Source organism: Thermoanaerobaculia bacterium, assembly GCA_035717485.1.
Taxonomy (GTDB): Bacteria; Acidobacteriota; Thermoanaerobaculia; order UBA5066; family DATFVB01; genus DATFVB01.
On the sequence record DASTIQ010000217.1, the window covers coordinates 1 to 42,421 of the forward strand.

At 68.4% G+C, this 42,421-nt stretch carries 40 protein-coding genes; 25 read left to right on the top strand and 15 right to left on the bottom strand.

What is annotated here, in order from left to right; all coding sequences use genetic code 11:
- Positions 1–122: 122 nt before the first annotated feature.
- From lpdA to VFS34_11580, 5 genes are all read left to right on the top strand, one after another.
- Positions 123–1,568: a dihydrolipoyl dehydrogenase gene (gene lpdA / locus VFS34_11560; GenBank protein HET9795089.1), complete on the top strand. Its 1,446-nt coding sequence runs from the start codon at positions 123–125 to the stop codon at positions 1,566–1,568.
- A 165-nt stretch (positions 1,569–1,733) separates the two neighbouring features.
- Positions 1,734–2,888: an efflux RND transporter periplasmic adaptor subunit gene (locus tag VFS34_11565; protein HET9795090.1), complete on the top strand. Its 1,155-nt coding sequence runs from the start codon at positions 1,734–1,736 to the stop codon at positions 2,886–2,888.
- A 1-nt stretch (position 2,889) separates the two neighbouring features.
- The gene (locus tag VFS34_11570) at positions 2,890–3,606 is read left to right on the top strand and encodes an ABC transporter ATP-binding protein (protein HET9795091.1); all 717 of its coding nucleotides are present in this window, start codon (positions 2,890–2,892) and stop codon (positions 3,604–3,606) included.
- On the top strand, positions 3,603–4,754 hold the full coding sequence (locus VFS34_11575) for an ABC transporter permease (GenBank protein ID HET9795092.1): 1,152 nt from the start codon (positions 3,603–3,605) through the stop codon (positions 4,752–4,754). The genes VFS34_11570 and VFS34_11575 overlap by 4 nt, the downstream gene beginning before the upstream one ends.
- A gap of 2 nt (positions 4,755–4,756) precedes the next feature.
- Entirely contained in the window at positions 4,757–5,932 is a 1,176-nt protein-coding gene (locus VFS34_11580; protein ID HET9795093.1) for an ABC transporter permease, read from the top strand.
- 44 nt (positions 5,933–5,976) lie between these two features.
- Here the strand turns inward: VFS34_11580 and VFS34_11585 are convergent, their stop codons facing one another.
- The 9 genes from VFS34_11585 to VFS34_11625 form a co-directional block, all read right to left on the bottom strand.
- Positions 5,977–8,688, bottom strand: a complete 2,712-nt coding sequence (locus tag VFS34_11585; protein ID HET9795094.1) for a protein kinase — start codon at positions 8,686–8,688, stop codon at positions 5,977–5,979.
- 121 nt (positions 8,689–8,809) lie between these two features.
- Positions 8,810–11,128, bottom strand: coding sequence for a cytochrome c biogenesis protein CcsA (gene ccsA / locus VFS34_11590; GenBank protein HET9795095.1), 2,319 nt, complete (start codon positions 11,126–11,128; stop codon positions 8,810–8,812).
- Between the two features lie 43 nt (positions 11,129–11,171).
- Positions 11,172–11,564 carry a cytochrome c maturation protein CcmE gene (locus tag VFS34_11595; protein ID HET9795096.1) on the bottom strand — a complete coding sequence of 131 codons (393 nt, stop codon included), beginning with the start codon at positions 11,562–11,564 and terminating at the stop codon, positions 11,172–11,174.
- Positions 11,565–11,630: 66 nt separating this feature from the next.
- Positions 11,631–11,753, bottom strand: coding sequence for a CcmD family protein (locus VFS34_11600; protein HET9795097.1), 123 nt, complete (start codon positions 11,751–11,753; stop codon positions 11,631–11,633).
- A 7-nt stretch (positions 11,754–11,760) separates the two neighbouring features.
- A complete protein-coding gene (gene ccsA, locus VFS34_11605; protein HET9795098.1) occupies positions 11,761–12,417 on the bottom strand; it encodes a cytochrome c biogenesis protein CcsA in 657 nt (218 codons plus the stop codon).
- 114 nt (positions 12,418–12,531) lie between these two features.
- Complete coding sequence (locus VFS34_11610; GenBank protein HET9795099.1) at positions 12,532–13,722, bottom strand: hypothetical protein; 1,191 nt, start codon at positions 13,720–13,722, stop codon at positions 12,532–12,534.
- A 304-nt stretch (positions 13,723–14,026) separates the two neighbouring features.
- Positions 14,027–14,527, bottom strand: a complete 501-nt coding sequence (locus VFS34_11615) for a DinB family protein (GenBank protein ID HET9795100.1) — start codon at positions 14,525–14,527, stop codon at positions 14,027–14,029.
- 253 nt (positions 14,528–14,780) lie between these two features.
- Positions 14,781–15,467 (bottom strand): heme exporter protein CcmB, encoded by a 687-nt coding sequence (locus VFS34_11620; protein HET9795101.1) that lies wholly within the window; start codon positions 15,465–15,467, stop codon positions 14,781–14,783.
- Positions 15,448–16,062 carry an ATP-binding cassette domain-containing protein gene (locus VFS34_11625; GenBank protein HET9795102.1) on the bottom strand — a complete coding sequence of 205 codons (615 nt, stop codon included), beginning with the start codon at positions 16,060–16,062 and terminating at the stop codon, positions 15,448–15,450. Before VFS34_11625 ends, VFS34_11620 begins: the two co-directional genes overlap by 20 nt.
- A gap of 321 nt (positions 16,063–16,383) precedes the next feature.
- On the opposite strand from VFS34_11625, the gene VFS34_11630 reads away from it, so the two are divergent.
- The 9 genes from VFS34_11630 (at position 16,384) to VFS34_11670 (ending at position 23,351) form a co-directional block, all read left to right on the top strand.
- Positions 16,384–17,223, top strand: coding sequence for a carboxypeptidase regulatory-like domain-containing protein (locus VFS34_11630; GenBank protein HET9795103.1), 840 nt, complete (start codon positions 16,384–16,386; stop codon positions 17,221–17,223).
- 7 nt (positions 17,224–17,230) lie between these two features.
- Positions 17,231–17,998, top strand: coding sequence for a cytochrome c oxidase subunit II (gene coxB / locus VFS34_11635; GenBank protein HET9795104.1), 768 nt, complete (start codon positions 17,231–17,233; stop codon positions 17,996–17,998).
- Entirely contained in the window at positions 17,999–19,765 is a 1,767-nt protein-coding gene (locus tag VFS34_11640) for a cbb3-type cytochrome c oxidase subunit I (GenBank protein ID HET9795105.1), read from the top strand.
- A 4-nt stretch (positions 19,766–19,769) separates the two neighbouring features.
- Positions 19,770–20,738, top strand: a complete 969-nt coding sequence (locus VFS34_11645) for a COX15/CtaA family protein (protein ID HET9795106.1) — start codon at positions 19,770–19,772, stop codon at positions 20,736–20,738.
- Entirely contained in the window at positions 20,735–21,631 is an 897-nt protein-coding gene (cyoE, locus tag VFS34_11650; GenBank protein ID HET9795107.1) for a heme o synthase, read from the top strand. The genes VFS34_11645 and cyoE overlap by 4 nt, the downstream gene beginning before the upstream one ends.
- A complete protein-coding gene (locus VFS34_11655; GenBank protein ID HET9795108.1) occupies positions 21,628–21,828 on the top strand; it encodes a hypothetical protein in 201 nt (66 codons plus the stop codon). Before cyoE ends, VFS34_11655 begins: the two co-directional genes overlap by 4 nt.
- Positions 21,829–21,842: 14 nt before the next feature.
- Positions 21,843–22,169 carry a cytochrome C oxidase subunit IV family protein gene (locus VFS34_11660; GenBank protein ID HET9795109.1) on the top strand — a complete coding sequence of 109 codons (327 nt, stop codon included), beginning with the start codon at positions 21,843–21,845 and terminating at the stop codon, positions 22,167–22,169.
- A 25-nt stretch (positions 22,170–22,194) separates the two neighbouring features.
- On the top strand, positions 22,195–22,791 hold the full coding sequence (locus VFS34_11665) for a cytochrome c oxidase subunit 3 (protein ID HET9795110.1): 597 nt from the start codon (positions 22,195–22,197) through the stop codon (positions 22,789–22,791).
- A 269-nt stretch (positions 22,792–23,060) separates the two neighbouring features.
- Complete coding sequence (locus VFS34_11670) at positions 23,061–23,351, top strand: hypothetical protein (protein ID HET9795111.1); 291 nt, start codon at positions 23,061–23,063, stop codon at positions 23,349–23,351.
- A gap of 64 nt (positions 23,352–23,415) precedes the next feature.
- On the opposite strand, the gene lepB is transcribed toward VFS34_11670, so the two are convergent.
- On the bottom strand, positions 23,416–24,141 hold the full coding sequence (gene lepB / locus VFS34_11675; GenBank protein ID HET9795112.1) for a signal peptidase I: 726 nt from the start codon (positions 24,139–24,141) through the stop codon (positions 23,416–23,418).
- A 78-nt stretch (positions 24,142–24,219) separates the two neighbouring features.
- On the opposite strand from lepB, the gene VFS34_11680 reads away from it, so the two are divergent.
- Genes VFS34_11680 through VFS34_11690 form a run of 3 tightly spaced genes read left to right on the top strand, consistent with a single transcriptional unit; the run spans position 24,220 to position 25,620 of the window.
- Positions 24,220–24,528, top strand: a complete 309-nt coding sequence (locus VFS34_11680; GenBank protein ID HET9795113.1) for a hypothetical protein — start codon at positions 24,220–24,222, stop codon at positions 24,526–24,528.
- A gap of 22 nt (positions 24,529–24,550) precedes the next feature.
- A complete protein-coding gene (locus VFS34_11685) occupies positions 24,551–24,973 on the top strand; it encodes a DUF420 domain-containing protein (GenBank protein ID HET9795114.1) in 423 nt (140 codons plus the stop codon).
- Positions 24,970–25,620, top strand: coding sequence for a lysophospholipid acyltransferase family protein (locus VFS34_11690; GenBank protein HET9795115.1), 651 nt, complete (start codon positions 24,970–24,972; stop codon positions 25,618–25,620). Before VFS34_11685 ends, VFS34_11690 begins: the two co-directional genes overlap by 4 nt.
- Positions 25,621–25,635: 15 nt before the next feature.
- Here VFS34_11690 and VFS34_11695 read toward each other — a convergent pair whose 3' ends face one another.
- The 3 genes from VFS34_11695 to VFS34_11705 form a co-directional block, all read right to left on the bottom strand.
- On the bottom strand, positions 25,636–26,079 hold the full coding sequence (locus tag VFS34_11695) for a hypothetical protein (GenBank protein HET9795116.1): 444 nt from the start codon (positions 26,077–26,079) through the stop codon (positions 25,636–25,638).
- Between the two features lie 232 nt (positions 26,080–26,311).
- The gene (mqnE, locus tag VFS34_11700; GenBank protein ID HET9795117.1) at positions 26,312–27,424 is read right to left on the bottom strand and encodes an aminofutalosine synthase MqnE; all 1,113 of its coding nucleotides are present in this window, start codon (positions 27,422–27,424) and stop codon (positions 26,312–26,314) included.
- Between the two features lie 9 nt (positions 27,425–27,433).
- Complete coding sequence (locus VFS34_11705) at positions 27,434–28,174, bottom strand: dienelactone hydrolase family protein (GenBank protein HET9795118.1); 741 nt, start codon at positions 28,172–28,174, stop codon at positions 27,434–27,436.
- Between the two features lie 92 nt (positions 28,175–28,266).
- Between VFS34_11705 and VFS34_11710 the strand changes: the two genes are divergently transcribed.
- Positions 28,267–28,491 (top strand): hypothetical protein, encoded by a 225-nt coding sequence (locus VFS34_11710; GenBank protein HET9795119.1) that lies wholly within the window; start codon positions 28,267–28,269, stop codon positions 28,489–28,491.
- On the opposite strand, the gene VFS34_11715 is transcribed toward VFS34_11710, so the two are convergent.
- Positions 28,469–29,374: an EamA family transporter gene (locus tag VFS34_11715; GenBank protein HET9795120.1), complete on the bottom strand. Its 906-nt coding sequence runs from the start codon at positions 29,372–29,374 to the stop codon at positions 28,469–28,471. The genes VFS34_11710 and VFS34_11715 overlap by 23 nt on opposite strands.
- 245 nt (positions 29,375–29,619) lie before the next feature.
- Positions 29,620–32,175, bottom strand: coding sequence for a PKD domain-containing protein (locus tag VFS34_11720; GenBank protein ID HET9795121.1), 2,556 nt, complete (start codon positions 32,173–32,175; stop codon positions 29,620–29,622).
- Between the two features lie 262 nt (positions 32,176–32,437).
- On the opposite strand from VFS34_11720, the gene VFS34_11725 reads away from it, so the two are divergent.
- From VFS34_11725 to VFS34_11755, 7 genes are all read left to right on the top strand, one after another.
- The gene (locus tag VFS34_11725; GenBank protein ID HET9795122.1) at positions 32,438–33,112 is read left to right on the top strand and encodes a response regulator transcription factor; all 675 of its coding nucleotides are present in this window, start codon (positions 32,438–32,440) and stop codon (positions 33,110–33,112) included.
- A 125-nt stretch (positions 33,113–33,237) separates the two neighbouring features.
- The gene (locus VFS34_11730) at positions 33,238–33,822 is read left to right on the top strand and encodes a transcription termination/antitermination NusG family protein (GenBank protein HET9795123.1); all 585 of its coding nucleotides are present in this window, start codon (positions 33,238–33,240) and stop codon (positions 33,820–33,822) included.
- Positions 33,823–33,914: 92 nt separating this feature from the next.
- Positions 33,915–35,288, top strand: coding sequence for a nucleotide sugar dehydrogenase (locus VFS34_11735; protein HET9795124.1), 1,374 nt, complete (start codon positions 33,915–33,917; stop codon positions 35,286–35,288).
- 5 nt (positions 35,289–35,293) lie between these two features.
- Entirely contained in the window at positions 35,294–36,295 is a 1,002-nt protein-coding gene (locus VFS34_11740; GenBank protein ID HET9795125.1) for an SDR family oxidoreductase, read from the top strand.
- Between the two features lie 17 nt (positions 36,296–36,312).
- Positions 36,313–38,172: a non-ribosomal peptide synthetase gene (locus VFS34_11745; protein HET9795126.1), complete on the top strand. Its 1,860-nt coding sequence runs from the start codon at positions 36,313–36,315 to the stop codon at positions 38,170–38,172.
- Complete coding sequence (locus tag VFS34_11750) at positions 38,169–39,419, top strand: cytochrome P450 (protein ID HET9795127.1); 1,251 nt, start codon at positions 38,169–38,171, stop codon at positions 39,417–39,419. Before VFS34_11745 ends, VFS34_11750 begins: the two co-directional genes overlap by 4 nt.
- On the top strand, positions 39,419–42,421 hold a 3,003-nt coding region (locus VFS34_11755; protein HET9795128.1), incomplete at its 3' end, for an amino acid adenylation domain-containing protein. The genes VFS34_11750 and VFS34_11755, both read left to right, overlap by 1 nt.

Consider the following 42,421-nt stretch of genomic DNA (forward strand, 5'->3'; position numbering starts at 1 on the left):
GACCCGCCGCGCCCTCGACGTACGCCCCGGTACGCCTCGGGACGCGGCGGGCTCGGCTCCCATCCCGTCGGGCTCGCACCTCGCCGCGCCTCGTCGTCGGTGTCCCCGAGCTCGCTCCCGCCATGAGCCATGTAGAATCGCGCCCGCGGAGGAAGATCAATTTGAGCGCCAACGCATCGTACGATTTCGTCGTCATCGGCTCGGGACCGGGCGGTTACGTCGCCGCGATCCGGGCTTCGCAGCTCGGATTGAGGACCGCCATCGTCGAAAAGGACCCGGTGCTCGGGGGAGTCTGCACGCTCCGCGGCTGCATTCCGACGAAAGCGCTCCTCCACGCCGCCGACGTTCTCGAGGAAGCCCGCCACGGCGGCGACATCGGCGTCGTGGCGAAGGAGATCCGATTCGAGCTCTCGGCGGCGATGAAGCACAAGGCGAAAGTCGTGCGGCAGAGCAGCAACGGAATCGGCTTCCTCATGAAGAAGAACAAGATCGACGTCCTCACGGGGTTCGGATCCCTTCTCGACGCGCACACGGTTTCGGTGAAGGGGGAGTCGGGGGAAACGCGGCTCGGGGCGAAATTCGTGGTCATCGCGACGGGGTCGAAGCCGCGGGCGCTCCCGATCATCCCGACGGACCACCAGACCGTGCTCGATTCGGACTCGATTCTCGAGCTGACCGAAGTTCCGAAGTCGCTCGTCGTGATCGGCTCGGGCGCGGTGGGCGTCGAATTCGCGTCGATGTTCTCGCGATTCGGGGCGAAGACGACGATCATCGAGATGCTCCCCCGCCTGGTCCCGATCGAGGACGAGGAGATCTCCCGGGAGCTCGCCTCGGCGTTTCGGAAGCAGGGGATCGCCTCCTTCGTGGACACGAAGGTCGAAAAGGTGGAAAAGGCCGCCGCGGGCGTGGAGGTGATCGCCCGGACGTCGGCGGGAAAGACCGAGACGATCAAGGCCGAAAAACTCCTCGTCGCCGTCGGGCGCCAGCCGCTCTCGCAGAACCTCGGTCTCGAAGCGCTCGGCATCGCGACCGAGCGCGGGTACGTCAGGATCGACGATCGTTGCCGCACGTCGGTGCCGAACGTGTTCGCGATCGGCGACGTCGTCCCGACGCCGTGGCTCGCGCACGTCGCATCGGCCGAGGGCGTGGTCGCCGCGGAGACAGCCGCCGGCGCGCCGACGTTTCCCCTCAACTACGACCAGATTCCGGGATGCACCTACTGCCATCCCGAGATCGGGTCGATCGGACTCACGGAGGCGAAGGCGCGGGAACGGGGGCACGACGTCGTCGTCGGGAAGTTCCCCTTCACGGCGAGCGGAAAGGCCCGCTGCCTCGACGACACGCAGGGCTTCGTGAAGATCGTGAGCGACCGGAAATACGGGGAGGTGCTGGGCGTCCACATCATCGGTCCGACGGCGACCGAGCTCGTCGCGGAGGCGGGAGCCGCGATGAAGCTCGAAGCGACCGCGGAAGACCTCGTCCGGACGATCCATGCGCATCCCACGCTGTCGGAGGCGGTGCACGAGGCCGCGGAAGCGATCGCCGACGGCCACTCGATCCACATTTAGGGGCGGGCTCGACGTCCGTTTTTCGGTACGCCTCACCGCCGGCCGGCAACCCGCATCCCGCCGGGCTCGTGCCTCGCCGCGCCTCGACGTCGATTCGACGGAGTGACGGGTGAGGAAGTCGCGTCGCTTTCACGTAAAATGCTCTGTTCGGGGGTGATTGATCCGATGTCCCTAGACCGACCCGCTCCCGCCGACCTGTCGGCTCTGCGCATCCATCGCGACCGCGAGCCGAGGAAGCCCGTCGGGATGCTGATCTTCTTCGCGATCCTGGCCGTCGCGATCGGCGCGGGGATCTACGTGGTCGCGAGCGGCGTCTTCACGGTGCGAACCGTGGAAACCGTCTCCGCCGCGGTCGTCACCGAGGGGCAGGCGGAAACGATTCTTTCGGCGACCGGGTACGTCGAGGCGGACACGAAAGCCGATCTCTCTCCGAAGATCACGTCGAAGGTCACCGCCCTCTACGTCACCGAGGGCGACACGGTGAAGAAGGGCCAGGTCCTCGCCCGCCTCGATCGGACCGACCTCGACGCGCAGCTCGCCGACGCGAAGGCGTCGTGGGTCAACGCCCAGGCGGAATTGAAGCGCCAGAAGGCGCTGCTCTCGGAGGGCCTGACGCCCCAGTCCGCCGTGGACTCCGCGATCGCCGCCGAGGCTTCCGCGCGGGCGAAGGTGCACTACGTCGAAGCGCAGCAGGACTACGCCGAGATCCGCGCTCCCTTCGCCGGCCGGGTGATCGCCAAACGCGCGCACGTCGGCGAGGCCGTCTCCCCGTACGGAGCGCCGGGACAGGGCTCGTCGAACGGCGGCGCGATCGTCACGCTCGTCGATTTCTCGACGCTGTACGTCGGCGCCGACGTCAACGAGTCGAACCTGGGCCGGTTGCAGCCGAACCAGCCGGCGGAGATCGTCCTCGACGCCTATCCGGACCACACCTACCACGGCCACCTGCTCCAGGTGATTCCGACGGCCGACCGTTCGAAGGGGACCGTCAAGGTGAAAGTCGCCTTCGAAGATCCGGATGCGAAGATCCTCCCGGAGATGTCGGCGCGCGTGAACTTCACGGCGAAGAAGACGACCGGAACGGCCGCGGCGAAGACGCGCGTCACGATCCCGAAGAGCGCGCTCGCAAACGTCGACGGGCGCAGCGGCGTGTATCTCGTCGCGGGAGGCCGAGCGCTCTTCCGGGAGATCGAGCCCGGCGCGGAGAATTCGGGGCAGCTCGAGGTCCGCTCGGGACTCCAGGGAGGAGAACGGCTCGTCGCGGAGCCGGCGAAGTCGGGCGTCCGGAACGGGGAGAAGGTCAAGGTCAAAGGAGACTGAGATGGCGTCGCTGATTTCGATCGAGCACCTGACCAAGATCTACCGCCGCGGCGCGGAGGAGATCACCGTCCTCCAGGACCTCGTCCTCGAGGTGCCGGAAGGGGAATACGTCGCACTGATGGGACCGTCGGGCTCGGGCAAGACGACGCTCCTGAACCTCATCGCGGGAATCGATTCCCCCACGCGCGGCCGCGTGATCGTCGCCGGGACCGACATCGGACGGCTGTCGCAGACCGAGCTCGCGCGCTGGCGCGCCGAGACCGTCGGGTTCATCTTCCAGCTCTACAACCTGATCCCCGTCCTGACGGCGTTCGAGAACGTCGAGCTGCCGCTGCTGCTGACGCACCTCTCGAAGAAGCAGCGTCGCGAGCACGTCGAGACGGCGCTCTCGATCGTCGGACTCGCCGACCGGATGAAACACTACCCGCGGCAGCTCTCCGGCGGACAGGAGCAGCGCGTGGCGATCGCGAGGGCGATCGTCACCGATCCGAAGCTCCTCGTGGCGGACGAGCCGACCGGCGATCTCGACGCGAAATCGGGCGAGGACGTGCTGACGCTCATGAACCGGCTCAACAAGGAGTTCGGAAAGACGATCGTGATGGTCACGCACGACCCGAAGGCGGCGGCGCACGCGCACCGCCTCGTGCATCTGGAGAAGGGCGTGCTCGTCGAGCAGCAGTCCGGCGAGAGCGCCGGACGCGCCCGGACGGCCCCGTGAAGTTCTTCCGCCTCGTCTGGAAGAACGTCTTCCGGAAGAAGACCCGCACGTTCCTGACGATGGGATCGATCGTCCTCGTTCTCGTGCTCATCGTCATCCTCGCGTCGCTGCTCAAGGCTCTGGAATACGACCAGAACGCCGGCGGAAACCGCATCGTCGTGCAGCACGCCACGGGGCTCGCGAACTTCATGCCGCTCGGCTACCGTCAGCGCATCGAACAGATTCCGGGCGTCGTCGCGGTCGCTCCCGAAGTCTGGTTCGGCGGGATCTGGAAAGACGACAAGCCCGAGAACTTCTTCGGGCAGCTCTCGACCGACCCCATGGTCTGGCCGAAGATTTTCGACGACTACGCGATCCCCGCCGACCAGGTGAAGACGTGGCAGAACGAGCGCGACGCCTTCATCGCGGGACAGGAGCTCGTGAACCGGTATCACTGGAAACTCGGCGACCGGATCCAGATCCGCGGCACGTACATCTCGCTGACGCTCGACCTCGTGCTCCGGGGCGTCTATCGCTCCAAGGACGAGGCGAACATCTTCTTCCACAACGAGTACCTCGAGAACTCGTGGATCGGCACGCGCGGACAAACCGGGATCTTCTACCTGAAGGCGTCCTCCCCCTCGGAAGTGCAGCCGGTGACCGAGGCGATCAACCGGATGTTCGAGAACTCGTCGGCGCCCACGAAGGCGATGTCGGAGCAGCAGTTCCAGCTGCAGTTCGTCGAGATGCTCGGGAACGTCAAGCTGATCATCCGCCTGATTTCGCTCGCCGTGCTCTTCGTGATCGTTCTCATCGTCGCCAACACGATGGCGATGTCCGCGCGCGAGCGGGTCACGGAGATCGCGGTCCTGCGGGCGCTCGGCTTCCTGCGCCGCCAGGTTCTCTCCATCGTGCTCCTCGAGGCTGTCGTGCTCGCGCTCCTGGGCGGGGTCGTCGGCGTGCTCCTGTCGCTTCCGATGGTGCACGGAATCGTCGAAGGGCTGAAGCACTCCCCGGCCGCGACGTTCACGTACAACTTCAAGGTGACCGGCGCGACCCTGCTGATGGCGTTCCTCGCGTCGGTGACGATCGGGGTCCTCTCCGGGATCGTTCCCGCGATCCGTTCCTCCCGGGTGAAGATCGTCGACGGCCTCCGGCAGGTGGTCTGAACGTGGCGATCCCGCTCAAGTACAACGTCCGGAACCTCTCGGTCCGGAAGGTTTCGACCGGGATGACCGTGTTCGTCATCGCGCTCGTCGTGATGGTGTTCCTGCTGGTCATGTCGCTCGCGGAGGGGATCAAGAAGACGCTGACGAAGAACGTCTCGGATCGGAACGTGATCGTCATGCGGACCGGCGCGCAGTCGGAGCTGCAGTCGTTCGTCCAGCCGGATCAGTTCGAGACGCTCCGCACGCTTCCCGGAATCGAGCGGAACGCGCGCGGCGAGTCGATGGCCTCTCCGGAGCTCGTGGTCCTGATCAACGTCCCGAAGCGCGATGGAAAGAAGACGAACGTCCAGGTGCGCGGGGTCCTCCCCGCCGCGCTCGAGGTCCGCCCCGCGATCCGGGTCGTCGAGGGGAGGATGTTCGGGGCGGGAACCGCCGAGGCGATCGTTCCGAAGAGCGTCCGCGACCGTTTCGAGAACGCACAGATCGGCGGGACCCTCGTCGCGGGCTCCGAGCGCTGGACGGTGGTGGGGATCTTCGACGCCGCGAGCACTCCATACGATTCCGAGATCTGGGTCGATTTGCATAACCTCCAGGGGCAGTCGAAACGCGGTCCCGGCTACTCCTCCGTCACCCTCCGGGCCGCCGATTCCGCGGCCCGCGATCGCATCATCGCGAGCGTCAAGGGGGACCAGCGCGTGAAGCTCGAGGGGAAGACCGAGAAGAAATATTACGAGGAGCAGATGTCGACGGCCGCGCCGATCAAGATCCTCGCCTATCTCGTCGGGGTCATCATGGCGGTCGGCGCTTCGTTCGGCGCGATGAATACGATGTACGCGCAGGTGTCGGCGCGCACCCGGGAGATCGGGACGCTGCGAGCGCTCGGGTTCTCGCGGCGGTCCGTGCTCGGATCCTTCGTCGTCGAGTCGCTCGCGCTCGCGGCGATCGGCGGGGTCGTCGGCACGTTCTTCGCGTGGGCGTTCGTGAAGATCTTCCTGACCGGACCGGTGGGAACGCAGAACTTCCGGACGTTCTCCGACATCCTCTTCAATTTCACGCTGACGCCGGCGCTTCTCGTCGGCGGGGTCGTGTTCTCGCTCGCGATGGGACTGTTCGGAGGCTTTTTCCCGGCGTTTCGCGCGGCCCGCCTGAAGATCGTTTCGGCGCTGAGAGAAATCTAGCCCGACGGACTCGCCGCGGCGAGCCGAAACGATTCGCGCGCCCGCTATCCCTTCCGCCCGGTCAGCAGCTCCCACAGCGTCGGGCCGCGCAAAGGTCTTAGCGCGACGATGTCGCTGTTGTCCTTCACGCGCACGACGAGCAGCCTCTTGCCGGACGGATCGATCGCCGAACCGTACAGCCGCCACGTCTCCGGGAAATCCGTCAGCCGAACGGGGGACGAGCCGTCGACCGGAACCCGGAAGACGTTCTGTCGAACCGGCGGTCCCTTCTCCCTCATCACGGCGACGATCGAGCCCGAATCGGCCGTCCACGTGACGAGGTGCCCGGCCGACGAGATCCGGGTCTCGAACAGACGGCGTCCGTCCGCGGCGCGCAGGACGTAGACCGGAACTTCTCCGTCGTGCTCCGGTTCCGAGGTCACCGCGACGAGCTTGCCGTCCGGCGAAACGCTGGGGAACTCGTCGTCCGCGTTGGCGAACACCTCCGCGCGCCCGGACGCGAGGTCCGCCCGCTTCAGGATCGGGTTCCCCCGGGCGTCCGCGCTCTCGAAGAAGAAGGCGCGGCCGTCCGGCGCGAAGGAAGCCTGCCCGTTGAAGACGTGCGTATCCGTCAGCCGCCGCGGCTGTCCGCCGTCGAGGCTCTGAAGATAGATCTCGTGGTTCCCGGTCCGGTTGGACGCGTAGACGACGCTTCGCCCGTCGGGCGTCCATCCCGGCCACCCGTAATCCGCTTTGAGCGGCGTGAGCTCCCGGGCGTCGCTCCCGTCGGCGTTCATCACCCAGATCGAGCGGAACCCCGTTCGTGTGGACGTGAAGGCGATCCGCGTGCCGTCCGGAGACCACATCGGGCGATAGTCCCCTTCGTTGTCTTCGGTGAGGGACCGGACCGCGCGCGTGTCGGCCGCCGGGTCGCCCGTCAACGGGACGAGGTCGATGTTCGAATTCTCGCGATAGTTCGCCGCCACGCCGATCGTTCCGGACGCATCGACGGAGAGACCGCGATAGTCGGAGACGCCCGAGGTGAGCGCGCGGACCGCTCCGTGCTCGAGCTTCGAGAGCTCGCCGCCCCGGCCGTAGATCGGGCTTCCGGTGAGGAGGAGCCCTCCCGAAGCGGGATCGACGGCGAATCCGCTGATCATCATGGGGACCTCGTCGCGCGGATCGTCGGAGAACTCGAGCTTGCCCGAGGCGGGGTCGAACGTGCCCAGGCGGCTCCGGCTCGTCTGCGCCGAACCGAGAGCGAGGCGAAGCGTCCGCGAATCGGGCATCCACGAGAACGCGAGGAGCGAGTCGGGTTCGGGCGCGACCGGCACGCAGCGCGCCTGCTCCCCGTTGTCCCCGGACACGCAGAGGTCGTAGGAAGGGTGCGCGCCGGGACGATCGCGCACGAATGCGAGCCGCCGCCCGTCGCGCGACGGGTTCGGGCGAAATCCCGCGAGCAGCTTCCGCGGAGAGCCCCCGAGCACGTCCACCCGGAAGATCGCGTTCTCCCCGGTGCGGTCGACGGCGTCGAAGAAGAGAGAAAGCCCGTCGCCCGAGAACGCCGGGTTCGCCGCGGAGAGACCCGCCGTGTCGATCGCGAGCGCCGACGAGCCGCGCAGGTCTCGCAGGAGGAGTTTCCGGGGAACGCCTTCCTCGACGTACGCGACGCGCGTTCCGTCGGGGGAAATCGCCGGCGAGGACCCGTTCCCCGTCGTCGTCAGGCGCAGCACGCGGACGGGGGGCGGGGCGATCGCGTTGCGCACGACCAGCACGGCCGCGATCGCCGCCGCCGCCGACACGGCGGCGATGGCCGGCCCGCGCCTCCGGCGAGAGCCCGGGGGGGGATCGATCGCCCGGCGGGCGGAGGAGGAGATCAGGCCGCTGTCGAAGTCCCGGCGGATCGCCTTCAGCTCGAGGGAAAGATCGCGCATCGACTGGAACCTCTCCTCCGGATCCTTCGAGAGGCAACGCTCGATCGTGCGCGCGAGATCCCGCGGAACGTGCGGGGCGACGTCGGCGAGCGGGCGCGGCTCGTCGTGGAGCATCGCCGAAAGGACGTCGACCGCCGATTCCCCCTCGAACGGCGTCCGCCCCGCGAGCGCCTCGTAGAGGACGATCGCGAACGAGAAGATGTCGGAACGGCCGTCCACCGGGCGCCCCCGCGCCTGCTCGGGCGACATGTACGAAGCGGTTCCGACGACGAAATACTCGCCGTCGAGCGTGCGGGCCATCGACGACCGGCCCGGCTGCGTCACCCGGGCGAGGCCGAAGTCGAGGACCTTCACGTAGCCGTCCGCCCGAACCATGAGGTTGTCGGGCTTGAGATCCCGGTGGACGATCCCGGCTTCGTGCGCCCGCATCAGCGCTTCGGCCGTCTGCACCGCGATGTCGAGCGTCTTCTTGATCGAGAGAGGGCCGCCCGAGAGGATCTCGCGGAGCGACTTTCCCTCCACGAACTCCATCGCGATGAAGGGCACTCTCCGCTCGCGGGCGCCGCCGGGACCGACCGAGGCCGAGACGATCTGCTCGCCGACTTCATAGACCGTGATGATGTTCGGATGGTTCAGCGCCGACGCGGCCTTCGCTTCCCGCTCGAAGCGCGCGAGATGGTCGGAATCCTCGACGAGCTCTTCGGGAAGGACCTTCAGCGCGACGGAGCGGTCGAGGCGGGCGTCCGTCGCGCGGTAAACGCGCCCCATCGCTCCTTCGCCGGCGAGCGCCTCGATTCGGTACGGGCCGACCATGACTCCGGGACGGAGCCGGACGGACGTCATTTGGAGCGGATATTAGCCGTGTTCGGCCCGGCGGGACGCGGGAAGGGGGCGGCGGGGCGCGAAGAAAAAGGCCCGATCCGACGACGGACTCGGGCCTCGATTCCGGTTTCGGCGGTCTGGCCTAGGTCTCGGCTCTGGCGTGAGCGGTCGCCGGCAGCCGGCGGGAACCCGAGCGGGGCTCGCGGACGTCGGCCGGGGAAGCCGCCCCCGACGTCGCGACCGCGAGCCGGGCCTGTCCCGCCCGCTTGACGAAGGCGACGAGCGCGCCGGCCATCATCACGTAGAAGCCGCCCCACACGAGTGCGATGAGCGGCTTCCGGGTGACGTCGACGGAAAGGGTCTCCGGAGTCGGCGGGACGAAGTCGGGCGTCAGGCCCGCCACCGAGAGGAGCAGCTGTCCCTGCACCGGGACGACGTTTTCGATCATCATCGACGAGCGCGGAAAACCGGCGACCGCCTGCGGCTCGCCTTCGTTCGGGGCCGAGCCGTCCATGTGGGCGACGTAGCGGAGCGACTGGACCTGCGCCGGCTGCCCGTCGGGGGTCACGGTCAGGTTCGCGGCGATCAGCACGGTCTTCCCGTCCGCGCCGCCGGACTGGTCCATCCGGAGGTCGTCGAAACGGATCGTCGCCGGGCCGACCCGCACGGTCTGCCCGCGCTTCATCGCGACCTGCTTGCCGAGCTTCATCGGTGTGCCGGGATCGTATTCCTGCGGCGAGATGTAGAGATCGGCGAGCGGGCTGTTGCGGATCGAGGGATTCGCCATCAGCTGGTTCGTCCGCGTGTTGATGTACATCTTCGGATAGGCCCAGAACTCCTTCCCCTTCGGGGTCACGACGCGAACTTCCATCGCCTGCTTCGAGTTCTCGGTGGGCGGGATGACCTGCGTGAACATCAGCGTGTAGCCGTGCACGCGCACCGGCTGGTTCTTGGGAAGCGAGATGCGCTGGGAAACGGCGTAGAAGCCCGAGATCACGATCCCGACGAGCATGATCGAGACCCCGACGTGGGCGAGATAGCCCCCCGCGCCGCCGAATTTCCCGCCGCGCGTCTTCCGGATGACGGCGCGGAGGTTCATGTCGAAGCCGAACGCGGTCACCGCGACGAAGAGGAGCGGCTCGGCGTTGCGGACCCCCGCGAGGAACGCGAGGACGGCCGCGGCCGCCGCGACGAGGAGCGATCGGCGGGAGCTCAGGAAAAGGCTCTTCGCCGTTTCGCCCTTCCAGGAGACGAAGGGCACCAGAGCGAAGAGGAGGGCGAGGAGGAACCCGCCGGGACTCGTCGTCACCCGGTAGAAGTTCGTCGAAACCTGCGAGGGCTTCGCGGCGAAACGGGTCAGGAGGGGAGAGGAGGTGCCGAGCAGGATCACGAGCGCGAGGCCGACGATCGCGGCGATCGCGACGATGAAGAAGACGCTCCGCGACAGCGCGGGCGTCTGCTCCTCCTCCGCCGGGATCGACTTCCAGCGCCAGACCATGAGCGCCGCGCCGAGGAGCAGGAAGATCATCAGATCGGCCACGAGCCAGCCGGTGATGCCGAGATCGACGAACGAGTGGACCGAGAAATCGGCGAGGACGCCGGAGCGGGTGAGGAACGTGCCGTACAGGATGCAGACGTAGGCGATGATCGCGAGGAAGAGATTCACGCGGCGATGGCGCTTGCGCGATCGTTGCAGGAACATCCCGTGGACCAGCGCGACGGTGAGGAGCCAGGGCACGAGCGACGTGTTCTCGACGGGGTCCCAGCCCCAGTACCCGCCCCAGCCGAGCGTCTTGTAGGCCCAGTAGCCGCCCATCAGGATCGCGGTTCCGAGCGTCAGGAACGTGAGCAGCGCCCAGGGGAGCGCGCGGACGATCCATCCGTCCCACCGCTTCTTCCAGAGCGCGGCGATCGCGAAGGAGAACGGGACCGACAGAGAGGCGAACCCGAGGAACATCACCGGCGGGTGGATCACCATCCAGTAGTCCTGGAGGAGGGGATTCAGTCCGGAGCCGTCCGGCGGCACGGTCGCGAGCAGGCGGAACGGAGACTGCCGGCAGAGGATCGCCACGAGAGCGAGGAACGTCGAGATGTAGACGATCATCACGGGCGCTTCCTGCTCCTTGGCCGACCGCCAGACGAAGAGGCCGATGAGGGATCCCCAGAACGTCCAGAGGAGGAACGATCCCTCCTGCCCGGCCCAGAAGGTCGAGATCAGGAAGTGGAGCGGGAGATCGCGCGACGAGTACGACGCGACGTAGGAGACGTCGAACCGGTGATTGAGGAGGAGCGCCATCAGGATCGCCGATGTCGCGACGACGCAGGCGACGAACATCGCGTAAGCGCGGCGCGCGAACGGGAGGTAGTCGGCGGCGCCCCGGTCGGCGCGGTAGTAGCCGTAGATCGAGGCGAGCCCGCAGAAGAGCGCGGCCCAGAGGGTGGCGACGCCTGGCCAGAACATCAGAATCCCCTTCCGGAAACGGGGCGGCGGCCGCCGTTCGGCATCAGGATTTCACCCCGTACTGCCGTTCGACTTCCTGCCCCTGGTACTTCGACGGGCACTTCACGAGGAGCTTGTCGGCGTGAAGCGCGCCGGACTGATAACGGCCGATCGCGACGATCGACAGGGCATCCCGGAAATTCGCGGGCTTGATGCCGCGGTAGACGACCGGGAGCGTGCGCCCGTGGTCGTCGATGATCGAGAACGCGAGCTCCTGCGAGGTCGAGTCGTACTTTTCGCTTCCCTTCTCGAGAGAGCCCATGACCTGGACCGACCCGGCGGTCTTCATCGCGACATCGAAGGTGACGTAGGGGGTGAGGGTCGAGCGGAAGGCGGTGACCCCGAGAACCAGGAAACCGACGGCGAGAACGGCGGCGACGATGTAACCCTTCTTCATGACGACATCATCCTGTCTGCGAGGGGCGCCCCTCCTGATTCATATGAATCAAACTGCTCAAATGGATCACCCGGCGGATCTCTCGTGCCGCTCGGAAGCCTTCAGGCGGGCGTCCAGACGGAGGAGGTAGACCCAGAGTCCTATCCAGATGACAGCGTTGCACGCGGCGACGAATCCCAGTGCGTTCATTCGAGCCTCATTCCAACGCGCGCTGCGCGCGTTTCATTCTCTCGAGCCGGCGGTCGAGATCCCACATCCAGAAGAAGAGCCCGGTGAACCCCGCGAGCGCGGCGAAGAAAACCGTCCGGGTCGGCATGTCCATCAGGTTCTTTCCCTCACGGTTGATCACGGTCTGGGGATGGAGCGAAGCGGTGACCCGCGGCACGACGAACATCAGGAAGGGCATCACGAACCCGGAGAAGAGGGCGTAGACCGCGCAGAAGACCCCGCGTCGCTCCGGGTCCGCGATCGCTCCGCGCAGGAAGAGATAGGCGGCGTAGAGGAAGAGGAGCAGCACGATCGAAGTCTCGCGCGGATCCCAGTTCCAGTACGATCCCCACATCACGTCCGCGAAGATCGAGCCCGTCACCGTGGCGAGGATCGAATAGAGGAAGCCCTGCCGCACGGCCGCCGCGGCGGATTCGTCGGAGGACACGTCCCGCTTGACGAGATGGACGATCGACGCGATCGCCGCGACGATGAAGGCGAGCGTGGCCGTCCACGCGCACGGCACGTGGAAGAACACGATCCGCGACGACTCGCCGATGAACCCCTTCGCGGGCCGGGGCCAGAAGAACGCGGCGACGATGACCGCCAGCATGTAGGGGCCGAGCAGCCATTTGAGGACGCGCATCGGCGGGATCATAACCCGCGATCGGGCGATGGATCGAGCCGGGCGGGGCTCCCCGCATCCCGCCCGGCCCGCGCCTCGCCCGCTCCGAGAGAGTCCCCATCGGGCTCCCGACCCTCACAGAGACTTCAGGTATTCCACCAGATCCGCCTTCTGGGCGTCGGTCAGCCCGAGCGCGAACGTTCCGTCGTAGTGATCGACGACGTCGCGAAGCGTCGGGAAGCGGCCGTCGTGGTAATAACCCCCCTTCGCGTGAGACCAGACTCCCGCCAGCGGCGAGGTTCGATACCGGTGGTCGGGAGCGCGGTTGGCCTGGAAGTCGTCGATTCCGATCTCGGCGGGCGTGTGAAGGTTCCAGCCGGGCTCCGTGAACAGGGGCGGCACGTGACAGGTCGCACAGCGCCCCGCGCCGTCGAACACGAGCTTTCCACGTCCCGCGGCGGCGGAGTCGAAGCTGCCGGCGGGCGGCTTCGGAGCGGGAATCGCGAGCTGGTAGAACTCGAGCGCACCCAGCTTCGGCGTGACGAGATCGGGCGTCGACCGCACGTGGCCGAGGCCGTTCGCCGCGGCGAGCGGGAACTGCGCGGCGTCGTCGAGGCGAGGATCGAGATACGTCCCCTCGCCGTGCATTTCGAGGGTCGCGACGAACGCGTTCCAGTTCGTGACCGATCCCCAGCCCGTCCAGGTGTGCAGATTCACCCCCGCGAGGCCGAAGGCGGGCGGGATCAGCGTCGCGGCGGAACCGTTGGGCCCGGCCGCTTTTCCGTCGAGGAACAGTTCGGCGTCGAACTTCCCGGGGCCCCAGCCCGCGAGCACCTGCTTCACCGTCGCCACGTCGACTCCGAGGGCGGAAGCCACGGGCGAAAGGTCGGGGGAGAGCGAAACGATCGCGCCCACGTTCAGGTCGCGGTTCGCCCATCCGTCGAGCCGGCGGCCGATCCCCGGCGCGAGCGAGTCGTCGACCGTCGAGTGGCACAGCGCGCATTGGATCCCGACCGCGGTGAGCTTTCCGCCGCCGTCGAACGTTCCGTGGACGCCGACGACGGAGTCGAGCTGCAGGAGGGCGACCGTCGTCGCCGGATCGTCGAGATTCACGTTTCCGTGGCGGAGCGCATCCTTCAGAGACGAAGGGAGGGCGTCGGCGTCGACCTTGAGGCCGACCCCGAGTGCCGTTTTCGGACTGACCCCCGGCCCGACCCCGCCGAGAGCGGCGCCTTCGATCGCCTCGTGGAGGCGGAGCGCGCCCCCCCAGAAGGCTTCGTCCCCGAACGTCTCCTCGCGGAAAGTGCGGCGGCCTTCCGCGAACATCGACGCGGCGTGCGCCGCCGCCGGATCGTGCGCGGAGGCGAGGACGAGCGGGGGGCGGCCCGGCGCCGCCGCGACGAGGAGGGCGGCCGCGCCGATGCCGAGCGCGGCGGCGAGCGCGCCGGCGATGCGGGAGCGAAGCGAGCGAGAGTTCCGGATCATGACGGTCTCCTTTCCTGAGCCACTCTCATGGAGTCGGAAGGAGCTCCGTGGTGACACGGAATCGAACGCGGGGAGAATCCTGAAGAACGGATGAAACCCGCGCTCCCGGGGGATTTCGCACAGGGCGGCGAACCGCCGCCCCGGATCAGGAGGCCGGGGAGCCGGCCTCTCGCCACGCGGCGAGGTTGCGCTCGATCTGGCCGGCATGCTTGTGGACGTGCTCCGAGTAGATCGTGAGCCAGCGGTCCACGTCCCAGACGCCCATCCCGCTGTGGCGTCCGGTCCGGCCCCAGGCGTCGGCGGGAAGGCGTCGGAGCAGATCGGCCGTGTGCGCCCGGACGGCGCGCACGGACTCGAGCGAGGGTTCGAGGGGAAAGTCGTGGTAACGAAGATCCCTCGCCCATTTCGCTTCGTCGTACGCCTGGATCACGGGGTCGGGCTCGCAGAGGAGATAGCGCAGCCGCATCGCGGCGTTGACCTCGGCGTCCCCGCAGTGGCAGACGACTTCGTGCGCGGACCACTTTCCCTCGCCCGGCCGCCACTTCCGCGCCTCTTCCGGAACGGAACCGATCGCGGCGCGCAGCCGCTGCGGCCCCTCGGCATAGCGGTCGATCAGGCGGCGGCGTTCGGCGTCGGAAAGAGGCATGGGGGAATCATATCGAGTACACGCAAACCTGCCAGCCTCTGCGGGACGAGGGTTCGCCTTCGGCGACGACGGGGCCTTGAGACGCGCGGATGAAAAGGGAAAGTGGCGCCCTCGATCAGGCGCCGCCAGACGTGCCGGAAGACGCGCGAGGAAACCCGGGCCGGCGGGCGCGGCGTACCGGGGCGTACGTTAAGCCTGCCGGCCGGGTTTCCGCGTCCCGTATAACGGCGCGTATGGTCCGCGGCTGTCTCCCTTATCCTTCCCAGACGAAGCGCATGAGCACCATCCCTCCCACGGTCGCCAGCCCGTCGTAGGAGATCAGGACCTTCCATACGGGGTCGATCGCGGCGAACGAGGGATCCGCCGCGGCGCGCGCCGTCGCCTCGACGGCGGGAAGCAGGAGCGGCATCAGCAGGGGAAGCGCCGTCAGGACGAAGAGGATGTCCTTCTGTCCCGCGCGCGACACGATCGCCGACAGGAACGTCGAGACGAACGAGACGCCCCATCCCGAGAGCACGAGGACGATCGCGAGCGACGCGGCGTTGGCGGGCGTCCACGTCTGAAGGAGGCAGAAGAGCGGCACCGCGACGGCGGCGATCGCCGAGAAGAGCAGGAAGTTGAAGAGGAACTTCCCCGCCAGGACCGCCTCTCCGCCGGAGATCTTGCGAAGAGCCAGGGCCGTTCCGCTCTCCTCCTCCCGGACGAACGAACGGGGGAGCCCCGAGGACGCCGAGAAGAAGAGGAGGATCCAGAGCACGCCGGCGTTCAGCTTCGCCCGGTCGCCGGCGGGGAGGGCGACCGAGGCGAGCGAGAACGAGATCAGGATGAGCGCCGCGGCGGCGAAGAAGAGGACCGCGGCGATCGTCGTGCGCCGGCGGAGCTCGCGCCGCGCGTCGCGCAGGAAGACCGCGGCCGCCTGGCTAAGAAAGGGAGACTTCATCGTCCGCGTCCTCGATGTCGCGCCGGTCGTTCGTCGCGAGGATCACGAGACCGGTCTCGCGCCGCACGTTCATGAGCGTGCGGGCGGCGTCGATGCCGTGCGTGTCGAGATTCGAGTAGGGCTCGTCCCACAGCAGGACGGGCGGATCCAGAAGCAGCGAGAAGCCGAGCCGCACTCGCTGCTTCATGCCCGAGGAGAACTCGCCGACGCGGCGATCGTGCGCCGAGCGGGCGAGGCCGAGCGCGTCGAGGATCCCGGCGATTCCGCCCGCCGCCGCCGGCCGCCCGGCGGCGCGGGAGAGGAGCGACAGGTTCTCGACGGCGGTCAGCTCGTCGATGAATTCGAGCTCCGGAGAGGCGAAGCCGATCGCGTGCGACCGGTCGCCGTCGTCGAGCTCCACGCCGTCGCTCCAGATCGCGACCGTCCCGCGGCTCGGCCGCATGAGGCCGGCGAAGATCTTGAGCAGCGTGGACTTTCCGCTGCCGTTGCGCCCCGTGACGGCGACGAGACCGCGCTCGGCGGAGAGCGACACGTCGCGGAAGATGGGCGGCCCGGCGAACGCCTTCGCGAGCTTCGTCGCTTCGAATCGCGGCATGCGCGGGGACGATAGCACGCGCGTCCGAGCGCTTCGTTTGATGCATTCGACCCGTTTTCTTCGGCCTCGTTCGCGTCGTCCTCGTCCCGCCGAAGAAATATCGCGGAGACGACGATTCAGCTTCCCATGGCGCCGCCACGTGCCTTATCCTCGCGCGCGAATTTTCGGGAAGCGCGATATCAGAGGGGGACCTCGCCATGCGGGTCGAGACGGGACGCCGAATTTCGGGCGATTTTCTTGAACGGACAAATTCGCTGTGCTAGCATCCGCCCTTTGTGACAAATTTCACAAGCAAAACTGGGTCTTTTTAGGAGAATCTCGATGAAATTCAACTCGAAGCTCGCCTGGATCGCGTCTCTCGCGCTTCCGCTCGCCGTGGGTTGCGGCGGCGGATCGAAGGAAGAAGCCCCGTCGTTCGACGCCGGAAACGCCGCCACGACGACGACCACCACCACCACGGCCGCCGCGGCTCCCGCCGGCGCGCCGGCCGGCGCTCCCGCCGCGGCGACGCCCGCCGGCGGCGCGACGATTTCCGGCAAGGTCACCCTCGCGGGCGCCGCGCCGGCGATGGAAACCCTGAAGATGGACGCGGACAACTACTGCAAGTCGAACCACCCGGCGCCCGTCAAGTCGCAGGAAGTCGTCGACAACAACGGAAATCTGCAGTGGGCGCTCGTCTACGTCAAGAGCGGCCTTCCGGCGAGCGCGAACTATCCCGTGCCGACGGAGCCCGTGATGCTCGATCAGCAGGGGTGCATGTACACGCCGCACGTCTTCGGCGTCCGCGCCGGCCAGAAGGTCAAGATCGTCAACTCCGACGCGACCCTCCACAACATCCATCCGCTTCCGGCCGTCAACGCGCAGTTCAACATCGGAATGCCGATCAAGGGCATGACGCAGGAGAAGGTGTTCGACAAGCCGGAGCTCCCGCCCTTCCACATCAAGTGCGACGTCCACAAGTGGATGTCCTCGTACTGCGGCGTCTTCGCCCATCCGTTCTTCGCGGTCACCGACCAGGACGGCAACTACAAGCTGACCGGGCTCCCCGCCGGCACCTACGTGATCGAGAGCTGGCAGGAGAAGTACGGCCCGCAGGACCAGACGGTCACCGTGTCGGGAACCGACGCGAAGACCGCGGACTTCAGCTACAAGGCATCGTAACCGCGCCATGAACCGTCGACGCCCGTCCTGGCTGAGCCTGATCGTCGGCGCCGCGATCGTCGCGGCGCCCGCCCTTCTTCTCGCCGCGAGCGAGCCGAACGCGCCGTGGAGGCTCCCCGAAGAGGCCTCCACGTACGCGGGGCGAATCGACGGCATCTTCAACCTCATCCTCTGGATCACCGGAATCGTGTTCTTCCTCGTGGAGATCACGCTCCTCGTCTTCCTCTTCAAGTACCGCGCGAAGGCCGGCGGGCGGGCGACGTACACGCACGGGAGCAACCGGCTCGAGGTGATCTGGACGATCATTCCCGCGCTCATCCTCGTCTTCCTCGCCGTCGTGTCGCAGGACTCGTGGGCCTACATCCGCAACCACTTTCCCTCCTCCGGCACCGTCATCGACATCACGGCCGAGCAGTTCGCCTGGAACATCCGGTATCCGGGGCCGGACGGGAAGTTGAACACCGACGACGACATCGTGACGCTGAACCAGCTGCACTTTCCCGTCGACAAGCCGGCGCTCATCAACCTGCACTCGAAGGACGTCATCCATTCGTTCTTCCTCCCGGAGTTCCGGATCAAGCAGGATGCGGTGCCGGGCATGACGACGCGCGTCTGGGTGCAGGCGAAGCACACCGGCAACTGGGAGATCGCGTGCGCCGAGCTCTGCGGTCTCGGCCACTACCGGATGAAGGGATACCTCACCGTCGACACGCCCGAGGGCTTCCAGAAATGGCTGGCGGAAACGGCCGCGGAAAACAAAACGGAGTCGAAGTAAATGAGTGAAGCCGTCGCCGTCGCCCACGGACACGGGGTCCATGCGGCCCCGACCTCCTTCTGGCGCAAGTACGTCTTCTCGCTCGATCACAAGGTGATCGGCATCCAGTACATGAGCTACAGCCTCTTCATGCTCGTGATCGGGGGGCTGCTGGCGATGCTCGTGCGGTGGCAGCTCGCGTTTCCCGGGCGCCCGCTCGCGTTCATGGGGAAGATCGTGCCGGCCGGAATGCCGGGCGGCGTGATGCTCCCGGAGTTCTACAACTCGCTCTTCACGATGCACGCGACGATCATGATCTTCTTCGCGATCATGCCGCTGCTCATCGGCGCGTTCGGCAATTACGTCGTTCCGCTGCAGATCGGCGCCCGCGACATGGCGTTCCCGCGGCTGAACATGATGTCGTTCTGGACGGCGGTGCCCGGCGCGTTCCTGATCATCGCGTCCTTCTTCGTCGAAGGGGGAGCCGCGCAGTCGGGGTGGACGTCCTACGCGCCGTTGTCGGCGATCCAGCCGAAAGGCCAGACCCTGTGGCTCCTCGCTCTTCTCGTGCTCGGGATCTCGTCCCTCCTGACGGCGGTCAACTTCATCACGACGATCATCAACCTGCGCGCGCCGGGGATGCACTTCTTCCGCATGCCGCTCACGGTGTGGGCGCTCTTCATCGACGCGATCCTGCTCCTGCTGGCGCTCCCGGTCCTGTCGGCCGCCATGATCATGCTGCTCTTCGACCGCATCCTCCACACGACGTTCTTCCTTCCGGCGGGGCTCATCGTCTCGGGCGCGGCGTGGACGAACGCGGGAGGCGGCCAGCCGCTCCTGTGGCAGCACCTGTTCTGGTTCTTCGGACACCCCGAGGTCTACATCATGATCCTTCCCGCGATGGGGATCGTCTCCGACGTGATGGCGGTCTTCGCGCGGAAGCCCATCTTCGGGTACCGCTCGATGGCGTACGCGATGTGCGGCATCGCGGGGCTCGGGTGGATCGTGTGGGGGCACCACATGTTCCAGTCGGGCATGAATCCGTACCTCGGCACCACGTTCATGATCTCGACGATGGTCATCGCGGTCCCCTCGGCCATCAAGACGTTCAACTGGCTCGGGACGCTCTGGCGCGGCCAGATCCATTTCACGACGCCGATGCTGAACGCGATCGCGTTCGTCGCGATGTTCGCGATCGGCGGGCTGTCGGGCATCTTCATGGCCTCGACTCCGGTGGACATCTTCATCCACGACACGTACTTCATCGTCGGACACATCCACTACGTGCTCTTCGGAGGCTCGCTGTTCGGCGCTTTCGCCGGCCTCTATTTCTGGTTCCCGAAGATGTTCGGCCGCAAGATGAGCGAGACGTGGGGAAAGGTGCACTTCTGGCTGTCGCTCATCTTCTTCAACGGGGTCATGTTCCCGATGCACATCCTCGGCATGCGCGGGATGCAGCGCCGGATCTACGACTACACGCAGTACAGCCATCTCAAGGGTCTCCAGCCGCTCAACATCTTCATGTCGTTCTCCGCGTTCGCCCTCGGCGTGTCGCAGATCGTCCTCATCGTGAATTTCTTCTGGAGCCTGAAGTTCGGCGAGCGCGTCGGAAACAACCCCTGGAGGGCGAACACGCTCGAATGGCAGACCACCTCTCCGCCGCCGCACGAGAACTTCGCGGAGATCCCGATCGTGTACCACGGGCCCTACGAGTACAGCGTTCCGGGAATGGCCGAGGACTATCTTCCGCAGACGCAGCCGGCGTCGGCGCCGCTGTCGTCCCACTGATCGCGTGACGGCGGCGGCGGATTTCCCCCGGGGACTCGCGGCGATGGCGAAGATCCTCTTCGCCTCCACTTTCCTTCTCGTGATCGCGGGCGGGCTCGTGACGTCCACGGGATCGGGGCTGTCCGTCCCCGACTGGCCGACGACCTACGGACAGAACATGTTCACGTTCCCCCCTTCGAAGTGGGTCGGCGGGATCCGGTTCGAGCACTCGCACCGCCTGATCGCCGCGACCGTCGGCATGCTCACCGTCGCACTCGCCGTCCGGGCGTGGGCGGCCGGCGCTCCGCGCGCCGTGCGCGTGCTCTCGGCCGTCGCCGTCGCCGCGGTCTTGACGCAGGGATTGCTCGGCGGGTTGACGGTGAAGTACCTGCTTCCGACGCCGATCTCGGTCGCGCACGCGTGCCTCGCGCAATCCTTCCTTTCGCTCACCCTCGTCATCGCGATCCTGACCTCGAAGGCGTGGCGGGAGTCTTCGCGGCCGCTGTCGTTCTCCCCGGGCGAGCGGGCCGGCCTCGCCGCCGGGCTGCTCGCCTTCGCGGCCGTCTTCGTGCAGCTCGTGCTCGGCGCCTGGATGCGCCACAGCGACGCCGGGCTCGCGATTCCGGATTTCCCCGCGTCTTTCGGACATCCCGTGCCGGACCACTGGAACGCGAAGATCGCGGTCCATTTCGCCCACCGGGCCTGGGCGGCGTTCGTCGCGCTCGCGGTCTTCTCGTCGGCGTTCGTCGTCCGCCGCGCGCGCCGCGACGCCGCCCCGCGGCGCGTCTCGCTCGCCCTCTCGCTCCTCCTCCCGGTCCAGATGTTCCTCGGGGCGCTGTCGATCTGGTCTCGAAAGGCCGTCGTCTTCACGGTCGCTCATCAATCGACCGGCGCCCTGATCCTCGCGGGGACCGTCGCGCTCTCGATGGCGCTCGCGCGCGGCGAAAGCGCCGCGGCGGCGGACGTCCGGATCCGGCCGGCGGTGTCCGCGTGAGCTCGCGCCCGCTCGTTTCCGCCGAGACGCCGTCGCGCGTCCGCCCCGCGGATTTCGTGACGCTCGCCAAGCTCCGCGTGAACACGCTGGTCCTGGTGACGACGGCCCTCGGCTATCTGCTGGCGCGCCGTACCGTCGACGCGTGGACGCTCTTCCACGCGATTCTCGGCACCGGCCTCGTCGCCTCCGGCGCGGCGGCCTTCAACCAGATCTGGGAGCGGGAGCTCGACGCCAAGATGCGCCGGACGGCCCAGAGGCCGCTCGCGTCGGGGCGGATGGAGGTCCTTCCCGCTTCGCTCTTCGCGTTCGCCCTCGCGCTCGCGGGGCTGGCGCAGCTTTCCTTCGGCGTCAATCTGCTCGCGGCGTCGATCGCGGCGTCGACGCTCCTCCTGTACGTCCTCGTCTACACGCCGATGAAGCGGGTCACGTCGCTCGCGACGATCGTGGGGGCGGTCCCGGGGGCCCTTCCGCCGGTGATCGGCTGGGCGGCGGCCGGCGGCGGCCTGGCGCCCGGCGCGTGGGTCCTCTTCGCGATCCTCTTTTTCTGGCAGATGCCGCACTTCCTCGCGATCGCGTGGCTCTATCGCGCGGATTACGCCCGGGCGGGTTTCCCGATGCTTCCCGTGCTCGAGCCGGACGGCGCTTCGACGGGGCGGCAGGCGGTCCTCTACGCGGCGACGCTCGTGCCGGTTTCGCTCGCGCTGTCGACGCTCCGGGTGACGGGCCCCCTGTATTCGGCGGGCGCCGTCGTGTGCGGCGTCGCGTTCACCGCGGCGGCCGCGGCCTTCGCATTCCGGCGAACGACGTCCGCGGCGCGGTGGCTCTTCGCCGCGTCGATCGTCTATCTGCCGGCGCTCCTGATGCTGGCGTTCTTCGACGGGGGACGCGCGTGAGGAGGGACCCCCGGCCGGATCCGAACGATCCGGAGATCCGCCGGCGCCTGCGGCGCACGGCCTGGACGCTCGTCGCGGTGATGGCGGCGCTCGCGATCGGCGCGGCCTGTTTCATCGCCGCCAACGGCAAGAAGTCGCGCACCGTCCTGCATTCCGAATTCGCCGCCGCCGGGCGGCCGACGGCGGTCCGGGGATAGAGAAGGAGAGGAAGATGGAAATCCAGGAGAGCCCCTCGCAGACGCCGCACCGCCAGCCGCGGTACATGGCGATTTTCTGGTGGCTCCTCGCGCTGACGGTGCTCGAGGTGCTCGCCTCGATGAAGCTCCCCATCGGCGAGGGACCGAAGATCGTGCTGCTCGTGTCGATGGCGATCGTGAAGGCGCTGCTCGTCGCGCTCTATTTCATGCACCTGAAATTCGAGCGGCTGAGCCTCGGGGTGACCATCTCGCTCACCCTCGTGCTCGCGCTCATTCTGGTCACGGCGAACCTGATGCAATGGCTGTTCCATTCGCCGTCGACCGTGATGCCCCCCCACTGACCGAGACAACGAGGAGACGAACGAAATGGAAGCGATGACCCTCACGCACGGGATGGAAACGGAAGGCGGCGTCGGCCTTCCCGACAAGAAGCTCGGGATGTGGGTGTTCCTCTGCTCGGAGGTGATGTTCTTCACCGGTTTGATCGGCGGCTACATCGTGCTGCGGTTCGGATCGCCGATGTGGCCGGTGCCGAGCACGGTCCTGAACGTTCCGCTGACGGGGTTCAACACGTTCCTCCTGATCTGCTCGTCGGTGACGATGGTCCTCGCGCTCGCGGCGATCCAGCGGGGCGACGAGGCGAGGATGAAGCGATTCCTCGTCGCGACGTGCCTGATCGGAGCCGGATTCCTTTCGGTCCAGGTCGTCGAGTACCGCCACCTCCTCTTCGTCGAGCACTTCACGCCGTCGAAGAGCCTGTTCGGTTCGGTCTTCTTCACCACGACGGGGTTCCACGGCTTTCACGTGCTCTGCGGCGTGATCTGCATGACGTTCGTCACGATCAAGGCGTTCCGCGGGAAGTACAGTCAGGCGGATCACCAGGGGGTCGAGAACATCGGCCTGTACTGGCACTTCGTGGATCTCGTCTGGATCATCCTCTTCACGGTGATCTACCTCATCTGACGACGGCTTCTTCCGGGTTCCGCTTCAAGAGCCCGGCGGGCGCGGCGATCCTCGCGGGGCTCCTGCTCCTCCTCTTCGCGGCCGGAGCGTGGCTGAAGACGCTCGCGACGCGCGCTCCCGAGCGGCTGCCGGACCTCGGCCCCGCGCCGCCGTTCTCGGCGCGCGACGCGGGCGGGCGCCCGTGGACCGAACCCGACCTCGACGGCAGGATCTGGATCGCCGACGCGGTGACGTCCGAATGCGGCGGTTGCCTCGTCCGGAATCTCCGGATGACGGACCTGCAGACGTCGTTCGCGCGCGCGGGGGACGTCGTCCTCGTCACGTTCGTCGCCGATCCGTCGCTCGCGGCGCCGGAGAAGCTCCGCGAGCTCGCCCGGACGTTCGGAGCGGTCCCCGGGCGATGGACGTTCGTCGCGGGCATGCCGCCGTTTCCGGGAGACCGGTTCGTCGCCGTCGATGCGGCGGGGCGCCTCCGGGCGAGCATCGCCGATTCCGACCCGGCTCTCGCCTCGCGGCTGCTGGACGCGGCCGGCGACTTGCTGCGCGAGCGCCATCGGTGATTCGAAACGGAAGAAGTCCTGGCCCGCCGGGTCGAGCGGCTCCGCCGCTTCAACTCGGCGCGTCCTAAAGCTTCGGAGCGGTCGCGAACGGACGGCCGAACCGGGCGAGGCGGGGCCCCTTCAGGATCTCCGGGTGCCAGCTCCAGAAGATGCCTTCCGCCTTGCCGAGCAGGTCGGAGACCGGCCGGGGTCCGAAATAGCGCGCGTCGCGGCTGTCGTCGCGGTTGTCTCCCATCAGGAAGACGGAGCCCGGGGGGACGACGACGGGTCCGAACGTCCGCATGGCCGGCCGATCGGGGAGGACCTGGACCGGGTGCGGCCTTCCCCCGAGGTCTTCCGTTCCGACCCATCGGAACGGCTCCTCTCCGTCCGGGGCGACGGGGTGCATCCGGAGCGTCTGGGAGACGCCGTTGACGAAGAGGCGCTCGTTCTGGAGGCGGACGACGTCCCCCGGCAGCCCGACGACGCGTTTGACGAGGGGGACGGCGCCTCCGTCGGGGTTTCGGAGCACGACGACGTCGCCGCGCCGCGGGGAGCCCGTCGGGAACAGGCGGAGCGCGGTGAACGGAAACCGGATCTGGTACGCGCACTTGAGAACGAACACCCGATCCCCTTCGAGGATCGTCGGCTTCATCGAGCCGGTCGGAACCTGGTACCAGTCGGCGAGGACCGACCGGCCGGTGAAGAGGAGGAGCGCGATCAAGGCGAGCTGGCGGAGCTCTCCCAGGATGCGCGCGGCGCGGCTCGGAGGGGACACCTCGGGCGGGGCTTCGGGGGCGTGGTCGGGCATGGGAGCCGAAGGCTATACGCCCGGACGGGAGGCGTCAAACGCTGCGCGGCGGGCCGCGATTGCGATACGATCCCGGCGATGTTCCGCCGGGTCTCGACTCTCCTGCTCGCGATTTCCCTCGCCGCCTCGACGCGGATCGCCCAGGCGTGCCCGCTCTGCGCGGACAATCTCGCCAACGACGTCTACGGCAAGAATCCGACGCAGCTCGGGCGTGGATTCTTCTGGTCGATCATCTTCATGATGGCGCTGCCGTTCGTGACGGTCGGAATCGTCGCCGCGCGGATCCTGATCGCCCGACGCCGGCGGAGCGCCGCGCGCGACGCCGCCGCGGGCGGGGCTTCGCCCGAACGCGCCGGCGCGATGGGGCTTCCCGAAGCCTCTTCCTGACGCGGGCCGGGCTTCTCCCGCCGTGATCCCGTACGAAAAGCTTCCCGCGGTGAACGCGGCGTTGAACGGCCTCTGCGCGGTGCTGCTCCTGATCGGATTCGGCTTCATCCGGCGGCGGAACGTCGCCGCGCACCGGCGCACCATGAAGACGGCGTTCGTCGTCTCGGTGATCTTTCTCGCGAGCTATCTCACGTACCACGCGCACGCCGGCGTTCATCGCTACCCGGGCCGCGGGCTCGAGAGGACGCTCTACCTCGGGATCCTCGCGACCCACACCGTGCTCGCCGCCGCCGTCGTCCCGCTCGTTCTCCGCACTCTGTATCTCGCGACGCGGAGCCGGTTCGTCGAGCATCGCCGCATCGCGCGGTGGACTCTGCCGATCTGGTTCTACGTATCGGTGACCGGAGTCGTCGTGTACCTCATGCTCTATCGGATCGCGCGGTGAACCTCGGCGCCGCCGCCGCGACCGCGGCGGTCTCCTCGCTCCTTCGCGCCTACGACTTGACCTGGCGCATCGAGCGGGTGCACGGCGAGCGGTGGACGCGGCTTCGCGATTCCGGCGATCCGTTCATCTTCGCGCTCTGGCACGGCCGGATGCTCGTGCCCATCTGGTCGCATCGCGGGCAGCGGGTCGCCACGATGGCTTCGAAATCGAAGGATGGGGAGATCATCACGAGGTGGCTCGCCGGACACGGCTACGTGCCGGTGCGCGGCTCGACGAACAAGGGGGGCGCGCGAGGCATCGTGCGGCTCGCCCGCCTCGTCGCCGAAGGCCACCCGGCGGCGCTGACGGTGGACGGGCCGAAGGGCCCTCCGCGCGCCGTGCAGGAAGGGATCGTGACGCTCGCCCGCCGCACGGGGGCGTGGATCCTTCCGATATCGGGGAGCGCGACGCGGCCGCGTTTCCTGAAGTCGTGGGACCGATACCTCGTGCCGAAGGCCTTCTCGCGGAATTTCGTCGTGTACGCCGAACCTTTCCGGATCGGGGCCGAGGACGACGCGGCGGCCTGCGCAAGGATCAAGGCGGGGATCGACTCGGCCACGGCGGAGGCCGACGCGCGGGCCGGAGTGATCCCCCCCGCGCCGTGGTGAGATCGCGCGGGCCCGTCAGGAAGCTTTTTGCGGAATGAGTTCTTCGAGCGGCTCGGCCTCGTTCCAGCGGATCCCGCAGGCGGCCAGCAGCGCGGCGTCCTTCTTCGCGATGTCCCCCCGTCGCTCCGCCCGGACGACCCAAAATTTGCGGATCGGGCTCGTCACGACGCGGTTGGCGAACTCGAGACGCAGCCCGCGCGCCGCGACGACCCGCGTCTGGATGATGCTTCCTCCCCAGGTGCACCCGTTGATCGCCGTCCGCGCGGGACCGCCTCCGTTCCGGTCGAACCACCCGCCGGCGACCTGGTAGCTCGAGTCGTCCGCGACACGGATCGTGTACACCGAGTTCTCCGTCTCGACGAAGACGTGATCCCCCCGGCGCAGCTCCGCCTTTCGCAAGGCTTCGCACTGCTCGTCGTGCCCGAGAATCCGGGAGAGCGTTCGCGCCACGACCGTCATCGAGTTGCGCCTTTTGCAACTCGCGTGCACGAGATCGATCGCGGCGACTGGGGAGGCCGGTTTTCCGCCTGACTGGAAGTCACGAGAACCTCTTGCCCTATTGTACGCGCCCGAACGGGAAGGGTTTCAATTTCGGGGTGTTGCGGATCGGAGAACGGAGGGTTCGACGGGAGCCGCATCGCCTTCTCCGTGGAGCGGCGAACGACGCCGAGCGGGTCTCCGGAACGGGCGATTAGGCGGCGGGGCGGACGACGCGCCGATACTCGGAGTCCCGCTCGAACGGTTCCCGTCCGGTCTCGCGGATCATCTCCTCGAAAGCGGAGCGGGTCATCCCGCGCGCGGTCTTCGCTCCGGCGGCGTGGGTGATCGTCTCCTCGACGAGCGTCCCGACGAGGTCGTCCGCGCCGAAAGAAAGGGCGACCTGGGCGAGCTTCGTCCCGATCTGGATCCAGTAGGCCTTGACGTGCGGGAAGTTGTCGAGCATCAGGCGCGAGGCGGCGATCACCCGGAGGTCGAGCTGCCCGGACGTTTCGGGCAGGTGCGCGAGCGGCGTGTTCTCGGGATGGAAGGCGAGCGGGATGAGGCCCGTGAAACCGCCCGTCTCGTCCTGGAGCTCGCGCAGCCGGACCAGGTGATCGACGCGCTCCTCGACCGTTTCGACGGAGCCGTAAAGGATCGTCGCGTTCGTCCGCACCCCGTTTTCGTGGCACACCTTCGCGACTTCGAGCCACCGTTCTCCCGAGATCTTGTTCCTGCAGATCACGTCGCGCACGCGGCGCGCGAAGATCTCGGCGCCTCCGCCGGGGCAGGAGTCGAGCCCGGCCTCCCGGAGCGCGAGGACGGTGTCGCGGAGCGAGCGCTTGCCGACGCGGGCGATCCAGTCGATCTCGACCATCGTCCAGGCCTTCAGGTGCACGCCCGGAAACTCCCGCTTCAGGGCCGAGAGCAGACCCGTGTAGTACTCGAACGGCCAATAGGGGTGCAGACCGCCGACGACGTGGAACTCGGTCACCGCCTCGCTGTATCCCTCCCGCGCGTGCCGGAGGCATTCCTCGATTCCCATCTCGTAGCCGCCCGGCTCGTTGACCTTTTTCGCCCAGGCGCAGAGAGCGCAATCGACCCAGCAGAGGTTCGTCGGGTTCAGGTACCGGTTGACGTTGAAATACGCCGCGTTTCCATGCTCGCGCTCCCGCACGAAGTTCGCGAGCCGGCCCACCCCGAGGAAGTCCCGGGTCGTGAAGAGGGTGGCCCCGTCCTCGAACGAGAGCCGCTCCCGCGCCGCGACCTTTTCGGCGATCGGGAGGAGGTCGGAGCCGCGAAACGACCCGGGCAGGTTCTCGATCACCCGCCTATTCTATCTTTCCGCTCCGCCCGGCAACCGCCGGTCGAGCCATTCGAGCGTCCTCTGCCATGCGTCGACCGCGGCGTCGGCGCGGTACGAGGAACGCTCGTCGTTGAAGAAGCCGTGCCCCGCTCCGGGATAGGACACGATCTCGAAGGTCTTTCCGAGATCCCGCAGGCGCACGCCGACCGCCTCCACGTCGGCGGGGGGGATCGACGCGTCTTCCGCGCCGAAGAACGCGAGGAGCGGACATGCGATCGCGTCCGCTTCGGGGAGGAGCGGCCGGAGCTTCATTCCCGGTCGCTCGCGGGCGATCCCGCCGCCGTAGAAGCAGACGGCCGCCGCGACGTCCGTCCGGCAGGCGGCGAGGAACGCCGCGAATCCTCCCACACAGAATCCGACGGCGGCGATTCGCTCCCCGTCGACGGCCGGATCGGAGCGCAGGCGCGCCAGAGCGGCCCGGACGTCCGTCGCGATCCCGCCGTTGGTGAGCGCCCCCAGATGCGGGCGCACCGCGGAGAAGTCTTCGTATCCGAACGTCCGGGCCGGTCCTTCGCGGTGGTAGAGCTCGGGGGCGAGCGCGACGTAGCCTTCCCGCGCGAACCGCCGGCAGACCGATCGAATGTGGTCGTCCACCCCGAACGCCTCCTGCAGCACCAGAACGGCGGGATTCCGTTCCCCGTCGGGGGGAGCGGCGCGATGCGTCTCCATCGGTCCCTCCGGCGTCTCGACGACGATGCGATCCTCGGTCATCGGCTCCTCCCGGCCGTCCAGAGCGTATCGCAGGGCGTTCCGGCGCCGGACCGTCCGCCCCTCCGTCGGCGCGACCGGGATATGATCGGCCCGTGGGACCGGTCTGGAAGCTCGTCAAGGGCACGAAAAACGTCTGCTCGCAGTGCGGGAAGGAGATCCTCGACTATCCCGCGGTGGGGCGCATCGTCGATTTCCAGTTCCTCGTCTCGGAGCGCTTCTGCTGGGATTGCTACCGTTACAACGCCGCGTTCCTCGACGAGGTGGATCCCCAGTCCATGCACCCGTTCCAGCCGGTCACGAAACCGCTGATTCCCTGACCGCCCTCCGGCCGAAGATTCCGGGCGTGGCGAGGGCCGCCCCGGTGAGGATCATCGCGCCCCCCGCGAAGAACCGTCCGCCGACCCGTTCGCCGAGGACGAGCGCGCCGAGCGTCACCGCGACGAGCGTGTCGATCAGCGGGATCGCCCCGATCGTCGCCATCGGCACGCGGGGGATCAGCCGGAAGAGCGCGAGAAAGGCGATCACCGTTCCGAAGAGCGAAAGGTAGACCAGAGCGCCGGCCGAGCGCGCCGTCCATCGCGAACGAACTCCGGTCTCGAAGACGAAGGAGAGCGCGAAGAGGAACGCGGACCCGACGAGCGTCTGTCCCCACAGGTTCACCCGGGGCGGAACTCTCGCGAGGCGCCTCTTCATCCAGACGTTCGCGAAAGCGGAGGCGATCGAGGCGCCGAGGGGAAGGAGCGCGGCGACCGGGAACCTTCCTCCCCCGAGCGCCGTCTCGACGGCGGGAAGCTCGAGGAGCACGACTCCGGCCAGACCCACGACCGCGGCGACGGCGACGGCCGGGCGGAGCGGCTCGTCCGGAAGGAGCGCGTGCGCGAAGAGCGATATCCAGATCGGAAAGCTCGCGAAGAGGACGGCCGTCATTCCCGAGTCGATCGTCCGCTCCGCCGCGAAGACCAAGGCGTACGAAACCCCGATCTGAAGGAATCCGGCGAGCGCGATCGCGCGGATCTCGGAGGCGTTCGGCCGGCGGCCGCCGCGGAACGCGAAGACCGTGAGAACGAGGCACGCCGATCCCATCCGCATCCCGGCGAAGCGGAACGGCGGGAGGTCGGGAAGCCCGAGCTTGATCACGAGCCACGTCGATCCCCAGATCGCGCAGCAGATCGAGTAGAGCAGGAGGGTCTTGCCGCGCATCGGGCGGACTCTAGCAGGGAGAATGGGGGGAGCGCGGCGACGCATCGAACGAATACGGGCGCGTGCACCGTCCGCGGGCTCAACGTACGCGGGACCGTGCGCGCGGCGAGGGGGCGACGGCGATCGCGGTCGAGTCGCTCGTTCGACCGGTTCCCCGACCAATCGGCACCCGACGAGAAAAAGAGGCGGACCGGCTTTGGGTCCGGAGAGGGGGCCCTCCGGAGCCGGTCCGCCTTACCCGAAAACTAGCCCCGCTGGATCTTCATCGCGCGGAGACTCGTCGACGAAGCCACGACCAGTCGGTACTTGTACACGGTGAGCGTGTGCAGCGTGGAGCCCGATCCGGCCGAGTTCCTGACCGTCAGGGTCACGGTGTACGTTCCGGATTTCGAGAACCGGTGCGACGGGTTCTGCAGGCTCGACGTGTTCGAGGCACCCGACGCGGTGTCGCCGAAGTTCCACGACCAGGACGTCGGAGAGCCGGTGGACGTGTCCGTGAACTGTTCGGTCAGCACCTTTCCGCCGTAGGCCGCCGTGAACGAGGCGACCGGAGCGACGACCGGGGCGTTGATCGCGACGGTGTTCGTCGTCGAAGCGCTCCCCGCGCTGTTGGTGGCCGTCAGACGGATCGTGTAGGTCCCGGCGACGCTGTAGACGTGGGTCGGGTTCTTCGCGGTCGAGGTGTTCGACGTCGAATACGGATCGCCGAAATTCCACGACCACGAAGTGGGGGAATTCAGCGTCGTGTCCGTGAATTGCACGGTCTGGCCCGCGGACGCCGGGTTCGGCGTGATCGAGAAGTGGGGGTCCGGGAGAGCCGCGGCCGGGGCCGAGACGGTGACTGCCTGCGATGCCGACGCGCTCCCGGCCGCATTGGAGGCCTTCAGGGTGACCGTGTACGTGCCGGCGCTCGCGTAGACGTGGGTCGGACTTTCGGTCGTCGACGTCCCTCCGTCGCCGAACGTCCACGACCAGGAGGTCGGCGATCCGGTCGAGGTGTCGGTGAACTGGGTCGATTGGTTCGGCGCGGGAACCGACGGCGAGAAGGAGAAGCTCGGAACGGGGGCGGTCGCCGCCGGATTCACGGTGACCGTGTTCGTCGTCGACGCGCTTCCGGCGCCGTTCGTGACCGTGAGCCGCACCGTGTACGTGCCGGCAGCCGCATAGGCGTGAGTGGGATTCTGCGCGGTCGAGGTGTTGGTCGTCGACGCGGCGTCGCCGAAATTCCAGCTCCACGCGGTGGGGGAGTTGAGCGAGGTGTCGGTGAACTGGACGGTCTGGTTCGCCGCCGCCGGGTTCGGGGAGATCGAGAAGTGCGGATCGGGCGCCGTCCCGGTGGACGTCGCCGCGCTCTTCGGCAGCAGCACGAAAACGTTGAACTCGGGTCCGGATGCCGGCGGCGTGGTCCAGCCGACGGGAGCGGCGACGGACAAGCCGGTCATCGGGAGCGAGATCGATCCTCCGCCGTACGTGCCGGTGAGGACCGGCGCGCCGAACCAGTCCTGCGCGTTCCGGACTTCGAACGCCTGACCGACGGTGAGAACGCCGCTGACGTCGACCGGGACGGTCGCGGCGAGGCCCCAGTTGTAGACCGTGATGTTGGCGCGGCCGGCCTCGTACTTGTTCGGACGCACGACGACCTTCAGGTTGGCCGGGTCCGAGGAGTAGAAGGTGTTCGACGGATACTGCGAGGAGGTCCAGTTCACGAGAGACGAATAGATCGCGTTCCCGGTCAGGGTCGTGTTCGTGTTGGCGGAATTCAGGTCGTACTCGCCGTTCCCGGAGTAGTTCCCCGTCATCTGCGGGTTCGACGCGCCGATGCCGTAGGGGTAGTAACCCATGTTGAGGTTGATCCCGTTGCCCCACGCCGTGTAGTAGAGACTGTTGTTCGCGACGATCGGGTTCTGGGCGACCACGCCGCCGCCGATGATGATGTTGTTGGCGGGGCTGTCGACGATCGAGCCGTTGTTGAAGATCGTGTTTCCCTCGATGTCGAAGTTGTTGAGATACGCGGTCTCGGATCCATAGCACTGGATCCCGTTCTGGAAGTTCTCGAAGATGATGTTGTCCTTGATGGCCATCGTCCCGGTCAGGTTCTGCAGATAGAGGCCATGTCCGTGCCCGCGATCCGGCGCGTCCCAGCCGTCGTAGTAGATGACCGAACCGTAGAACTCGCTTCCGACCGCTTCCTTCCAGAGGCCGGCGTCCTGGATGTCGTGGATGATCAGGTTGATGAACTTCAACCCCGCGCCGGTGCGCGAAGTCTGCTCGGTCGCCAGGTTGCCGCGCCCGATGTCGGTCGGGTTCGAGCCGGTCTGCGACGAAACGCGATTCGGATCGGAGCTCATCACTTCGAAGCCCCAGTACCAGGTGTAGGAGCCCGAGACCATCAGGATCGACGTCCAGCCCGAGTTGCCTCCGTCGATCGTGGCGCGCTCGCCGGGATACTGCCGCACGACGATCGGTGCGGCCGAGGTCCCGTTCAGATACGAGGAATACGTGCCGTGATAGACGCCGCCGCGCAGCCAGATGGTGTCGCCGGGTTTGGCGACGGTCTGGTTGAGGGCGGTCTGGAGGTCCCAAGGACTCGAAATCGAGCCGGTGCCGGAGGACGAGCCGCCGGGCGCGGCGTAGAAATCGGTGGCGCGGGCGGCGCTCGCGGCGGCCAGCACCGCCGCTCCGAGAAAGAGCCATCGGAGAGCACCCCGGGGCGCCGTTTCCCGGCGGAGAGCGGCCGCACGGACGCGGGTCTCCCCGGAAAGGCGCGGGAATTCCGCGCGCAGGACTCGATTCGAATTCATTGTTCCCCCTCGTTGCCTGGTTGGATCCGCTTCGCTCGGACGAGACGCCCAAAATCGCCCCGTTCGGAAGTGGCTTCACGGTAAAGGCGCAGGGCGCGCGGGGACTACTGGTCGAGGTGTCAAAAAAAGAACAGGAATGCCGCCGTCCCCCGCCCTGTCCGCAGGGTCAGGCACGGGAATTGCGAACCTCCTCCGTGCGGAGATGGAAAATCGCTTCCTGAGGAAAGTTGCCCCTGCGCCGGGAAGCGGCTACGCTCCGAGCGTGGGCAACGTTTCGGACAAGAAGCCCATTACCGTCTGTCTTTTCTGGGTCCATCCTCTCGTCCGCTCGGAGTTCGAGCGTGCGCTCCCCGGCCGCGAATTCCGACTCGAAACGCTGCGCCTCGAGCCGAAGCTCGACGTCCGGCAGATCGACGTGCCGCTCTCCTCGCTCTACGTGCTCGACGGGGCCTACGCCCGCGTCGCCGCCGAGGCGCTGGTCTCGGCCGTCCTCGTCCGGAACCCGGCCGGACGTGCGCTCGTCGTCGCCGAGGCGTTCGACGAAGCCTCCGCGTTCCCCCTCCTCCGCCTCGGCGTCAAAGGGCTCCTCACCTACGCGGAGCTCGGCGAGCGGCTCTCCTCGGCCCTCGAAGAGGTCGCGGAAGGGGGATTCTGGGTTCCGCGCGCGCTCCTCTCCCGCTTCATCGACACGACGCTCACGAACTCGTCTTCGCGCGCCCTTCCGGCCGCCGGGCTCACGCCCACCGGCCTGACCCGCCGTGAGCAGGAAGTGTTGAACGACCTCCTCGAGAATTTCTCGAACAAGGAGATCGCCAAGCGCCTCCGGATCTCCGAGCGCACGGCGAAATTCCACGTCTCGAACGTGCTCGCGAAGTACGGCGTGCGCCGGCGCGCCGACCTGATCCTCCTTTCCTACACCGACTCCCGGCGCGGCTGACGCGAACGCCGCGGAGGGGCGCCGGACGGGGACAGGGCCTCGCTCTCGCGGGTTTTATTCCGTCCCGGCCGGGCCCCGCGAGCCCTCCAACTCACTGGCATGCGGTGTGCTTCGTCACCCCGGTGATGCCTCTACTCAAACGTGAGCCCGACGTTTTTCCGGAGAGCCTTTTCGCCTCGCCCGGCGGCGCTCCCTGGACCGTCGCGCACGTGCGGAGCCGCCAGGAGAAAGTGCTCGCGCGGTTCCTCTCGCCGATTGGAATTCCGTTCTACGCGCCGCAGCGGGAGAAGCGGGCGCGCCGCAACGGACGGAACTTCGTCTCCTACCTCCCGCTCTTCCCCGGCTACGTGTTCCTCCGGGCGGCCGCGGAGGAGCGCGCGCAGATCTGGCGGAGCAACGTCGTGGTCCGGATGATCGACGTGCCCGACCAGGATCTGCTCGAGACGGAGCTCGCGCAGATCCACCGGCTGCAGCGTTCCGGCGCGCGGCTCGCCGCCGTGCGAGCGCTCGACCCGGGAGAGCCGGTCCGGGTCGTGGACGGACCCTTCGAGGGATATCTCGGCATCGTGGTCCGGGAGAGAGGCGCGGAGCGCCTTCTCGTCTCGGTTTCTCTTCTGCGGAAGACCGTCGCCGTCGAGTTCGAACGCGAGATGCTCGCGCCGCTCTCGATTCCCGCCGTTCTTCCGCCCGCGTCCGTCCCGGTCCTCTGACCGGACTCCCGGCGCGGAGCACAGCGACGCATCTGTCGGTACACCGAAAGGGGCGGAGCCTGCGCCCCGGCGAGGAAAAGGAGGAAATCCCCATGTCGAGCGTTTCCGTCGTCGAGTTCGAGCGCCCCGCCGAAACCGCCGAAGCCCGTGCCGCCCGGCTGCTCGAACGGATCCGTTCGCGCGAGGCCCGCGTCGGCGTCGTCGGTCTCGGGTACGTGGGCCTTCCGCTCACGCTCGTGTTCAGCGAAAAAGGGTTCCCCGTCGCGGGCTTCGACCTCGACGGCGAAAAGGCGAAGATGCTGGCGGCCGGGCGGTCGTACATCCGGCACATCGACGGGGAGCGCGTCGCGCGGGCGAACGCGACCGGCCGGTACTCGGCGACGAACGACTTTCGCGGCATCGCCGATTGCGACGCCGTGCTGATCTGCGTCCCGACGCCGCTGACCCCCCAGCGCGAGCCGGACATGACCTACGTGGTCGCGACCGCCCGCGAGATCGCGGAGAACCTGCGCGAAGGGCAGCTCATCGTCCTCGAATCGACGACGTATCCGGGCACGACCGACGAGCTCGTTCGCGGGATCCTCGAGGAGAAGACGGGATTGAGGTGCGGCGAGGACTTCTTCCTCGCATTTTCCCCGGAGCGCGAGGACCCGGGGAATCCCCGGTTCGGAACGGCGACGATTCCCAAGGTCGTCGGAGGCGTCGACGAACGCTCCGGCGACGTCGCGCAGGCGCTCTACGACGCCGTCATCGAAGCCGGGACGGTGCGGGTATCCCACTCCCGCGCCGCCGAGGCGACGAAACTGGTCGAAAACATCTTCCGGGCGGTCAACATCGCGCTCGTCAACGAGCTCAAGATCGTGTTCGAGCGGCTCGGCATCGACATCTGGGAGGTGCTCGACGCGGCGTCCACGAAGCCGTTCGGATTCATGCGGTTCAACCCCGGCCCGGGATGGGGCGGGCACTGCATTCCCCTCGACCCGTTCTACCTCGTCTGGAAAGCGCGCGAGTACGGGATCACGCCGAAGTTCATCGAGCTCGCCGGCGAGGTGAACATCCAGATGCCGCACTACGTCCTCGGAAAGCTCCAGCTCGCGCTGAACGACCGCGGAAAGCCGACGCGGGGGAGCCGCATCCTGGTCCTCGGCCTCGCGTACAAGAAGGACGTCGACGACGCGCGGGAGAGCCCGGCGTTCGAGCTCATCGACGGACTCCTCCGCCTCGGGGCGGACGTCAGCTATCACGATCCCCACGTCGCGAAAGCGCCGCGGATGCGCACCTGGCCCGACCTCCCGCCGATGGAGTCGACGTCGCTGACCGCCGAGAACCTCGCCACCCAGGACGCCGTTCTGATCGTGACCGACCACAGCGCGGTCGATTACGAGCTCGTCGCGCGTCACGCTCCGCTCGTCGTCGACACGCGCGGCATCTACCGCAACGGCCACCGGAACGTCGTGCGCGCGTGAAGACCATGGCGCCCGACTTCGACCGCGAGAGCGTCCTCGTCACCGGGGGCGCGGGGTTCATCGGCTCGCATCTCGTCGACGCGCTGCTCGCGCGCGGAGCGCAGGTGCGGGTGCTCGACAACCTCTCGACCGGGAGCCGCCGGAATCTCGCCCATGCCGCGGAGCGGATCGATTTTCGGCTCGGCGACATCCGCGATCCCGATGCCGTCCGGGAGGCCATGCGCGGCGTGAACCGGGTCTTCCACCAGGCGGCGCTCGGCTCCGTTCCCCGGTCCCTCGAAGACCCGGGCACCACCCTGGACGTCAACGTCACCGGAACCGCGCGCGTGTTCGCGGGCGCGCGCGACGCGGGCGTGCGGCGCGTCGTCTACGCGTCGTCGTCGAGCGTCTACGGCGACAGCGACAAGCTTCCGAAGCGCGAAGGGGAGGAAGGAAAGCCCCTTTCCCCGTACGCGCTCTCCAAGCGGATGGACGAGGAGCTCGCGGACACGTTCCAGCGCTGCTTCGGCATGGAGCTCGTCGGCCTCCGCTATTTCAACGTGTACGGACCGCGGCAGAACCCCGACGGCGCGTACGCGGCGGTCATTCCCCGCTTCTTCAAGGCGTACCTCGGCGGGCAGCCGCCGGTGATCTTCGGGGACGGGGAGCAGAGCCGGGATTTCACGTTCGTGGCCGACGCCGTCGCCGCGAACCTCCTGGCTTCGGCAGTGGACGCGAGCTGCTGCGGGAGGGCGTACAACGTCGCCGGGGGCCGCCGGACGACGCTTCTCGAGCTCGCGCGGCTCGTCGGCGAGGCGGCGGGCTCCTCCCGGGAGCCGCGCCACGCCCCGGAGCGTTCGGGCGACGTCCGTCACTCGCTCGCGGACCTCACGCTCTCGCGGAACACGCTCGGCTACTCCCCGGAATTCGATCTTCCCGAGGGACTCCCCCTCTCCCATCGCCACTATCTCGAATCTCTCGCCGCCTCGCTCCAGGCCGAGCCGGAGAGGATTCCGGTCGCGCGCTGACGCGCTCGAGAGGCCCGATGTCGTCGATCTCCGAGTCTTCGCGCCTTCTTCCGGAGCGGATTCCCGGGCTCCGCCGAGCCGAGACCGCCCCATCGGCACGTTTCGCGGTCGAAGAGCAGGCGCGCCGCCGGCCGGGGGCGCTCGCTCTCTCCGCCGGCGCCCGGCGCCTCACGTTCGGCGAGCTCGATGCGCTCGCCGAGACCTTCGCGGCGGAGCTCGCCGACACCGGAGTCTCCGCGGACCGGCCGGTCGCGATCGTCCTGGCCGATCCGGGCGACCGCGCCGTCGCTTCTTTGGCCGCGTGGAAAGCCGGCGCCGCGTACCTCCCGCTCGACCCCGATGCCCCCCGGAGCCGGCTCGCGTTCATGGTGCGCGACTGCGCGGCACCGCTCGTCGTCGCCGAGGACGAGGCGACATGGCTGGAGCTGGGCGCCCCCGTGATCCCGTTCCGCCGCGATCGGCCGGCGCGCGCCGGGGGACGTCGCCCGGAGCCGGACGGCTCGTCGGGACTCGCCTACGTCATCTACACGTCGGGCTCGACCGGGACCCCGAAGGGCGTCGAGATCGAGCACGGAAGTCTTTCGAATCTGATCGCCTGGCACCGTCGGGCGTTCGGCGTCGGGCCCGCCGATCGAGCGTCGCAACTGGCCAATCCGGCCTTCGACGCGGCGGTCTGGGAGCTGTGGCCGTCTCTGGCGGCGGGCGCGAGCGTCCATTTTCCCGATCCCGCCCTCCGCGGCGATCCGGCGCGGCTCCGCGAGTGGATGCTCGCGGAAGGGATCAGTGTCGCGTTCGCCCCGACGCCCGTCGCCGAGCGTCTCCTCGCGCTCGACTGGCCCGCCGACGCGGCGCTCCGGCTCCTCCTGACGGGCGGCGACGTCCTGCATCGACGCCCGCCGGCCGGTCTCCCGTTCCGTCTGGTGAACAACTACGGCCCGACGGAGGCAACGGTGGTCGCGACTTCCGGATTCGTCGTCCCCGCGTCCTCCCTCGCGGGAGGGCTGCCGTCGATCGGGAGCCCGATCGACGGCGTCGAGGCGCTCGTCCTCGACGAGCGGGGAGAACTTTGCCCGGACGGGGAGCCCGGGGAGCTGTGCCTCGCGGGGGCCGGCCTCGCGCGCGGATACGTCGGGGGGACCGCGAGGCACCCGGGCGGGTTCGCCCCTCATCCCTTCCGAGGAGGCGAGCGGATGTATCGCACGGGCGACCGGGTGCGCCGGCGCCACGACGGTCGGTTGGAGTTCCTCGGGAGGCTGGACGGACAGGTCAAGATCCGCGGATTCCGGGTCGAGCCGGCGGAAATCGAGGCCGCCCTCGAGACGCACCCCGATGTGCGGTCGAGCCTCGCCGTCGCGAAGACGGAGCGGGACGGAGAAGTTCGTCTCGTCGCCTACGTCGTTTCCGAAGAGGGCCGGCGGCCGGCGGATCTCCGCGAACATCTCCGCTCCCGTCTTCCCGAATACATGGTGCCGTCGGTGTTCGTGACGATCGACGAGTTCCCGCTGACGTCGCACGGAAAGATCGACCGCGAAGCGCTTCCCGCGCCGCCGCGGGAAACGCCGGGCGCTTCGGCCGGCCGGCCGCCCGGATCGACGGCCGAGGCGCGCGTCGCGAAGATCGCGGCGGAGCTCCTCCGTCTCGACCGGATCGGAGTCGACGAGAATTTCTTCTCGCTCGGCGGGCACTCGCTCCTGGGAACCCAGATGATCGCTCGCGTCCGCGACGCGTTTGGCATCGAGCTTCCCCTCCGCACGATCTTCGAGGCGCCGACCGTCTCCCGGCTCGCGGCCGAGGTCGAGAAAGCCGTGCGGCGCCGGGTCGACGAAATGAGCGAAGAGGAGGCGCGGCGCATCGCGGGCGCGGGAGAGGGCGCATGAGCACCGTTCCGTCGGCCCGACCGGAGTCCGATCCGTCGCTCTCCCTCTTCCAGCTCCTCGATCCGGCGGTGCTCGCGAACCCGTATCCGCTCTACGCGCGGCTCCGGACCGAAGATCCCGTCCACTGGGACCCCTTCCTTCATGCGTGGGTGGTGACCCGGTACGCCGACGTGCTGACGGTCCTGCACGACTATTCGGCGGACCGGACGCCGACGCCCGATCAGCTCGCGGCGATGGGGCTCGAGAGCCTGACGCCGATCGCCGCCGTCATGGTCCGACAGATGCTCTTCATGGATGCGCCGGCCCACACTCGGCTGCGGGGGCTGGCGTCGGTCGCGTTCTCTCCCCGCCGCGTCGAGGTGCTGCGCGGGCACATCCAGGAGATCGCCGACCGCCTCATCGACGGCGCGCCGGGGGGCCGGATGGACCTCATCGATCAGTTCGCGAACCCGCTTCCCGCGATCGTGACGGCGGAGATGCTCGGCGTTCCGGTCGAAGACCACGACCGGCTCAAGCGCTGGTCCGCGGATTTCGCCGAGATGCTCGGGAACTTCCAGCACAACCCGGACCGCGTGCCGCGGGTCCTCCGGAGCGTCGAGGAGATGACGGCGTACTTCCGGGAGGCGATCGCCTCGCAGAGCCGCGCGCCGCGCGAGGGCCTCGTGCGGTCGCTGCTGACGGCCGAGATCGACGGAGATCGCCTGAGCGAAGAAGAAGTGATCGCCAACTGCATCGTGACGATGGTCGGCGGGCAGGAGACGACGACGAACCTGATCGGCAACGGAATGCTCACCCTCCTCCGGAACCCGGAGGCGCTCGAGCGCCTCCGCTCGGACCCGTCGCTCACCCCGTCGGCGGTCGAGGAGCTCCTCCGGTACGAGAGCCCCAGCCAGCACACGGCGCGGATGGCGCCCTCCGACCGCGAGCTCGGCGGACGCCCGATCCGGAAACGCCAGGCCGTGATCGCGGTGATGGGGGCGGCCAATCGGGATCCGGAGCGGTTTCCGGATCCCGACCGGCTCGATCTGTCGCGTCAGCCGAATCGCCACGTCGCCTTCGGCTGGGCGGCGCACTTCTGCTTCGGCGCCCCGCTCGCGCGCCTCGAAGGACAGATCGCGTTCGACACCCTCCTGCGCCGTCTCCCGGAGCTGCGGCTCCAGCCGGGGCCGCTCGAGTGGCGCGAGAACCTCGGGCTCCGCGGACTGAAGTCCCTTCCGGTGTCGTTCCGGTCGGCCGCGGCGGCGTGATGTCCCCACCGGAGCTCTCCGAAGCCAAGCGGCGGGTCCTCGAGAGCTGTCTCCGCGGCGAGCGGCTCCCGGCGGAACCCCCGCGGCCGGTCGCGGCGCGCGCCGGAGGCCCGGTTCCGGCGACGGCGGGCCAGCGCGAGATCTGGATGCACGAGCAGCTCGCCGGCCGCCCGATCTACAACGAGTCGGCGACGATCCGGCGGCGCGGCGACCTCGACGAGGACGCGCTCGACCGGGCGCTTTCCGAAATCGTCCGCCGGCACGAATCGTGGCGCACGCGCTTCACGGTCGCCGGCGGACGGCTCGTTCAGCAGGTCGAGCCCGCGTTCCGAATCCCCGTCGCGCGGGAGGACCTCCGGGCGCTCCTTCCGGAGGCGCGCGAGAGACGCGCCGCGGAGCTCGCGGCCGCCGACGCGGCGCTCCCGTTCGACCTCTCGCGGCCGCCGCTCTTCCGGGCGCGCCTGATCCGGTTCGCCGACGACGACCACCGGTTGTTCCTGACGATCCATCACCTCATCTTCGACACCGCGTCGCTGTTCGGAACGTTCTTCCCGGAGCTCGTCGGGATCTACGAGGCCTTCCGTGCCGGCCGGCCTTCGCCGTTGCCGCCGCCGCCGGTGCAATTCGCCGACTACGCGGCGTGGGAGGCGGATCGAATCCTGCCCCCGGAAGCGGTCGAGTTCTGGCGCGAGCGGCTCGCCGACCTGCCGGCGCCCACCGCGCTCCCTTCGGATCGCGAGCGACCGGGCGAGATCGCGGGGGTCGGCGCCGTCCGGCGGGTGGAATTTCCGGCCGAAGTGCGTGACGGAGCCGCTGGGCTCGCCGAAGAATGCGGCGCGACCCCGTTCGTCGTGCTCTTCGCATCGCTGGCCGCGGCGCTCTCCCGCTTCACCGGAGACGACGATCTCGTGCTCGGGTGCGTCTCGGCGGCCCGGCCCCGGACCGAATTCGAGGATGTCCTCGGATACTTCCTGAATCCGGTCCTGCTGCGAACGTCGGTTGCGGGCGACCCCTCTTTCCGGGATCTCGTCTCGCGGGCCCGCGAAAGCGTCGTTTCGGCCCTTGCGCACGCGGAGGTGCCGTACGAGCGCCTCGCCGCCGAGGTCCCGGGGCGCGGCGGTGCGCCGCTGTTCCGGATCCTTCTCTCCTACGAGCCGCCCCGCGCGCCCGTTCCGCCGGGCTGGGACCTGACCCTTTTCGAAGCCTCGAGCGGCAGCGCGAAATTCGACGTTTCGCTCGAGATGGAGAGCCGGCCGGAGGGAATCGTGGGCCGCTTCCTCTACGACGCGGATCTCTACGACGCGGAATCGATCCGCGTCTTCGAGGCGCACTGGCGCGCCCTCCTCGGCTCCGCTCTCGCAGACCCCGATCGCCGGATCTCGGAGCTCGCGCTCGCCGGGGAAACGCCGGCGGACATCGGAGCGCCGGCGGGAACGTCGATGCGGCCGGCGCCGGTCGAGTTCGACCGTCGCGCGTCCGAGCTGGCGTCGGCGCCCGCGCTCCGATTCCACGGCAGGACGACGACGTACGGAGAGCTCGCCGGACGAGTCACGCGGATCGCCGCGGCACTGCAGAATCGCGGAATCGGGCGCGAGTCGATCGTCGCTCTCGCGATGCCGCGATCCGACGATCGCGTGGCGGCGATCCTCGCCATCGGCCGCGCGGGGGCCGCGTGGCTGCCGCTCGGCTCGGACTGGCCTCCCGCCCGCGTCGCCGCCGTTCTCGAACGCTCCCGTCCCGCCCTCGTGATCTCCTCCGGGAGGCCGGCGGCCTTCGGCGGCGTTCCGAGCGTCCCGCTCGTCGACCTCGAGACCGAGCCGGGATGGACTCTCGACGGCATCCCGGAGCTTTCCGATCTCGCCTACGTCCTGTACACCTCCGGTTCGACGGGGGAGCCGAAGGGAGTGGCGATCGAACACCGGCCGCTCGCGAACCTCCTCGCCTGGAGCCAGCGCGCGTTCCCTCTGGGCCGGGGAGACCGGGTTCTCCAGAAGGCCCCGCTCGGCTTCGACGCCTCGGTCTGGGAGATCTACGCTCCGCTCGTCGCGGGAGCCACCCTCGTCGTCGCGCCTCCCGGCGCCGGCGCCGATCCCCGCCTGGTCGCGGCCCTCCTTCGCGAGGAGCGGATCACGCACCTGAAGCTCGTTCCCTCGCTCCTCCGGATTCTGGTCACGCTCCCGGACTTCGCCGAGGCGCCGGCGCTGCGGCACGTCTTCTGCGGAGGAGAGGCGATCCCGGCGGACCTCGTCCGGGAGTTCTTCCGGGTGAGCCGTGCCGAGCTCCACAATCTCTACGGGCCGACCGAAACGTGCGTCGACGTGGCGTCGTACCGCTGCCGCCCGCAGGACGCCGGGCGCCGCGTTCCGATCGGGACCGCGATCGACGGCGCCCGCCTCGACGTGCTCGATCGCCGGGGACGAAGAACCCCGGCGGGAGCTCCCGGGGAGCTGTACGTCGGCGGCGTCCCGCTCGCGCGCGGATATCTCGGCCGGGAAGATCTCACCCGCGATCGCTTCGTTCCGGATCCGTTCGGCGCCCCCGGCGACCGTCTCTACCGGACGGGAGACCGGGTGCGGCGCCGGGCGGACGGCGAGATCGAATTCCTCGGGCGCGTCGACGACCAGCGAAAGGTCCGAGGCGTCCGCGTCGAGCCCGCGGAGATCGAGGCGGCCCTTCGCCGCTGTCCCGGCGTCGAAGACGCGGCCGTCGCGGTCCGCGGAGAAGGTCTGGCCGCAACGCTCGCCGCCTACGTGGCCGCGCCGGCGGCGGCGTCCGAGGCGGCCGCTCGCCGGGAGCTCGCCCGCGCCCTGCGGGAACGGGTCGCGTCGATTCTCCCGCGGGCCTTCGTTCCGGAGGCGATCACGGTCCTCGCCTCGCTTCCCCTCACCGCGTCGGGAAAGGTGGACCGGCGGGCGCTCCCCGAGCCCGAACGCTTCTTCGAGAGCGCCGCCGCGCCCGGATCCCGCGAAGAGCGCCTGCTCGTCGAGATCTGGCGGGAGGTG

Bases quoted from the DNA above. Each gene is read 5' to 3' on its own strand.
- lepB (HET9795112.1), bottom strand. From the start codon at position 24,141: ATGCCCGACCACGCCCCCGAAGCCCCGCCCGAGGTGTCCCCTCCGAGC.
- VFS34_11680 (HET9795113.1), top strand. From the start codon at position 24,220: ATGTTCCGCCGGGTCTCGACTCTCCTGCTCGCGATTTCCCTCGCCGCC.
- VFS34_11745 (HET9795126.1), top strand. From the start codon at position 36,313: ATGTCGTCGATCTCCGAGTCTTCGCGCCTTCTTCCGGAGCGGATTCCC.
- ccsA (HET9795098.1), bottom strand. From the start codon at position 12,417: ATGCGCGTCCTCAAATGGCTGCTCGGCCCCTACATGCTGGCGGTCATC.
- VFS34_11570 (HET9795091.1), top strand. From the start codon at position 2,890: ATGGCGTCGCTGATTTCGATCGAGCACCTGACCAAGATCTACCGCCGC.
- ccsA (HET9795095.1), bottom strand. From the start codon at position 11,128: ATGTTCTGGCCAGGCGTCGCCACCCTCTGGGCCGCGCTCTTCTGCGGG.
- VFS34_11615 (HET9795100.1), bottom strand. From the start codon at position 14,527: ATGCCTCTTTCCGACGCCGAACGCCGCCGCCTGATCGACCGCTATGCC.
- VFS34_11695 (HET9795116.1), bottom strand. From the start codon at position 26,079: ATGACGGTCGTGGCGCGAACGCTCTCCCGGATTCTCGGGCACGACGAG.
- VFS34_11735 (HET9795124.1), top strand. From the start codon at position 33,915: ATGTCGAGCGTTTCCGTCGTCGAGTTCGAGCGCCCCGCCGAAACCGCC.
- VFS34_11740 (HET9795125.1), top strand. From the start codon at position 35,294: ATGGCGCCCGACTTCGACCGCGAGAGCGTCCTCGTCACCGGGGGCGCG.
- VFS34_11750 (HET9795127.1), top strand. From the start codon at position 38,169: ATGAGCACCGTTCCGTCGGCCCGACCGGAGTCCGATCCGTCGCTCTCC.
- VFS34_11670 (HET9795111.1), top strand. From the start codon at position 23,061: ATGACGGACCTGCAGACGTCGTTCGCGCGCGCGGGGGACGTCGTCCTC.
- coxB (HET9795104.1), top strand. From the start codon at position 17,231: ATGAACCGTCGACGCCCGTCCTGGCTGAGCCTGATCGTCGGCGCCGCG.
- VFS34_11720 (HET9795121.1), bottom strand. From the start codon at position 32,175: ATGAATTCGAATCGAGTCCTGCGCGCGGAATTCCCGCGCCTTTCCGGG.
- VFS34_11585 (HET9795094.1), bottom strand. From the start codon at position 8,688: ATGACGTCCGTCCGGCTCCGTCCCGGAGTCATGGTCGGCCCGTACCGA.
- VFS34_11600 (HET9795097.1), bottom strand. From the start codon at position 11,753: ATGAACGCACTGGGATTCGTCGCCGCGTGCAACGCTGTCATCTGGATA.
- VFS34_11630 (HET9795103.1), top strand. From the start codon at position 16,384: ATGAAATTCAACTCGAAGCTCGCCTGGATCGCGTCTCTCGCGCTTCCG.
- VFS34_11595 (HET9795096.1), bottom strand. From the start codon at position 11,564: ATGAAGAAGGGTTACATCGTCGCCGCCGTTCTCGCCGTCGGTTTCCTG.
- VFS34_11660 (HET9795109.1), top strand. From the start codon at position 21,843: ATGGAAATCCAGGAGAGCCCCTCGCAGACGCCGCACCGCCAGCCGCGG.
- VFS34_11640 (HET9795105.1), top strand. From the start codon at position 17,999: ATGAGTGAAGCCGTCGCCGTCGCCCACGGACACGGGGTCCATGCGGCC.
- VFS34_11715 (HET9795120.1), bottom strand. From the start codon at position 29,374: ATGCGCGGCAAGACCCTCCTGCTCTACTCGATCTGCTGCGCGATCTGG.
- VFS34_11620 (HET9795101.1), bottom strand. From the start codon at position 15,467: ATGAAGTCTCCCTTTCTTAGCCAGGCGGCCGCGGTCTTCCTGCGCGAC.
- lpdA (HET9795089.1), top strand. From the start codon at position 123: ATGAGCCATGTAGAATCGCGCCCGCGGAGGAAGATCAATTTGAGCGCC.
- VFS34_11625 (HET9795102.1), bottom strand. From the start codon at position 16,062: ATGCCGCGATTCGAAGCGACGAAGCTCGCGAAGGCGTTCGCCGGGCCG.
- VFS34_11730 (HET9795123.1), top strand. From the start codon at position 33,238: ATGCCTCTACTCAAACGTGAGCCCGACGTTTTTCCGGAGAGCCTTTTC.
- VFS34_11705 (HET9795118.1), bottom strand. From the start codon at position 28,174: ATGACCGAGGATCGCATCGTCGTCGAGACGCCGGAGGGACCGATGGAG.
- VFS34_11610 (HET9795099.1), bottom strand. From the start codon at position 13,722: ATGTTCGCGGAAGGCCGCCGCACTTTCCGCGAGGAGACGTTCGGGGAC.
- VFS34_11565 (HET9795090.1), top strand. From the start codon at position 1,734: ATGTCCCTAGACCGACCCGCTCCCGCCGACCTGTCGGCTCTGCGCATC.
- VFS34_11665 (HET9795110.1), top strand. From the start codon at position 22,195: ATGGAAGCGATGACCCTCACGCACGGGATGGAAACGGAAGGCGGCGTC.